General features: G+C 75.0%; 54 protein-coding genes (2 of these 54 cut by a window edge). 36 read left to right on the top strand and 18 right to left on the bottom strand.

From position 1 onward, the window contains the following. The 3 genes in view from lysA to argH are tightly spaced (each overlapping or abutting the next) and all read right to left on the bottom strand, a layout consistent with a single transcriptional unit that may run on beyond the window. Nucleotides 1-317 carry the 5' end (the start) of a diaminopimelate decarboxylase gene (lysA, locus tag AMOR_RS14750; protein ID WP_248352312.1) on the bottom strand. Its footprint begins 973 nt before the window's first position, so the window shows 317 of its 1,290 coding nt (coding positions 1-317); the start codon lies at nt 315-317; its stop codon lies beyond the left edge, outside the window. Continuing rightward, on the bottom strand, nt 314-520 hold the full coding sequence (gene lptM, locus AMOR_RS14745) for an LPS translocon maturation chaperone LptM (RefSeq protein ID WP_248352311.1): 207 nt from the start codon (nt 518-520) through the stop codon (nt 314-316). The genes lysA and lptM overlap by 4 nt, the downstream gene beginning before the upstream one ends. Then, nucleotides 517-1,920, bottom strand: a complete 1,404-nt coding sequence (gene argH, locus AMOR_RS14740; RefSeq protein ID WP_248352310.1) for an argininosuccinate lyase — start codon at nt 1,918-1,920, stop codon at nt 517-519. The genes lptM and argH overlap by 4 nt, the downstream gene beginning before the upstream one ends. 118 nt (nt 1,921-2,038) lie before the next feature. On the opposite strand from argH, the gene AMOR_RS14735 reads away from it, so the two are divergent. Then, complete coding sequence (locus AMOR_RS14735; RefSeq protein WP_248352309.1) at nt 2,039-2,446, top strand: OsmC family protein; 408 nt, start codon at nt 2,039-2,041, stop codon at nt 2,444-2,446. Between the two features lie 73 nt (nt 2,447-2,519). Here AMOR_RS14735 and AMOR_RS14730 read toward each other — a convergent pair whose 3' ends face one another. The 3 genes from AMOR_RS14730 to AMOR_RS14720 all read right to left on the bottom strand — a co-directional run bounded on the left by AMOR_RS14730 (nt 2,520) and on the right by AMOR_RS14720 (nt 6,579). Continuing rightward, the gene (locus AMOR_RS14730; protein ID WP_248352308.1) at nt 2,520-4,448 is read right to left on the bottom strand and encodes a TIGR04551 family protein; all 1,929 of its coding nucleotides are present in this window, start codon (nt 4,446-4,448) and stop codon (nt 2,520-2,522) included. A 106-nt stretch (nt 4,449-4,554) separates the two neighbouring features. Next, nucleotides 4,555-4,959, bottom strand: a complete 405-nt coding sequence (gene mce, locus AMOR_RS14725) for a methylmalonyl-CoA epimerase (protein ID WP_248352307.1) — start codon at nt 4,957-4,959, stop codon at nt 4,555-4,557. Nucleotides 4,960-5,043: 84 nt separating this feature from the next. Beyond that, nucleotides 5,044-6,579 carry a transglutaminase-like domain-containing protein gene (locus tag AMOR_RS14720; RefSeq protein ID WP_248352306.1) on the bottom strand — a complete coding sequence of 512 codons (1,536 nt, stop codon included), beginning with the start codon at nt 6,577-6,579 and terminating at the stop codon, nt 5,044-5,046. Between the two features lie 82 nt (nt 6,580-6,661). Between AMOR_RS14720 and AMOR_RS14715 the strand changes: the two genes are divergently transcribed. Continuing rightward, on the top strand, nt 6,662-7,273 hold the full coding sequence (locus tag AMOR_RS14715) for a nucleoside recognition domain-containing protein (RefSeq protein WP_248352305.1): 612 nt from the start codon (nt 6,662-6,664) through the stop codon (nt 7,271-7,273). Further along, nucleotides 7,273-7,806, top strand: coding sequence for a spore maturation protein (locus AMOR_RS14710; protein WP_248352304.1), 534 nt, complete (start codon nt 7,273-7,275; stop codon nt 7,804-7,806). The genes AMOR_RS14715 and AMOR_RS14710 overlap by 1 nt, the downstream gene beginning before the upstream one ends. Here AMOR_RS14710 and AMOR_RS14705 read toward each other — a convergent pair. Both AMOR_RS14705 and AMOR_RS14700 read right to left on the bottom strand, forming a co-directional pair. After that, nucleotides 7,803-8,567, bottom strand: coding sequence for an acyl-[acyl-carrier-protein] thioesterase (locus AMOR_RS14705; protein WP_248352303.1), 765 nt, complete (start codon nt 8,565-8,567; stop codon nt 7,803-7,805). The two genes, AMOR_RS14710 and AMOR_RS14705, sit on opposite strands and share 4 nt — an antisense overlap. Nucleotides 8,568-8,615: 48 nt before the next feature. Beyond that, complete coding sequence (locus AMOR_RS14700) at nt 8,616-9,821, bottom strand: hypothetical protein (protein WP_248352302.1); 1,206 nt, start codon at nt 9,819-9,821, stop codon at nt 8,616-8,618. Between the two features lie 138 nt (nt 9,822-9,959). Here AMOR_RS14700 and AMOR_RS14695 point away from each other — a divergent pair, with 138 nt between their 5' ends. From AMOR_RS14695 to AMOR_RS14680, 4 genes are all read left to right on the top strand, one after another. After that, entirely contained in the window at nt 9,960-10,700 is a 741-nt protein-coding gene (locus AMOR_RS14695) for a site-specific DNA-methyltransferase (RefSeq protein ID WP_248352301.1), read from the top strand. After that, nucleotides 10,697-11,308 carry a DUF938 domain-containing protein gene (locus AMOR_RS14690; RefSeq protein WP_248352300.1) on the top strand — a complete coding sequence of 204 codons (612 nt, stop codon included), beginning with the start codon at nt 10,697-10,699 and terminating at the stop codon, nt 11,306-11,308. The genes AMOR_RS14695 and AMOR_RS14690 overlap by 4 nt, the downstream gene beginning before the upstream one ends. A gap of 92 nt (nt 11,309-11,400) precedes the next feature. Next, entirely contained in the window at nt 11,401-12,192 is a 792-nt protein-coding gene (locus tag AMOR_RS14685; protein ID WP_248352299.1) for a hypothetical protein, read from the top strand. Continuing rightward, nucleotides 12,189-12,431: a hypothetical protein gene (locus AMOR_RS14680; protein ID WP_248352298.1), complete on the top strand. Its 243-nt coding sequence runs from the start codon at nt 12,189-12,191 to the stop codon at nt 12,429-12,431. The genes AMOR_RS14685 and AMOR_RS14680 overlap by 4 nt, the downstream gene beginning before the upstream one ends. A 17-nt stretch (nt 12,432-12,448) precedes the next feature. Here AMOR_RS14680 and AMOR_RS14675 read toward each other — a convergent pair whose 3' ends face one another. Both AMOR_RS14675 and AMOR_RS14670 read right to left on the bottom strand, forming a co-directional pair. Continuing rightward, nucleotides 12,449-16,069 (bottom strand): InlB B-repeat-containing protein, encoded by a 3,621-nt coding sequence (locus tag AMOR_RS14675; RefSeq protein ID WP_248352297.1) that lies wholly within the window; start codon nt 16,067-16,069, stop codon nt 12,449-12,451. A 150-nt stretch (nt 16,070-16,219) separates the two neighbouring features. After that, nucleotides 16,220-17,110: a DnaJ domain-containing protein gene (locus AMOR_RS14670; RefSeq protein ID WP_248352296.1), complete on the bottom strand. Its 891-nt coding sequence runs from the start codon at nt 17,108-17,110 to the stop codon at nt 16,220-16,222. A gap of 143 nt (nt 17,111-17,253) precedes the next feature. On the opposite strand from AMOR_RS14670, the gene AMOR_RS14665 reads away from it, so the two are divergent. Then, nucleotides 17,254-18,126: a glycosyltransferase family protein gene (locus tag AMOR_RS14665; protein ID WP_248352295.1), complete on the top strand. Its 873-nt coding sequence runs from the start codon at nt 17,254-17,256 to the stop codon at nt 18,124-18,126. On the opposite strand, the gene AMOR_RS14660 is transcribed toward AMOR_RS14665, so the two are convergent. Continuing rightward, on the bottom strand, nt 18,111-19,670 hold the full coding sequence (locus AMOR_RS14660) for a tetratricopeptide repeat protein (RefSeq protein ID WP_248352294.1): 1,560 nt from the start codon (nt 19,668-19,670) through the stop codon (nt 18,111-18,113). The genes AMOR_RS14665 and AMOR_RS14660 overlap by 16 nt on opposite strands. A 109-nt stretch (nt 19,671-19,779) precedes the next feature. Here AMOR_RS14660 and AMOR_RS14655 point away from each other — a divergent pair, with 109 nt between their 5' ends. The 10 genes from AMOR_RS14655 to AMOR_RS14610 all read left to right on the top strand — a co-directional run bounded on the left by AMOR_RS14655 (nt 19,780) and on the right by AMOR_RS14610 (nt 30,262). Then, a complete protein-coding gene (locus tag AMOR_RS14655) occupies nt 19,780-20,583 on the top strand; it encodes an ATP-binding protein (RefSeq protein ID WP_248352293.1) in 804 nt (267 codons plus the stop codon). A 61-nt stretch (nt 20,584-20,644) separates the two neighbouring features. Then, entirely contained in the window at nt 20,645-21,085 is a 441-nt protein-coding gene (locus AMOR_RS14650; protein WP_248352292.1) for a hypothetical protein, read from the top strand. Beyond that, a complete protein-coding gene (locus AMOR_RS14645) occupies nt 21,082-21,513 on the top strand; it encodes a hypothetical protein (protein ID WP_248352291.1) in 432 nt (143 codons plus the stop codon). Before AMOR_RS14650 ends, AMOR_RS14645 begins: the two co-directional genes overlap by 4 nt. Next, nucleotides 21,510-22,496, top strand: coding sequence for an NAD(P)H-quinone oxidoreductase (locus AMOR_RS14640; protein WP_248352290.1), 987 nt, complete (start codon nt 21,510-21,512; stop codon nt 22,494-22,496). The genes AMOR_RS14645 and AMOR_RS14640 overlap by 4 nt, the downstream gene beginning before the upstream one ends. Nucleotides 22,497-22,579: 83 nt before the next feature. After that, on the top strand, nt 22,580-23,638 hold the full coding sequence (locus tag AMOR_RS14635) for a pectinacetylesterase family protein (RefSeq protein ID WP_248352289.1): 1,059 nt from the start codon (nt 22,580-22,582) through the stop codon (nt 23,636-23,638). Nucleotides 23,639-23,688: 50 nt separating this feature from the next. Further along, nucleotides 23,689-24,840, top strand: coding sequence for a glycosyltransferase family 4 protein (locus AMOR_RS14630; protein WP_248352288.1), 1,152 nt, complete (start codon nt 23,689-23,691; stop codon nt 24,838-24,840). A 68-nt stretch (nt 24,841-24,908) separates the two neighbouring features. Next, on the top strand, nt 24,909-26,381 hold the full coding sequence (locus tag AMOR_RS14625; protein ID WP_248352287.1) for a lipopolysaccharide biosynthesis protein: 1,473 nt from the start codon (nt 24,909-24,911) through the stop codon (nt 26,379-26,381). A 59-nt stretch (nt 26,382-26,440) separates the two neighbouring features. Continuing rightward, nucleotides 26,441-28,135, top strand: a complete 1,695-nt coding sequence (locus tag AMOR_RS14620; RefSeq protein ID WP_248352286.1) for a hypothetical protein — start codon at nt 26,441-26,443, stop codon at nt 28,133-28,135. 40 nt (nt 28,136-28,175) lie between these two features. Continuing rightward, nucleotides 28,176-29,963: an OPT/YSL family transporter gene (locus tag AMOR_RS14615; protein WP_248352285.1), complete on the top strand. Its 1,788-nt coding sequence runs from the start codon at nt 28,176-28,178 to the stop codon at nt 29,961-29,963. After that, nucleotides 29,960-30,262, top strand: coding sequence for a hypothetical protein (locus tag AMOR_RS14610; RefSeq protein WP_248352284.1), 303 nt, complete (start codon nt 29,960-29,962; stop codon nt 30,260-30,262). The genes AMOR_RS14615 and AMOR_RS14610 overlap by 4 nt, the downstream gene beginning before the upstream one ends. 34 nt (nt 30,263-30,296) lie before the next feature. Here the strand turns inward: AMOR_RS14610 and AMOR_RS14605 are convergent, their stop codons facing one another. Further along, a complete protein-coding gene (locus AMOR_RS14605; protein WP_248352283.1) occupies nt 30,297-30,491 on the bottom strand; it encodes a hypothetical protein in 195 nt (64 codons plus the stop codon). 191 nt (nt 30,492-30,682) lie between these two features. Between AMOR_RS14605 and queF the strand changes: the two genes are divergently transcribed. The 3 genes from queF to AMOR_RS14590 all read left to right on the top strand — a co-directional run bounded on the left by queF (nt 30,683) and on the right by AMOR_RS14590 (nt 34,436). Next, the gene (gene queF, locus AMOR_RS14600; RefSeq protein WP_248352282.1) at nt 30,683-31,051 is read left to right on the top strand and encodes a preQ(1) synthase; all 369 of its coding nucleotides are present in this window, start codon (nt 30,683-30,685) and stop codon (nt 31,049-31,051) included. 157 nt (nt 31,052-31,208) lie between these two features. Next, on the top strand, nt 31,209-32,366 hold the full coding sequence (locus AMOR_RS14595) for a glycosyltransferase family 4 protein (protein WP_248352281.1): 1,158 nt from the start codon (nt 31,209-31,211) through the stop codon (nt 32,364-32,366). 147 nt (nt 32,367-32,513) lie between these two features. Next, the gene (locus AMOR_RS14590; protein ID WP_248352280.1) at nt 32,514-34,436 is read left to right on the top strand and encodes a serine/threonine-protein kinase; all 1,923 of its coding nucleotides are present in this window, start codon (nt 32,514-32,516) and stop codon (nt 34,434-34,436) included. Between the two features lie 4 nt (nt 34,437-34,440). On the opposite strand, the gene AMOR_RS14585 is transcribed toward AMOR_RS14590, so the two are convergent. Continuing rightward, a complete protein-coding gene (locus tag AMOR_RS14585; RefSeq protein ID WP_248352279.1) occupies nt 34,441-35,331 on the bottom strand; it encodes a class I SAM-dependent methyltransferase in 891 nt (296 codons plus the stop codon). Between the two features lie 138 nt (nt 35,332-35,469). Here AMOR_RS14585 and AMOR_RS14580 point away from each other — a divergent pair, with 138 nt between their 5' ends. Continuing rightward, complete coding sequence (locus AMOR_RS14580) at nt 35,470-37,020, top strand: leucyl aminopeptidase (protein ID WP_248352278.1); 1,551 nt, start codon at nt 35,470-35,472, stop codon at nt 37,018-37,020. A 10-nt stretch (nt 37,021-37,030) separates the two neighbouring features. Here the strand turns inward: AMOR_RS14580 and AMOR_RS14575 are convergent, their stop codons facing one another. Then, nucleotides 37,031-37,330 (bottom strand): putative signal transducing protein, encoded by a 300-nt coding sequence (locus AMOR_RS14575; RefSeq protein ID WP_248352277.1) that lies wholly within the window; start codon nt 37,328-37,330, stop codon nt 37,031-37,033. Between the two features lie 157 nt (nt 37,331-37,487). On the opposite strand from AMOR_RS14575, the gene AMOR_RS14570 reads away from it, so the two are divergent. From AMOR_RS14570 to AMOR_RS14545, 7 genes are all read left to right on the top strand, one after another. Beyond that, complete coding sequence (locus AMOR_RS14570; RefSeq protein ID WP_248352276.1) at nt 37,488-38,009, top strand: inorganic diphosphatase; 522 nt, start codon at nt 37,488-37,490, stop codon at nt 38,007-38,009. Between the two features lie 160 nt (nt 38,010-38,169). After that, nucleotides 38,170-38,571 carry a bacteriohemerythrin gene (locus AMOR_RS14565; RefSeq protein ID WP_248352275.1) on the top strand — a complete coding sequence of 134 codons (402 nt, stop codon included), beginning with the start codon at nt 38,170-38,172 and terminating at the stop codon, nt 38,569-38,571. A gap of 67 nt (nt 38,572-38,638) precedes the next feature. After that, entirely contained in the window at nt 38,639-39,742 is a 1,104-nt protein-coding gene (locus AMOR_RS14560) for an arginase family protein (protein WP_248362461.1), read from the top strand. An 84-nt stretch (nt 39,743-39,826) separates the two neighbouring features. Beyond that, nucleotides 39,827-39,997 carry a hypothetical protein gene (locus AMOR_RS14555; RefSeq protein ID WP_248362459.1) on the top strand — a complete coding sequence of 57 codons (171 nt, stop codon included), beginning with the start codon at nt 39,827-39,829 and terminating at the stop codon, nt 39,995-39,997. Then, nucleotides 39,982-40,638 (top strand): helix-turn-helix domain-containing protein, encoded by a 657-nt coding sequence (locus tag AMOR_RS14550; protein WP_248362457.1) that lies wholly within the window; start codon nt 39,982-39,984, stop codon nt 40,636-40,638. The genes AMOR_RS14555 and AMOR_RS14550 overlap by 16 nt, the downstream gene beginning before the upstream one ends. Nucleotides 40,639-40,657: 19 nt before the next feature. Continuing rightward, nucleotides 40,658-40,789, top strand: a complete 132-nt coding sequence (locus AMOR_RS29655; RefSeq protein ID WP_256468132.1) for a hypothetical protein — start codon at nt 40,658-40,660, stop codon at nt 40,787-40,789. A gap of 21 nt (nt 40,790-40,810) precedes the next feature. Then, entirely contained in the window at nt 40,811-41,287 is a 477-nt protein-coding gene (locus AMOR_RS14545) for a hypothetical protein (protein WP_248362455.1), read from the top strand. Here AMOR_RS14545 and AMOR_RS14540 read toward each other — a convergent pair. Both AMOR_RS14540 and AMOR_RS14535 read right to left on the bottom strand, forming a co-directional pair. Then, complete coding sequence (locus tag AMOR_RS14540; protein WP_248362453.1) at nt 41,274-41,714, bottom strand: DMT family transporter; 441 nt, start codon at nt 41,712-41,714, stop codon at nt 41,274-41,276. The genes AMOR_RS14545 and AMOR_RS14540 overlap by 14 nt on opposite strands. Before the next feature lie 138 nt (nt 41,715-41,852). Next, the gene (locus tag AMOR_RS14535) at nt 41,853-42,155 is read right to left on the bottom strand and encodes a hypothetical protein (RefSeq protein ID WP_248362451.1); all 303 of its coding nucleotides are present in this window, start codon (nt 42,153-42,155) and stop codon (nt 41,853-41,855) included. Nucleotides 42,156-42,348: 193 nt separating this feature from the next. Between AMOR_RS14535 and AMOR_RS14530 the strand changes: the two genes are divergently transcribed. From AMOR_RS14530 to AMOR_RS14505, 6 genes are all read left to right on the top strand, one after another. Then, nucleotides 42,349-43,392, top strand: coding sequence for a pyridoxal phosphate-dependent aminotransferase (locus AMOR_RS14530; RefSeq protein ID WP_248362450.1), 1,044 nt, complete (start codon nt 42,349-42,351; stop codon nt 43,390-43,392). A gap of 111 nt (nt 43,393-43,503) precedes the next feature. Continuing rightward, nucleotides 43,504-44,010 carry a tripartite tricarboxylate transporter TctB family protein gene (locus AMOR_RS14525; RefSeq protein ID WP_248362449.1) on the top strand — a complete coding sequence of 169 codons (507 nt, stop codon included), beginning with the start codon at nt 43,504-43,506 and terminating at the stop codon, nt 44,008-44,010. Between the two features lie 6 nt (nt 44,011-44,016). Continuing rightward, on the top strand, nt 44,017-45,519 hold the full coding sequence (locus AMOR_RS14520) for a tripartite tricarboxylate transporter permease (protein WP_248362447.1): 1,503 nt from the start codon (nt 44,017-44,019) through the stop codon (nt 45,517-45,519). After that, nucleotides 45,516-46,514: a tripartite tricarboxylate transporter substrate binding protein BugD gene (locus tag AMOR_RS14515; RefSeq protein ID WP_248362445.1), complete on the top strand. Its 999-nt coding sequence runs from the start codon at nt 45,516-45,518 to the stop codon at nt 46,512-46,514. The genes AMOR_RS14520 and AMOR_RS14515 overlap by 4 nt, the downstream gene beginning before the upstream one ends. A gap of 12 nt (nt 46,515-46,526) precedes the next feature. Continuing rightward, the gene (locus tag AMOR_RS14510; RefSeq protein WP_248362443.1) at nt 46,527-49,259 is read left to right on the top strand and encodes a M16 family metallopeptidase; all 2,733 of its coding nucleotides are present in this window, start codon (nt 46,527-46,529) and stop codon (nt 49,257-49,259) included. Nucleotides 49,260-49,382: 123 nt separating this feature from the next. Continuing rightward, a complete protein-coding gene (locus tag AMOR_RS14505) occupies nt 49,383-51,773 on the top strand; it encodes a hypothetical protein (protein ID WP_248362441.1) in 2,391 nt (796 codons plus the stop codon). 11 nt (nt 51,774-51,784) lie between these two features. Here the strand turns inward: AMOR_RS14505 and AMOR_RS14500 are convergent, their stop codons facing one another. Both AMOR_RS14500 and miaE read right to left on the bottom strand, forming a co-directional pair. Next, nucleotides 51,785-53,479 (bottom strand): HNH endonuclease signature motif containing protein, encoded by a 1,695-nt coding sequence (locus AMOR_RS14500; protein ID WP_248362439.1) that lies wholly within the window; start codon nt 53,477-53,479, stop codon nt 51,785-51,787. A gap of 847 nt (nt 53,480-54,326) precedes the next feature. Beyond that, nucleotides 54,327-54,923, bottom strand: coding sequence for a tRNA-(ms[2]io[6]A)-hydroxylase (miaE, locus tag AMOR_RS14495; RefSeq protein WP_248362437.1), 597 nt, complete (start codon nt 54,921-54,923; stop codon nt 54,327-54,329). A 123-nt stretch (nt 54,924-55,046) separates the two neighbouring features. Here miaE and AMOR_RS14490 point away from each other — a divergent pair, with 123 nt between their 5' ends. Next, on the top strand, nt 55,047-55,267 hold the beginning of the coding sequence (locus tag AMOR_RS14490) for a hypothetical protein (RefSeq protein ID WP_248362435.1). It continues 307 nt past the right edge of the window; 221 of the gene's 528 nt are visible here — the first part of the coding sequence; its start codon is at nt 55,047-55,049; the stop codon falls past the right edge of the window.

The following is a 55,267-nucleotide window of genomic DNA, read 5'->3' as shown; positions in this document are numbered from 1 at the left end:
TTGCCGACGCCGCTGAAGACCACCTTCCCGGGGTCGCCGCCGGCCTTGAGGACCCGGTAGAGCTCGCCGCCGGACACGATGTCGAACCCCGACCCGAGCCGCGCGAACAGCGAGAGGACGGCGAGGTTCGAGTTCGCCTTCACCGCGTAGCAGACGACGTGGTCGATCCCGGCGAGCGAGCGGTGCAGGACCTTCCAGTGCCGCGTGAGCGTCGCCGTCGAGTAGACGTACAGCGGCGTGCCGTGGGCCTCGGCGAGCGCCTCGAGCGAGATGCGCTCCGCGTGGAGCACGCCCTTCTTCCGCTGGAAGTGGTTCATGGGTTCCTCGGCCCGGCGCCGCCCTGGGGCGGCGCCTCGGGGGCAGGAGCGCAGCCGGACTCGCAGGCCGGCGCGCGGGCCGCGGGCGCGTCCGCGGCGGGATCCTTCGCTCCGGGCGGGCGGGGCGGGCCCTTCACGCCGCAGGCGGCGAGGAGCGCCGCGAGCGCCGCGGCGCGCCGGGCGCGGGACGCGGGCGCGCTCACGACCGCCTCTTGCCGAGCGCCTTCTCCCAGCGCGCGAGCTCGCGACGGACCTGGCGCGGCCCGGGCGCGCCGGGCAGGTCGCGGCGGGCGAGGCTCTTCCGGGCGTCGAAGACGCGGAGCACGTCCTTCTCGAACCTCGGGTGGAAGCCCTTCCACTCCGGGGCAGTGAGCTTCGCCATGGGGCGGCCCTGCGCGGTCGCGAACGCGGCCGCCTTCCCGACCGCCTCGTGCGCCTCGCGGAACGGGACGCCGCGCTCGACGAGGTACTCGGCCGCGTCGGTCGCGAGCGCCTCGCCGGAGCCGAGCGCCTCCTCCATCCGGTCGGCGTGGAACGTCGCGGTCTCGACCGCCCCGGCCACCGCGTCGGCGGTGAGGACGAGCGCGTCGGGGCCGCCGAGCAGCGGCCGCTTGTCCTCCTGGAGATCGCGGTTGTACGAGAGCGGCAGGTTCTTCACGATCGAGAGGAGCGCCACGAGGTCGCCGAGCGCGCGCCCGGCGCGGCCGCGCGCGAGCTCGCCCACGTCCGGGTTCTTCTTCTGCGGCATGAGCGACGACCCGGTGGCGAAGGCGTCGTCGAGCGTCATGAACCCGAACTCCTTCGTGGTCCAGAGGACGAGCTCCTCGCCGATGCGGGACAGGTGCACCGCCGCGAGCGCGCACGCGAACGAGAGCTCGATGGCGCTGTCCCGGTCGGACACCGCGTCGAGGGAGTTCCGCGTCACGCCGGCCAGGCCGAGGCGCGCCGCGACCGCCTCGCGGTCGAGCTTCAGGGTCGTCCCTGCGAGCGCGCCCGAGCCGAGCGGCGAGATCGCCGCGCGGCGGCGGACCTCGGCGAACCGCTCGCGGTCGCGACCGAACATCTCGACGTAGGCGAGAAGGTGGTGCGCGAGCGAGACCGGCTGCGCGCGCTGCAGGTGCGTGTAGCCGGGGAGGATCGTCGCCTCGTGGGCGCGCGCCTGGGAGAGGAACGCGCGCTGGAGCCGCTCGAGCGCGGCGTCGCACCGGTCGCAGGCGGCGACGATGAAGAGCCGCTCGTCGAGCGCCACCTGGTCGTTCCGGCTCCGGCCCGCGTGCAGGTACCCGGCGTCCTTGCCGACGAGCTCGCCGAGGCGACGCTCGACGTGCGTGTGCACGTCCTCGAGCGCGGGGTCGAACCGGACCTTCCCGGCCGCGAACTCCGCGCGCACCTGGTCGAGGGCGGCGACGATCCGCCTGGCGACGGCCTTCGGGACGATGCCCTGCGCCGCCAGCATCGTGACGTGCGCCTGGCTGCCGCGGATGTCCTCCGCGTACAGGGCGCCGTCGTCCTGGATGGAGACGGACAGCGCGACGAGCCGGGGATCGGCCTCCCCGGCGAGCGCCGCCCGGGAGACGGGTTTCGCCTTTTCTTTCGCTCTCATGCGGGGCCGAGGACGCTACCACACCCCGCCCGGCGCCGGAATCGCCGCGTCTCGAGCTGGCTCCCACGGTCGGACGGCACGAGGATGCGCCCCTGCACCGACGAGAGAGGCGAGCACGATGGCTATGGAGATGACGGTCACGTTCCCCGGCGGCAAGAAGGTCGATACCCGGATCGGCAACCACGTCATCCGGACGGACCAGCCGGTCTCGAACGGCGGCGAGGACTCGGCCCCCTCCCCGTTCAACCTCTTCCTCGCGGCGATCGGCACCTGCGCCGGCATCTACGTCGCCGGCTTCTGCCAGAAGCGCGAGCTCCCGACCGATGGGATCTCGATCCGGCAGCGGAACCACGTCGACCCCGAGACCGGCGTCCTCGCCCGGGTCGAGCTCGACATCCTCGTCCCGCCCTCGTTCCCGGAGAAGTACCGCGAGGCGCTCGTCCGCGTCGCCGACCAGTGCGCCGTGAAGAAGGCGATCCAGGCGCAGCCGGTGTTCGAGGTGAAGACCGTGGTCGCGGGCGCGTGAGCCCGGCGCGCCGCGTACGCAAGACGGCCCGGAGGAGCTCGAGCTCCCCCGGGCCGCCGCCGTCTCAGGTCTTCTAGAACTTCGCCGCGAGCCCGAAGTTCAGGGCCCAGCCGCGCGACAGCGAGGCGCCGGTGCCACCGTTGTCCATCCCGGCGAGCGGCTGGAACACGCCGACCTCGCCCCAGGCGGCGAAGCCGTCGCCGGTGTTCAGCGTGAGGCGCCCATCGGCCTCGAAGCCGAGCGGCTTCTTCCCGCGGCTCGTGTACGTGTAGCGGCCATCGGTCTCGCCGGGCGCGGGCGCCACGAGGCTCGTCGCGATCGCGCTCGGCGTCGACTGCGAGTAGATCGCCTGCGAGTAGATGAGCGCGCCGTCGAAGACGAGGCCGGGGAGGATGTCCCACTTGATGTCCGGCCGGAGGTACCACGCGTCCGTCACCTGGCCGAGGATCCCCTTCCAGAGCACGAGGTCGACGCGGTACGCCGGGTTGAAGCGGTAGTTCCGGATGGCGCCGTCGCCCGGCTGCCCGTACTGCGGTCCCTCGATGGAGCCGTACGGCGGCAGCTGGAACGGATCGTCGGCGGTCCCGGTGCCGGTCATCCGGTCGGGGATGTTGCCGAACCCGGGGGCGGAGTCGCCGCTGGCGATGCCGAGCTGGCCGCCGAGGGTGACCTTGTTCGGCAGCGCCTGGAAGTGCGTCGAGAGGACGCCGCCCCACTGGCGGAGGATGACCTTGCCGAGGCTCTGGCGCGTCAGGATGGTCGAGTCCGTCGTGGACGGCACGAACAGGAACGTCTCGCCGATGTTGCCGTAGATGCCGACCGCCTCCGCCTCCACCTTCCAGCGGCCGGTGACGACGCGCGTCCACAGGTCGAGCACGTGCGCGTACGACGAGCGCTTCACCGCGTCGTTGGCGGTGTCGGTGTAGGAGCCGGCGTACCCGACCTTCTCCCAGGCGGGGTACGTCCACCGCTGCGTCCGGTAGTTGTAGTACGCGCCGTAGTTCACGGACTTCTCGCCGGCGTCGACCTTGCGGCGGATCTCGTCGTCGGTGTCGAGCCGGGCGATCTTGATCGCGTAGGTCCGGGCGTCGTCGCCCGGCTCCGCGTCGAACGGCTGGCCGACGCCGAGGCCGAAGTGGGGATCCTTGTTCAGCACGCCCTCGGCGTCGAAGTCGAGGATCGGGACGAGCGTGAGCTTGCCGATGGGCGTCTCGAGCGGAGGGAGCGCGAACTGGAGCCGGTCGACCGTGTCGCCGTAGTCGTCGTCGAGGCCGGCGCCGGCGTTCGCGAGGATGCCCATGCCCCACGAGTTCGGCATCCGGCCGAAGGAGAGCAGGCCCACCGGCGTCTGGATCTCGGCCCAGGCGCGCTTCGGCGAGATGGCGGGGCGATCGGCGGTCGGATCGTTCTGGAGCAAGCGCCGCGTGGAGCCGTAGAACGGCACCGGGTACGGGCTGTGCGCGGAGTCGAACAGCTCGCTCGTCGACGAGCCGAGGACGTAGTTGTCGAGCACGTCGATCTGCGCGCGCACGCGGACGTGCTCGGAGACGTTCATCGTCGGCTCGATGCGGAGCCGCATGTTGGACGACGCGAGCGTCCCGCCGTCGCCGCGCTGCAGCGGGACCGGGAAGTAGTGGAAGCCCGCGGCGTCGCTGCCGGCGCGCAGGTCCCAGTTGTCCATGAGCTGCCCGCGCACGCGGAAGTAGCCGTTGAGCTCGAGGAACTGGAGCTTGGGACCTTCCGCGACGGTGCCCATGAACTCGGCCGACGACTGCGCGACCTGCATCTCCGCCTTGATCTCGTCGCGGAGGTCGTCCTTCGCCTTCTCCACCGCGCGCTGGATGGCGGCCTTGGTCTTCGGATCGACGTCCGCGGGCTGCGCGGAGTCGTCCTTGGGCGGCTGCTGCGCGGGGGCGGCGCCCGCCGGCGCGGCGGCCTGGGCGAGCGCGGCGGCGGGAGTGCTGAGGAGCGCCGCGAGGAAGGCGGCGTGGAGGCGGGACATGGTGGCGACCCCTTCGGACGGGAGCGGAGTCTCCGGATAAAACACGCGCCCGTCGGGCGGTCAACCGTCTACCTGGCGCGCCGCTTGCGAGAGGCGCGACCGTCCGTCAGTGGCCGCCGCCCTGCTTCAGCTCCACGAGCACGCCGCGGCTGCCCTTCGGATGGACGAAGGCGACCCTGGAGCCGCCCGCGCCGGGGCGCGGCTTCTCGTCCAGGAGCGGCGCGCCCTGCGCCTTCAGGCCGGCCATCGCCTTCTCGATGTCGGGCACCTCGAGGCAGATGTGGTGCAGCCCCTCGCCGCGCTTCTCGATGGTCTTCGCCATCGGGCTGTCCGGCGTCGCCGGAGAGACCAGCTCGATCCGGCCGGCGCCGTGGCCGAAGATCGCGACGCGCACCTTCTCGGTCGGGACCTCCTCGATCTCGGGCGCGGGCAGGCCGTAGACGTCGCGGTACAGCTTCACGGCGGCGTCGAGGTCCGAGACGAGGATGGCGACGTGGTCGAGGCCGGTCATGCGGCGCTCCTTCGAGCGTGGGGGAGGTGGGAGCTTCGAGTAAAGCAAAGCCGGGGCGGGGCCCGCAACCGGCCAGCGGCGCCGCTACTTGCCTTCCTTCACCTCGACGCCCGTGACCTTGAGCGAGCCGAGGAGCCCCACGACGTCGACCTGCGTCCCGGTGCCGAGCGCGACGTGGGTCGCGTCCGCGACGGGCTGGTCGAAGATCGGGTCCACGTCGATCCATTCGGCGGCGCTGCGGACCTGGGCCCAGGCGTGCCAGTAGAGCGCGTCCTGCCCGTCGGAGTAGCGCGCGTAGACGAGGCCGTACACCTGGCGCGCCGGGATCCCGAGCGCGCGGGCGAGCGCGACCATCAGCACGGCGTGCTCGGTGCAGTCGCCCTTCCCCGCGACCAGCACGTCGCTCGCGCGGTCGTGGCTCGCGCCGTACGCCTTCTCGAGGGTGCCGTACACCTTCGTCGCGAGCAGCTTCGCCGCGGCGTACGCGCCCGGCGCGCTCCCCGCCGTCTCGCGCGCGAGTCGCTGGATGGTGGGCGCGTCGGAGTCCACCTCCGCCGTGGCGGCGAGGTCGTCCGGGCGCGCGCCGTCCTTCGCCTTCGCGAGCGGCGTGTCCTTCGCGGGATCCGCGGCCGCGGGGATCCTCGCCGTCACGGTGAGGAGCGCGGCCTTGCCGTCGCGCGCCACCTTCTGGCGCGGGCTCGCCGCGTCGAAGGCGGGCGGCAGCCCCTCGATCCGGTAGGTGATCGCGGCCGGGACGGTCCGGGGGAGCGCCCGCGGCAGCGCCACGCGCCCGAGGGCGAACAGATCGACGGTGTCGAGCGTCCGGGCGCGGTCCTCCGTCTCGGGGCGGCTGACGATGGCGTCGCCGTAGCGGATCTCGACCACCCGCCCGTCGTCCGCGACCTGGTACACGACGGGCATGCGGTCGCCGATCTCGATCTCCTCGACGACGGACACCTCCTCCTGGACGCCGGCCCCCGCCACGCGCTCGCGCCGCACGAAGGCGTCCTGCTGGTCGCGGACCCGGAGCTTCATGAACTCGATCTGCCGGCCGCGCACCGTCGTCCGGCGCGCCGCCGCGAGCCGCACGCCGTCGGCGAGGTCGGCGGTCTCGGTCACGCCGTCGAGGGTCCGCTCCTCGTGGGCGCCGCCCGGCGACTCGATGGTCGCGGTGCAGCGCTCGCGGGTGTTGCACGTCCCCGTCACCGTCCGGTCGCCGCCGTCCCCGCCGAAGACGGCGCGGAACGAGAGGAGCCTGCCGCCGGGCCGCGCCTCGTAGACGCGCTCCTCGGTCTGGGAGCGCTCGACGGTCTTGCCGCCCACGTTCACGCGCATGAGCATCTCGCTCCGGCCGACGAGGACGTTCCGGCCGTCGCGCAGCTCCGTGGCGAGCTGCACCTTCGTCCAGCCGGCCTTGCGGCCGCCGAGGTAGATGCCGAACCACTCCGGCCCGGTCGGACGGGCGAGCGTCAGCACGTCCGGCTGGTTCTGGGCGCCGGCGGACAGCATCGCCTGGGGCGGTCGCGGCGGCGGGCGGACGGCGTCGGGGCGCTCCTCGGGGCAGCCGACGAGGGCGACGAGGGCGAGGGGCGGCAGGAGGGCGACGAGGCGGGCTGGCATGTCGAGAGGTCCTTCCGTGTTAACGCCCGCTCATACCAAAAACTCGCCTTCGAGGTGCGGCGGTCCAGAATCGTAGGCCGTCATGGGCGTCCTCTGGACCGGCCTCCTCGCGCTCGCGATCGGCTTCGCCGCGGTGAACGGCAGGCTCCCCGCCCTCACCCCGGCCGCGTTCGACGCGGCCAAGGCGGCGGTGACCCTCTCCCTCGGCCTCGCCGGGGTGATGACGCTCTGGCTCGGGCTCATGCGCGTGGCGGAGGAGGCGGGGCTCGTCCGGGCGCTCGCCCGCGCCGCCCGGCCGGTCATGCGCCGCCTCTTCCCGGACGTCCCGCCCGAGCACCCGGCCATGGCCGCGATGCTCATGAACATCGCGGCGAACGTGCTCGGGCTCGGGAACGCCGCGACGCCGTTCGGGGTGAAGGCGATGCAGGAGCTCGAGACGCTGAACCCGCGCCCCGGGACCGCCACCGACGCGCAGGCCCTCTTCTGCGCGCTCAACACCGCCTCGATCCAGCTCGTGCCCGCGACGGTCCTCGCGCTCCGCACGGCGGCGGGATCGCGGGCGCCGGGCGAGATCATCGGGCCGACGATCGTCGCGTCCGTGTGCGGCGCCGTCGCGGCGGTCGTCGCCGCGAAGCTCCTCGCGCGCCTCCACCCGCTGCCGCCCGCGCCCTCCGCGCCGGGGGAGGCGCGCTGATGCTGCGGGCCGTCCTCGACGCGATCTCGGTCGTCGCCGTGCCGGCGCTCCTCGCCGGCGTGCCGCTCCTCGCGCTCCTCCGGCGCGTGAAGGTGTACCCGGCGTTCCTCGACGGCGCGAAGCAGGGATTCGAGACCGCGGTCCGGATCCTCCCGCCCCTCGTCGCGATCTTCGTCGCGCTCGCGATGCTCCGGGCCTCGGGGGCGCTCGACGCGGCGGCGAGCGGACTCGCGCCCGTGCTCGATCCCCTCGGCATCCCCGCGAGCGTGCTCCCCATGGTCCTCGTCCGGCCGCTCTCCGGCGGCGGCGCGCTCGGCGTCGTCGGCGACGTGCTCCGCACCGAGGGGCCGGACGGCTACGCGGGGCGGCTCGTCTCGGTGATGGCCGGCTCCACCGAGACCACCTTCTACGTGCTCGCGGTCTACATGGGCGCGGTGGGGATCACCCGCTACCGCCAGGCGCTCCCGGCCGCGCTCCTCGCCGATCTCGCCGGCTTCACCGCGGCGGTGATCGTCGTCCGGATGATGTTCTAGCGGGCCGCGGCGCCCGCCCCGCCCGACCGCGGGGTCCAGGCCGTCGTGACGCGGGCGAGCTCCTTCTGGTCCTCCTCGCGGACGATGGCGTGGTGGAACGCGCCGGGCCCGGCGCTCACCAGGCGCGAGAGGATCGCGCTGCCGTAGTGGCACTCGGCGAGGTACTGCACGTCGAGCGTCGCGAGGCGCGACGACTGCCACACGTCCCGCGGGATCGCCTCGAGCGCCCACGCGACGTAGCTGCCGTTGTTCACGTGCAGGTTCACGTCGATGTCGGCGTAACGGATGTGGAAGCGCTTCTGGAAGTCCCAGGTCGCGAGCTCGGGCAGCCTCCCGTGCGGCACGTCGAGCGCCGGCGGCGTCCGCTCGCGCGGGAAGCGCGGGTCGAGCACCGCGTCCGGCCGGACGGGCTTGCGGGTCGCGAGGTCGAGCACGAACCACTGCGTGTTCCCGCGCGCGACCTCCTCGCCGTCGCGCCGCACCACGAAGTCGCGGAGCGCGGCGAGCCGGTCCATGCCCGCGGGCCAGGTCTCCACGTCGAGCACGTCGCCGAGGACGATGGGCGCGCGCTGCTCGATGCGCTGCCGCACGAGCACCCACGTGAGCCCCTTCGCCATCAGCGTGTCGAGGCCGACGCCGAGCTCGGCCGCGTGCAGGCCCGCGGCCTCGACGAGGAACCCGGACAGCGCCGGGACGGCGAGGCCGGCGAACGCGTCCACCTCGTAGGAGTGGACGGCGAAGGTCTCGTGGAACGGGGTCATGGCGGGCGTGTCTACACCGGTTCGGCGCCCGCGGGAACGGCGGCTCCGCTACAGCGCCTCCCCGAACCGGAGCGACGCGAGGATCTGCTCGAGGCGCGCCGCGTCCTCGGCGGACGGCTCCGCCTTCGAGAGGTGCAGGTTCACGCAGACGCCGTCCCGTGCCAGGAACGCGTGCGCGTGGCGCTGGCGGATGGGCTGGCCGCGCAGCACGGAGAGCGCGTACGTGACCCGCGCGGTGCCGCGGGCCTCGCTCGTCTTCACGTCCGAGATGTCCGGCGTGGCCTGCCGGATCCGGGCGAGCGCGTCGTCGCGGCAGCGGCGCGCGTCGAACCCGGGTGCGTCTTTCACGATCACCGAGGCGACGATGCCCGTCTCGAGGTGCTGCCCGAGCACCGCGACGCCCTTGCCGTCGTCCGTGATGCGCGGCTTGAACATCTTGAAGCCGGGCAGGTCGACGAGGACGCACACCCGCCGCGCGGGATCCTCGACGACGAGCGGTGTCGTGTCGGCGCCCGGATCCGCCTCGAACCCGCTCGCGTCCGGCGCGCCGTTGCCTGCGGCGCCGGGCGGCGTGCCGCCTTCCCCGGGCGCGCCGGGCGGCGATCCGCCGGAGCCGCTCCCGCCGGTGCCGCTCCCGCCGTCCGCCCCGTGCCCGCCGGGAGCCGCGCCGCCGGTGAACCGTGCCGTGCGCACGACGTCGAGGAGCTGCGCACGGTGCGGTCCGGCGCCGTTGTCGAGCAGCGTGAACGCCAGGAGCAGCGGCCCCACCGCCGCCGCGCCCTGCAGGAGGTGGCGGTACTCGCCCGCCTTCGTCGCCTTCCCCTCCAGCGCCCGGTCGGTGACGGAGAACCAGTACCCGTGGACGCCGCCCTCGCCCACGAGCTCCATGAGCGGGATCTCCGGCTCGACCGCGGTCTCCGCCGCCTTGCGCCGGGACAGCTCGACGAGGAACTGGGCGGTGTCGGCCCCCTCGCGCCCCGGGCTCGCCTCCGGATTGACGATGGGTGACAGGAGCACGAGGAACGCCCTCCCCGGGGGCGCGAGCTCGATCGTTCGCGGTGACGTGGCGTCGCCGTCGCCCTCCCGCGCCTCCCAGCCCGCGGGGATCTCGAGCGCGAGAGCGCCCTCGCCCGGCACGTCGAAGGTCCGCAGCGTCGCGCCATGGTCCGGAGCAGCGGCGGTCCCGGTCCGCGCGCCGGCGCAGGCGAGCGAGACGGCCGCGGCGACGGCGAGCGCGGCGGCTCGAGCACACATGAACGCTGACCTCCGATCGGGGGTCTATCCGCTCTTTGCCGGGGAAGCGACGCCCGGTTCGGAGCGTGACGGAGGCGGTCGCCGCGCCGCGCCGCCTTGACCGCCGAGCGGGTGCGCCCCAGAGTCGCGTCGCGGAGCGTGACCGCCCCGCGCGAGGTGAGCGTGGTCGACGAGGACGCGGGCAGCGCTCCGGCGGCGCGACGGGTCGTGCACCAGGGGGACGGCGTGGCGTGGCTCGCGGCGGCGGCGCCGCTGCCGGAGGATCACGCGATCGTCACCTCGCTCCCGGATCACTCGGAGCTGCCGGAGCTCGGGCTCGACGGGTGGCGGGCCTTCTTCGAGGACGTCGCGGCGTCGATCTGCGGGGCGGTCGCGGACGACGCGGTCGCGGTCTTCTACCAGACCGACGTGAAGCACGACGGCCGCTGGATCGACAAGGCGCACCTCGTGGAGCGCGGGGCGGACCGGGCGGGGAGCCACCTCCTGTGGCACCGGATCGTCTGCCGCGTGCCCGCCGGCATCGTGACCTACGGCCGCCCCGCGTACGCGCACCTCCTCTGCTTCTCGCGGTCGCTCCGGCTTCCGCCCGCCGCGTCCGCGGCCGACGTCCTGCCCGCGCTCGGCGAGATGACCTGGCCGCGCGCGATGGGCCGCGCCGCCTGCGAGGCGGTGACCACGTTCCTCGTCGCGCACACGCGCTGCCGGACGGTGGTCGACCCGTTCTGCGGGCTCGGGACGATGCTCGCGGCCTCCAACGCCGCGGGGCTCGACGCGATCGGCGTCGAGCGCTCTCCGAAGCGGGCGGACCGGGCGCGGCGCCTCGTGCTCGAGCCCGGGCGCCGGGCGCGGCTGCGGGAGCGCGCGCCGGAGGTCCCGTGAAGCGGACCGCGCGGGCGGCGCTCCGGAACCGCGACGCCGTCGCCGCCGCGCTCGCCGACTTCCTGCCCGCGGACGGGACGGTGCTCGAGCTCGGGAGCGGCACCGGCGAGCACGTGCTCCTCCTCGCGGCACGGTTCCCGGCGCTCCGATGGCAGCCGTCGGATCCGGACCCGGAGGCGCGGGCGAGCATCGCGGCCTGGGCGGCCGAGGCGCACCGCCCGAACCTCCTCCCGCCGCTCGAGTACGACGTCCGCGCCCGCACCTGGCGGCTGTTCCGCGCCGACGCGGTGCTCTGCGTGAACGTGCTTCACGTCGCACCGCCGGACGCCGCGGAAGCGCTCCTCGCCGGGAGCGCCGACGTGCTCCCCGCCGGCGGATCGCTGTTCGTGTACGCGCCGCTGCTCGCGCGCGGGGTGCCGCTCGCGGGCCGGCTCGCGCGGCTCGACGCGAAGCTCCGCGCGCACGACCCCGCCCTCGGCGTCCGCGCCCTCGACACCCTCGTCGGCGACGCGCTGCGCCATGGCCTCGCCCTCGCGGCGGACCGGCCGATGCCGGAGGAAGGCGACCGGCTCCTCGTCTTCCGGCGGGCTCCCTCGCTCTCGGTGTAGGCCCATCTCTCCCCGGACACCTTGCCGCGCGCGTCGCGTCGCGGCGACCTGCGACCATCAGCGGAACTCCCGCGCCGCGGAGGCCCGCACGGATGATCCCCCTGACGATGCTCGCCGCCCTCCTCGCGACCGCCGCGCCCGCGGCGGACGCGGCGGTCGCCGCCACCGCGCTGCCGGCCCTCGACGGCGGCGGCCCGGAGGAGCTCCAGCCCCGCGACGCCCGGGCGAGCGTGCTCGTGTTCTTCCGCCCGGACCATGAGCGCTCCCAGGCGATGCTCGCCGACGTCGCGCGCTGCCAGCAGCGCCTCGCCGGGAAGCCGGTGCGCTGGGTCGGCGTCGTCCCCGACGGCGCCGCCCCCGCGAGCGCCCGCGCCGACGTCGACCGCGCCGGGGCCCGCCTCGTGCTCGCGGTGGACCGGGGCGACGCGGTGTACGGTGCGCTCGGTCTCCGGATGCACCCCGTGGTCGTCGTGCTGGGGCGAGGGCGCACCGTCGCGGGAGTGGAGCCGTTCCACGCCGTGGACGCCTGCGACCTCGTGACCGTCCGGATCCGCCGCGCGCTCGGCGAGGCGACCGACGCGGACGTGGCCCACGCCGCGGCGCCGGAGCGCTCGGCGCTGCCGGGCGATGGAGACCAGACGCTGGTCGCGCGCCGCAACCTGCACCTCGGCGAGAAGCTCCTCGCGGCGCGGAGCTACGCGAAGGCGCACGACCAGGCGCGCCGGGCGCTCGCGGTCGCGCCGATCGCGGACGCGTGGGCGCTCGAGGGCGAGATCTTCGCGGCGGAGGGGAAGTGCCCGGACGCGCGGCGCGCGTTCGAGGCCGCGCTCGCGCTCGACCCCCGGCACGCGCGAGCGGCCGCCGGGCGCGGGAGGTGCCCGTGAGCGCCCCCGGCGTCGAGCGGCGCGAGGACGCGGCGCCGCCCGAGCCCGAGTGGGCGCTCGCGCCTGCGCCGCCTCCGGCGCGGCCGCGCCACATGTCGCTCGGGACGGCGCTCCGGTGCCTCGCCGGCGTCGTGCTCGCGGTTCTCGTCGCGCTGCCCGTGGCAGTCGCGGTGGCGCTCGCGTTCGCGGCGGCCGCGCTCTGGACCGGGGTGCGGGCCCTCGTGCGGCGCTGGCGCTGAGTCCCCGCGGTTCGCGGTCACCTCGGCGTGAGGATGACCGTATGTGAACGCCCGTCGTCGTCCCGTCCCCACACCAGGATCTGGCCGGCATCGTTCACGTCGACCGCGTTCTCGAGCTGGAATGCCTGCGGCGAGACGAGGTCCTCGAGCGACTGGAGCTGCCCGTCGCGGTAGACGACCGCGCGCCCCGAGCCGTCCAGGCGGGCGCCGCTCCCGACCACCGTCCCGGTCGCGTTCACGTCGTGGAACGCCACGCCGAAGTCCTTCTCGAGGCCCGGGACGATCGTGACCGTCGGCGGATCCGTGCGGAGGTCCAGCAGGAAGCCGTGGATCGTCTTGCCCTGCTGGTCAGCGGAGCCGACGACGAACCCTGCGTCGTTCACACCGAGCGCCATCGCGACGGCGCCGACCGGGAGCTCGACGGGGTTCGAGCCGTCGAACCGGACCGCCTTGGTCCCGCTCGTGCCCACCACCACCCCGTCGCGGTTCACCGCGTTCGCGACCGCGAACTCGGTCCCCGGCAGCGGCACGAGCGTGCGGGTCTCCTTCCCGTCGTTCACGAACCCGCGGGCGCTGCCGTCGTCGGGGAACATCCATCCGACGACCCAGCCGAGGGCGTTGATCGCGGTGCCCTTCCCCGCCGCGGGCTTGTCGATCTCCTCGAGCTTCCCGTCGGACCACCGGTACACGCGTCCGCTCACGTCGTCGTTCACGACCACCGTCCCGGTGTCGTTCACCGCGACCGCCGAGAAGTTCCGATCGATCGGGGAGAGGAACGTCACGGTCTTCGTGGCCGCGACGTACAGGAACGCGCGCGTGAAGCCGCCGGAGTCCTCCTGCAGCGTGCCAGCGACGTCGCCGCTCCGGTTGATGCCGCCTCCCATGACCGTCCCGCCCGGGATGATGAGCTCGAACGCCGTGTACGGCTTCGCGAACGCCACCGTCACCGTGACGTCCTCGTCGACCTTCACGACGCACGCGCCCGTGCCGGAGCACGCGCCGCTCCAGCCGCTAAACGTGGAGCCGGCGTCGGGCGTGGCGGCGAGCGTCACCGTCGCGCCGTCGTCGAAGCTCGCGGTGCAGGTCTTCCCGCAGTCGATCCCGGAAGGCGCGCTCGTCACCGTGCCGCCGCCGTCGCCCGTCTTCAGTACCGCGACGGCGTGCTTCCCGGGAGGCGGGGGCGGCACCTTCGCGAAGGTCGCCATGACCATGAGGTCCTTGTCGACCGTCACCACGCACGCGCCGGTCCCGGTGCACGCGCCGCCCCAGCCCTGGAACGTCGAGCCTTCGTCCGGCTTCGCGGCGAGCGTCACCGACGTGCCGGTGTCGAACTCCGCGCTGCACGTCTTCCCGCAGTCGATCCCGGAGGGCGCGCTCGTCACCGTGCCGCTGCCGTCGCCGCTCTTCTGGACCTCGAGCTCGTGCTTCGCCGGAGGAGGGGGTGGCACCTTCGCGAAGGTCGCCATGACCATGAGGTCCTTGTCGACCGTCACCACGCATGCGCTGGTCCCGGTGCACGCGCCGCCCCAGCCCTGGAACGTCGAGCCTTCGCCCTGCATCGCGGTGAGCGTCACCGACGTCTTCTCGTCGAACTCCGCGCTGCAGCTGGCATCGCACTTGATCCCCCCCGGCGCGCTCGTCACCTTGCCGGTGCCGCCCCCCACGCCTTGGATCTCGACCGTCAGCTTGTGCTTCGCGGGAGGCGGTGGCGTCGTCTTCATGAACGTCGCAGTGACGGTCAGGTCCTTGTCGACCTTGACGACGCAGGTGCTCGTGCCAGTGCACGCGCCGCCCCAGCCCTGGAACGTCGATACTGCGTCCGGCATCGCGGTGAGCGTCACCGACGTGTTCTCGTCGAACGGCGCGCTGCAGCTGGAACTGCAGTCGATCCCGGCAGGCGCGCTGGTCACCTTGCCGGCGCCGCCCTCGGCGCCTCGTATCTCAACCGTCACCGTGCGCTTCGCGGGAGGCGGGGGCGGCACCTTCGCGAAGGTCGCCATGACCATGAGGTCCTTGTCGACCGTCACCACGCATGCGCTGGTCCCGGTGCACGCGCCGCCCCAGCCCTGGAACGTCGAGCCTTCGTCCGGCTTCGCGGTGAGCGTCACCGACGTCTTCTCGTCGAACGGCGCGCTGCAGAGCTCGCCGCACTCGATCCCGGCGGGCGCGCTCGTCACCTTGCCGCTGCCATCACCCGCCTTCTGCACCGCGACGGTGTGCTTCCCTGGGGGCGTCGGCGCCGTCTTCGTGAACGTCGCCGTCACCGTGACGTCCTTCTCGACCTTCACGACGCATGCGCCGGTCCCGCCGCATGCGCCACTCCAGCCCTGGAACGTCGAGCCCGCGTCAGCGGTCGCCGAGAGCGTCATGAACGCGTTCGCCTCGAACGCGGCGCTGCACGTCGTCCCGCAGTCGATCCCGACCGGCGCGCTCATCACTCTCCCGCTGCCATTCCCCGCCTTCTGGACCGCGACGGTGTGCTTCGCGGGAGGTGGAGGCGGCGTCTTCGTGAACGTCGCGGTGACCGTCACGTCCTTGTCGAGCTTGACGACGCACGAGCCCGTGCCCGAGCACGCGCCGCCCCAGCCGCCGAACGTCGAGCCCGCGTCCGGGGTCGCGGTGAGGGTCACCGACGTCCCGTCCTCGAAGCTGGCGCCGCACGCCGCGCCGCAGTCGATGCCGGCCGGTTTGCTCGTCACCTTGCCGCCACCGTCGCCCGCCTTCTGCACCGCGATCGCGTGCTTCCCGGGGGGTGGCGGCGGGATCTTCCCGAACGTGGCCGTGACCGTCAGATCCCGGTCCGCCTTCAGCACGCACGCCACGGTGCCCGAGCACGCGCCGCTCCAGCCGCCGAAGGTGGAGCCGGCGTCGGGCGTGGCGGTGAGCGTCACCGTCGCACCGTCGTCGAAGCTCGCGCTGCAGGCTCCTCCGCAGTCGATCCCGGCGGGCGCGCTCGTCACCTTGCCGGTGCCGTCGCCCGCCCTCTGGACCGCGACGACGTGCTGGGCCGGCGGCGGTGGCGTCGTCCGCGCGAACGTCGCCGTGACGACGGCGTCGCCCGTGACCGTCACCACGCAGCTGCCGCTCCCGCTGCACGCCCCGCCCCAGCTCTCGAACCGGGAGTCCGCGCCGGCCGTCGCCGTGAGCGTCACGACGGTGCCGTCGTCGTAGTCCGCGCGACACGCCGACCCGCAGTCGATGCCGCCGGGCTGGCTCGTCACGCGGCCGTCGCCCTCACCCGCGTGCTGCACCGACAGCGCGTGCCTGCCCGGAGGGGGCGGCTGCGCCGCGACGAAGCGAGCGCTCACGGCGAGGGTCCCGGTGAGCGCGAGGGAGCAATCGCCCGTGCCGCCGCACGCGCCGCTCCAGCCCTCGAACACCTGCCCCACGTCCGGGTGCGCGACGAGCGTCACGCTCGTGCCCGGGGCGGCGGTCACCGCGCAGCTGCCCCGGCAGTGCGCCGCCGCGCCGCCGCTGACCTCGATCTCCCCCGCACCGTCCGTGGAGAGCTGCAGCGTGGCGACCTCGTTCCCGCCGCCGTTGCCTCCTCCGCCGCCCCCGCCGCCTCCGCCGCCCGACCCGCCACACGCAACCCCGACCGCCAGCACAGCGAGAAGGCTCGCTCGCGCGACGCGCATGACTGCCTCCGGCAGGAACCGTGAGGCTCAGATGTGCACGAAAGTTGCGGTGCCAAGCGGATCGGGCGGGACGGCGGGCCGCCGTCCGGAAGCGACGGGTTGACGCAGGGAGAATGCGGGGGCCGACGGAGGGCTGCGTCGGGCGACCTGCTACTCCCGCCAGCGCGCGTTGTGCCGCGCGATGCGTACGCGGATCGCGTCGATCTCCTCGGCGTCGAGGAGGCCCCGCTCCACGAACCAGGCCCCGATGCGCTGCTGCTGCCGGAGCTGCCGCCCCAGGAGCGCGAGGAGCTGGAACGAGGTCAGGTACCCGAGCCGCACCGCGAACTCGCCGAACGGGATCCGCTGGGCGGCGGCGGCGCGCCGGCGCTCGAGGATCGCGGCGACGTCCTCGGGCGCGAGGAAGCCCCAGTCCACGGCGATGCGCCCGATCGCGGGGCGCTGGCAGCGCTGCCAGGAGAGCGCCTCGACGAGCGCCGTCCAGGGCACGCGGCCGGAGTAGTAGAGGTACTCGGCGAACCGGAGCCGGCGCCGGGGGAGCTCGGGCGCGGGGACGCGGGGCGACGGTGCTGCGGCGGCGCGTGGCGCGGCCCGCACCTGCTCCGCTCGTGGTGAGCCCGTCCAGCCGCGAGCGGCTGCAGCGGGCCGCCCTTCCCCCGGACCCGTCGGAGGGTGGGGGCGGACGGGCCCCGCGGGTCCCGCGCGAGCGGCGCGGGGCGCAGGGGCGGGCCTCCGCGGCGGGGCGGCCGGCGGGGGCGGGGCGGCGCGCTCGCGCGGCGCGACCGGCGCGGGCAGCGGCCCGGCGCGCAGCGCGGAGAGCACGCGGTACGCCTCGGCGACCCTCCGGAACTCGCGCGAGAGATCGGACTCGGTCCGGCCGACGGCGCGGGCGCGGTCCGGGTGCGTCTCGAGCGCCCTCCGCCGGTAGGTCGTCTTGAGCTCGGCGCGCCAGCCCTGGCCGTCGGGCGCGAACCGCGGGCCGAACAGCACCCGGCCCGCGGCGATCACGTCCTCGAGGGTCAGCTCCTCGGTCTTCGCCACGGATCCTCTTCGCCGGGGGGCCGATAGCGCCCGGTACCGCCCAGCTTCGCGCGGGCTGCGCGGCCCCGCCACTTTTCGGGCGCGGTCCCGGCGGACCCGCCCCGCGTGGCCGGCGCGGCGCGACTCTGCTACTCCTCTCCGGCATGAAGGTCGGCGGCTTCACCTTCGTGCGCAACGCGATCCGCTTCGACTACCCGATCGTCGAGGCGATCCAGTCGATCCTCCCGCTGTGCGACGAGCTGGTGGTCGCCGTCGGCAAGTCCGAGGACGACACGCTCGGGCTCATCCGGGGGATCGCGTCGCCGAAGCTCCGCGTCGTCGAGACGGTGTGGGACGACTCGCTCCGCGAGGGCGGCCGGGTCCTCGCGGTCGAGACGGACAAGGCGTTCGCCGCGCTCTCGCCCGACGTCGACTGGGCGCTGTACATCCAGGGCGACGAGGTCCTGCACGAGGCCGGCCTCCCCGCGGTCGAGGCCGCGATGCGGCGCCACCTCGACGACCGGCGCGTGGACGGGCTGCTGTTCGACTGGCTCCACTTCTACGGATCGTACGACTACGTCGCGGAGGCGACCCGGTGGTACCGCCGCGAGGTGCGGGTGATCCGCCGCGACCCGGCGATCTTCTCGTACCGCGACGCGCAGGGCTTCCGGCGGCGGCCGAACGAGAAGCTCCGCGTGAAGCCGTCCGGCGGGACGATCCATCACTACGGCTACGTGCGCCCCCCGAAGGCGATGCAGGACAAGGTCCGCTCCTTCAACCGGCTCTGGCACGACGATTCATGGCTCGAGCGGAACGTCTCCTCCGCCGACGCGTTCGACTACGGGCAGGTCGATGCGGTGAGGCGGTTCGAAGGCACGCACCCGGAGGTCATGCGCCGCCGCATCGCCGCGATGAACTGGACGTTCGACCGCGATCTCTCGAGGAACCGCTGGTCGGGGAAGGATCGCCTGAAGCTCGCCGTCGAGCGGCTCACGGGGTGGCGCCCCGGCGAGTACAAGAACTACCGGCTCGTCTGACCGAGCCGAACCGTGAGCGTCGTCCAGATCGGCGCGGGCCGCCCGGACGCGTCCGCGCCCGGCGCCCACTCGCACCGGCCCACCGCGGCGACGACCGCCGCCAGCACCGGCTCCGGGAGCGGCGCGAGCGGGTGCACGAGGCGAGGCGCTCCGGCCCCGTCCACCGCGACCCGCACCGTGGCGCTCACGTTCGCCGTCCGGTACTCTGGTGGGACCTCGAGCGCGCGCTCGACGCACTCCGGGTCGCGGAGCGCGGGACGGAGCCAGCCGGGCCCGGCGAGCGCCGGCGCCGGCCCCGGGGGCGCGGGCTCGAACGCGTAGCGGACGAGGTACGGCCCGGAGAGCCCGTCCGCGGCCACCGGGAACTCCCACGCCGCGATCTGCTCGAGCAGGCACGCCTCGAGCTCCGCGTCCGCGGGGAGCGCGGCCGCCTTCGCGTCGGCGACGTGCCCGTCCCCGTCCACGAGGAACACCGCATCGACCTCGACCGGCCCCGGTACGGCGCGCGGCGACGCGTAGCACTGCCCGAGGAGGGCGCGGCGCGTCTCGACGAGGAGCTCGACCGCGGGATCGGCGGGGCCGTCGGGCCGCGCAGCGCCGTTCACGCCGAGGCGCACGCGGAGCGCGGGCGGCACCGCCGCCTGCAGCGACGCGGGCGGCCGGCGCGCCTCCTCGAGCGTCCGCTTCGGGCCCCCCGCGACGGCCGCGAGGTCGCCCGGGTGGAAGCCGCCCGCGCCCGTGATGCCGAGCGCGAAGCTGCCCCGGTCCTCGACGAGCCGGGAGCCCGGCGTGCGGGGTTCCGGCGGCGGCGGCTTCTCGTTCGACGCGAGGCACGCCGGGACCACGCCGGCGCCGCAGGCGCGGGCTTCGAGGGCGGCGGCCGACAGGTCCGGCGCGACCTCGGGCCGCTCGGCGACGAGCAGCGCGAGGCGGTGACAGCCGAGGGCGAGGCCCGACGCGCACGCGCTGCGGTACGCGCGCCCGGCGCCGGGGAGGTCGCGGGTCGCGAGGCGGCCCGCCTCCATCGCCGTCGCGAGGTTCAGGCACCCCTCCGGCACGCCCGCCTCGCAGGCGGTCCGGAACAGCCGGACGGCGCGGAGCCCCGGCGGCTCGTCGGCGCGGCCGGGGACGCCGGGGTCCACGCCGGCGCCCTCGACGAGCAGCGCCCCCTGGTTGGAGCAGGCGAGGGCGGCGCCCGCCTCGCAGGCGCGGCGGGAGAGCGCCGCGGCCCGGGCGTCGCTCTGCGGCAGCGCGCGGCCGAGCGCATAGAGGACTCCGAGGTCGCCGCACGCCGCCGGATCGCCCATCTCGCAGGCCCGGGTGGCGAGGGCGGCGCCGAGCCGGTCGTCGCGCGGGGCCCCGTCGCCGAGGAGCCGGACCCGCGCGAGCGCGCGGCAGTCCGCGGCGAACCCGCGGGCGCAGCGGGCGTCGAGCGCTGCCGCGTCAGCAGCGGGCGCCGCGCCGTGGGGCCCGGGGCCGGCGGCGGTGGCGCCGGCGCAGCCGGCGGAGAGGGCGAGCAGGAGGGCGAGGGGGCGAGCGCGCATGGGACGTACCGACCGACGGTCTAGCATGGATCCACCGCCCCCTACCCCCTCCCGGGAAACGTCCGCTGACTTCTCCCCGGTGCCGCGAACGTGCGATAACCGCGCGCCCATGATCCGGAAGATCGTCCAGATCGACGAGTCGAAGTGCGACGGCTGCGGCCAGTGCATCCCGTCCTGCGCCGAGGGGGCGATCGCCCTCGTGAACGGGAAGGCCCGCCTCTCCTCCGACGTCCTCTGCGACGGCCTCGGCGCGTGCCTCGGCGAGTGCCCGCAGGGCGCCATCGCCGTGATCGAGCGGGACGCCCCCGCCTTCGACGAGGCGGCGGTCGCGGCCCACCTCGCGAAGGACCGCCCCGGCGCCGCGCCTCACGCGCCGGTCGCAGCGCCCGCGGCGCCGGCTCGCCCCCGCCTCTCGGTGCTCGGCGGCGGCGGCGCGCCCGCGGGCGGCGGCTGCCCCGGCTCGCGGTCCCAGGTCCTCCCGCGCCGCGGCCTGTCGGTCGTCGGCGGCCCCGGCCCGGGCCCCGGCCTCCCGCCGGCCGGCGCGGAGAGCCGGCTCGGCCAGTGGCCGGTCCAGCTGCACCTCGTGCCGGTCACCGCGCCGTACTTCGAGGGCGCCGACCTGCTCGTCGCTGCGGACTGCGTGCCGTTCGCGTACGCGCGCTTCCACGAGGACTTCCTCGCCGGCCGCGCGATCGTCATCGGCTGCCCGAAGCTCGATGACAACGCCTTCTACGCCCAGAAGCTCGGCGCGATCCTCTCCCGCTCCGACGTGCGGAGCGTCACGGTCGTGCGGATGGAGGTGCCGTGCTGCGGCGGCATCTCCATGGCGGCTCGGCAGGGGATCGCCGCCTCCGGCAAGGCGATCCCGCTCGACGACGTGGTGATCGGCGTCGACGGCGCGCGGCGAGGGTAGGCGTCGCGCGACGTGGACGGCGCGCCCTGGGCGGGCCATGATCCGCCCAGGGGGCCGCACCATGGGCGCACCGCGCGACGATCTCAGGCTGCTCTCGATCTTCCACTACATCCTCTCCGGGCTCACGGCGCTCTTCTCGCTGTTCCCGCTCCTCCACGTGGGGATCGGGATCGCGATGCTCGCGGGCGCGCTCGATGGCCCGGGGGGCGGCCGGGGGAACGCGCCCCCGCCGATCATCGGGTGGATGTTCATCGTCATCGGAGCCGCGGTGATCGTCGGCGGTCTCGGGTTCGCGGTGATGCTCTTCCTCGCGGCCCGCTTCCTCCGCGCCCAGCGGCACTGGATCTTCGTCCTGGTCGTCGCCGCGCTCTCCTGTGCCTTCATGCCGTTCGGCACGGTCCTCGGCGTCTTCACGATCGTCACGCTCACGCGACCGGAGGTGAAGGCGCTGTTCCAGGGCGCCGCGCCGGCGCCGGTCTCGCCCCCGAACGCCTGGTCGTGACCGCCCGGATCCTCCTCTTCGCCCTCGAGGACCTGCGGGCCCGCTTCGGCGCGGCCGTCACGCCGGGTGCGGACCCGCGCCACGACACCGGCCCTTTCCGCGCCTTCCGCGCCGCGCTCCTCGATCGTGCCGCGCACGCGGCGAGCGCGCCGGCCGAGGTCTCCATGTGGTGGGAGGGGACGTACAACGGCTACTTCCTCGCGGTCGCCGCCGAGCCCGCCGCCGCGCTCGCCGCCCTCGACCCGGCGCCGGTCTGTCCGGCGGACGCCGAGAGGGTCGCGCCCCCGCGCGCGGACCGGTATCCTCTCGCCCTCGTCGAGCCGGGGCGCGCCGTGGTGGCGCGCGACGCGGACGGCGCGACCTACGAGGCGCCCTTCGGCGCGAGCACCGGCCACTTCGGGGCGCCGGGCATGCGGAGGATCCCATGAAGGCGGTCGTGTTCGGCGGCAAGGGCGGTCCCGAGATCATCGCGATCCGCGAGCTGCCGGATCCCGTCCCGGCGCGCGGCGAGGTGCTGGTCCGCGTCCGCGCGGCGGCGCTGAACCGGGCCGATCTGCTGCAGCGCCGCGGGCTCTACCCGCCGCCCCCCGGCACGCGCGAGGACGTCCCCGGCCTCGAGCTCGCGGGCGAGGTGCAGGGCGTCGGCGAGGGCGTCACGGCGTGGAAGCCCGGCGACCGGGTGATGTGCATCACCGCCGGCGAGGCGCAGGCGGAGCTCTGCCTCGTCCACGAGCGGATGCTCATGCGCATCCCCGACGGCCTCTCGTTCCAGGACGCGGGCGCGATCCCGGAGGCCGGCATCACCTCGCACGACGCCCTCTTCACCCTCGGTGCCCTCCGCCCGGGCTGGCCGGTGCTCGTGCACGCGGTCGGCTCCGGCGTGTCCACCGCGGCGGTTCAGATCGCGAAGGCCGCCGGCGCGACCGTCATCGGGACCTCCCGGACCGCCGAGAAGCTCGAGCGCGCGAAGGCGCTCGGGCTCGACCACGGGATCCTCGTGGGCAAGGAGGAGCCGCGGTTCGCCGACGAGGTGAAGCGGCTCACCGGCAAGCGCGGCTGCCCGGTCATCCTGGACTTCGTGGGCGGGCCGTACGCGGCGGAGAACCTCGCCGCGCTCGCGCCGGGCGGGCGCATCGTCGTCATCGGGACGATGGGCGGCGCGAAGCCGACCGTCGACCTCTCGCTCCTGATGAGGGCCCGGGGCAGCATCGTCGGGACCGTGCTCCGCCCGCGGCCCCTCGAGGAGAAGATCGCCGCGACGCAGTCGTTCGCCCGCGACGTCCTCCCCCTCGTCGCGGCGGGGAAGGTGAAGCCGGTCGTGGACGCAGTGCTGCCCGCGGACCGCGCCCGCGAGGCGCACGAGCGGATGGAGAAGAACGAGAGCTTCGGGAAGCTGGTCCTGACGTTCTAGCGGGCGCCCCCCGTCACCGTCTCCGCCATGACGGGACGGCCTGCCTGCTGCGGCGACGGCAGGGCGTCCCCAACGTCTCCGCCATGGCCCGCCGCGTCGTCGTCGCCGCCGCCGTCCTCGCCCTCGCCGCGCTGCTCGCCTGCGGAGGCGGGGGCGGGGGCGGGCACGCGGGTGGCCCCGGCCCGGACCTCCCCCGAAACGTCTGGACCTGGGTGGACGTCCCCGGCGCCGTCTGCAGCGACGGGTCCGGCACCGGGATCGCGGTGAACCGCGGGACGGACGACGCCGAGGTCGTCGTCTTCCTCGACGGGGGCGGCGCCTGCTGGGACCTGCTCACGTGCTTCACCTTCAAGACCGCGAACCCCGGCCCGTTCGCGCGACCCCAGTTCGAGGCGCGCATCGCGAAGGCGCCCGGAACCATCCTGGATCGCGCGCTCCCCGGGAACCCGTACCGCGACGCCACGTTCGTGTTCGTCCCTTACTGCACCGGCGACGTGCACTGGGGAGACGCCGTCCAGCGCTACCCCGGCTCCCCCGCCGCGTACCACCACGCCGGGCGAACGAACCTCGCCGCGGACCTCGACCTGCTCGAGGCGAGCCTCCCCGCGCCGGCGAAGGTGGTCGTCTCGGGCGCGAGCGGCGGCGGGTTCGGGTCGCTCCTCGCCTTCGACGACGCCAAGCAGCGGTGGCCGTCGGCGCGGGGATACCTGGTGGACGACTCCGGCCCGCCGTTCGTGAAGGACGACATCTCGCCCGCGATCCGCGCCGCCTGGTTCGCGGCCTGGCGGCTCGATCGGACGCTGCTGCCGCTCTGCCCGGAGTGCGCGACGGACCTCTCCCAGCTGTTCCCGACCCTGTCGCGGAAGTACCCGGGCGAGCGGCTCGCGCTCCTCTCGTCGACGCAGGACAGCGTGATCCGCGCCTTCACGCTGCTCGGCCCGTCGGAGTTCGAGAGCGCGATCCTGCGGCTCGCGACGGACGTCGTGAATCCCCTCCCGACGGCGCGGACCTTCCTCGTGCCCGGAGACACCCACACGATGGTCGGCCATCCGGTGGACTTCACGGCGGGTGGCGTACCGCTCGTCGAGTGGCTCCGGCGCCAGGTCGAGGACGACCCGGCCTGGGCGGCCGAGGGGCCGTAGCCCGCGCGGGCGAGTCGCCGCCCCACCGGACGAACCCTACCTTCGCGCCGATGCGCCTCCTGTACCTGCACTACGGCCCGCAGTCCGGCGTCACCGCGTCCACCTCCGCCGCGCTGTCCGCCGCGGGCGTCGATGTCGTGCACGCGAACCCCGCCGCGGGCTTCCTCTACCAGCTCCGGCCCGGCCACCGGCTCCCGCTGCCGAACGCGCGGCCGGCGGTGCTCCGCGGGGTCGCCGAGGCGGTCCGCGCCCACGGCCGGAGCTGGAAGGCCTACTACCTCCACACCCTCTTCGCGTTCGACCACCTCTCCGAGCGCGCCGGCGAGGCGATCCGCCGGGCGCGCCCGGACGCGGTCCTCCAGGCGGGCGTCCTCTTCGCGCCGGGGCGCTGGCCCGAGGTGCCGTACCACCTGTACCTGGACCACACCTGGGCGATCGCGGAGCGGTACCTGCCCGCGCCCGGGCTCCCGCCGCCGGTGCCGTACGATCCCGCGTGGCGCGCGCGCGAGCAGGCCGTCTACCGTGGGGCTGCCGCGATCTTCACCATGAGCGAGGTCGTCCGGTCCTCGCTCCGCGACGACTACGGCGTCGACCCGGAGCGGGTCCACGTCGTGGGCGCGGGGCCGAACGTCGAGCCGGAGCCCTCGGAGCTCGGGCTCGCGCGGGACCCGGCGATCCTCTTCGTCGGCAAGAACTTCGTCCCGAAGGGCGGCCCGGCCCTCCTCGAGGCGTTCGAGCGCATCCGGCGCGATCACCCCTCCGCCCGCCTCCACCTCGTGTCCTCGTCCGCGCCCGCCGCGCTCCCGGAGGGCGCCACCTTCCACGGCCTCCTCGGCCGCGAGGGGCTCGCTCGCCTGTACGCGACCGCGTCGGTGTTCGCGCTCCCGACGCTCCGCGAGGCGTTCGGCCTGGTGCTCCTCGAGGCGATGGCGTTCGCGCTCCCCGTCGTGGCGAGCCGGATCGAGTCGATCCCGGAGATCGTCCAGGACGGCGAGACCGGGCACCTCGTGGCGCCCGCGGACCCCGCCGCCCTGGCGCGCGGGATCTCGGAGCTGCTCGCCGACCCGGGCCGGGCGCGCCGGATGGGCGCCGCCGGACGCGCCCGCGTCGTCGCGCGCTTCGGCTGGGACCGCGCCGCCGCGCGGATGCTCGAGGTGATGCGCCCCCGCCGGAGCGCGGGGACCGCCGCCCGGGCCGGCTAGGCGGACCCGTTGAGATTCTTCCCCCGCCGCGGGCCGTCCGCGGACGCATCGTTTCCGCGGAGGGACCGTTGGCCGACTCGATCCTCGCCCGCGCACGACCGCTCATGCTGGCCCGCCTCGCCGGAGCCGCGCTCACCTTCGCCGTCCCGATGGTGCTCGCGCGCACGCTCGTCCCCGCCTCGTACGGAACGTTCAAGCAGGGGTGGCTGCTGTCGCAGACCCTCGCGCTCGTCCTGCCGATGGGCCTCACGCAGAGCCTCTACTACTTCGTCCCGCGCGAGCCGGAGCGCCGGGATCGCTACGTGTCCGAGACGCTCTGGATCACCCTCGCGCTCGGCGCCGTCGCCGCCGCGCTCGTCCTCGCGGCGCGCCCGCTCGTGCAGCGCGGGTTCGACAACGCCGAGCTCACGCGGAACCTGCCGTGGGTGGCCGCGTTCACGGGGCTCTACCTCGCGGGCGCCGCCCTCGACGTCGCGTGGAACGCGCAGGGGCGGGTCGGCTCGGCGGCGCTCGCCCGCGTCGGCACGGAGGTGGCGCGCGCCCTCGGCATGGTCATCGGCGCGCGCCTCACCGGAAGCGTCGTCGGCGTCTTCGCCGGCATCACCGCCGCGACGTTCCTCCGCGCCGCCGTCACGGTGTGGGTCCTCGGCCGCCGCCACGGCTTCGCCTTCGACCTCGCGGTGCTCCGGCGCCAGGCGGCGTACGCGCTGCCGTTCGGGGCGGCGTTCCTGCTCATCGTCCCTCAGCAGCAGTACCACCAGTACGCCGTCGCGGCGGCGGTGAGCGCGGCGGCGTTCGCCGTGTACTCCGTCGGGACCTTCCAGCTCCCCATCATCGACATCCTCTACACGCCGGTGTCGGAGCTCCTGCAGATCAGCCTCGCGGAGCAGGAGGGCGCGGGGCGCCCGCCGCGCGCGGGGCTCGCCCTGTTCCACGAGGCGGTGCTCCAGCTCTCCTTCGCCTTCGTGCCGCTCATGGGGCTCCTCCTCGTCGCCGCGCCGGCGCTGATCGGCTTCCTGTTCTCGCCGCGCTACGCCGGCGCCGTCCCGATCTTCCGGCTGGCCGTCCTCCAGGTCGCGCTCGCCGCGCTCCCGCTCGACGGCGTCATGCGGGCGCGCGCGCAGAACCGGTTCATGCTGGTGCTCTCCGGGTTCAAGCTGGCCGCGACCGTCGCGCTCGTGACCGCCGGGCTCGCGCTGAGAGGCCCGGCGGGCGCGCTCGGCGGCTGGATCCTCGCGGAGGCGATCTCGCGGGTCGTGATGCTCGCCCGTGCGGCGCGCCTCTTCGAGGCGCGGCTCCGGGCGGTGCTCCCGTTCCGTGCCCTCGCGCGGCAGGCGATCGCGACCGCCGTCGCCATGCCCGTCGCGTGGCTCGCCTGCCAGGCCTCCGGCCCGGCGTTCCTCCGCCTGGCGGCCTGCGGGATCGCGTTCGCCGCGGGGTACCTCGGCCTCTCGTGGGCGCGGGGCTGGCTGCCGGCGGGATGGGTCGGCCTCTTCCGGGCGCGCCGCGCTCGCCCCGCGCCCGCGGCCACGGAGACGTGACGGGGCGCTCCCCGTCGCCGGAGTCGCCCGATCGCGGCGGCGGTGCCATTTCGCTGGTGATGCGGCGCCCGGACCGGCTGCTCGCCGCCCTCGCGGGCGCCCTCGCCGCGGTGACGCTCGCGCGGCTCCCGGCGGCGTGGGAGAGCGGCAACGCGCTGAACCACGTCTCCGGCGCGTGGATGGCCCTCGCGGACGACCTCGCCCGGGGCACGCTGTACCGGCCGCTGCACGATCCCGCGCTCGGCTTCGGCGGCACCCGGTTCTTCCCGCTCGCGTTCGCGCTGCACGCCGGGCTCGTCCGGCTCGGGGCGCCGCTCCTCCCCGCCGGGCTCGCGCTCTCGCTCGGCGCGGGCGCGCTCCTCGCCGTCGCCGCGTGGGCGCTCCTCCGGCGGCTCGGGCTCGCGCGGGTCCCCGCCGCGGCGTTCGCCGTCCTCGCCGCCGCGGGGTTCGCCGGCCAGCACGCGCTCGCGGCGGTGCGCGGCGATCTCCTCGCGGTCGCGCTGGAGGCCGCCGGGCTCGCGCTCGTCGCCGGCGCGCCGGGCCCGCGGCGGCTCGCGGGCGCGGCCGGAGCGCTCGTGCTCGCGTTCGCGGCGAAGCCGACCGCGCTCACGGCGGCGGCAGCCGCCGCGACCTACCTCGCGGTGCTCGGGCGCCGGCGGGCGGCGCTCGCCCTCGCGGCCGCCGTCGCCGCGGGGTCGGCGGCGGTGGTCCTCGCCACCGACGCGCTCTCCTCGGGCCGGTTCCTCGCGATCCTCGTCGCGTGCGCCGCGGGCGGGGCGGGCGCGGGCGACCTCGCGCGGAGCCCGCTCCGGCTCGCCCACCTCTTCGCCGTCGAGGACCGCGGCGGGGCCGTCCTCGTCGCGGCGGCGCTCGTCGCGCTCGTGCTCTCCGCCCGGCGCATGCTCCGCCCGGCGGGCGGGCCCCGGCTCGACCCGGGCGATCCCCGGCTCCTGCCCGCGCTCTGGGTCGGCGCCGCGCTCGCCGGCGCGCTCGCGATCTTCGCGTCGCCGGGCACCGGCGTGAACCACCTCCTGGAGCTCGAGGCCGCGAGCGCCGTCCTCCTCGGCGCGTGCGCGACGACGCCCGGCCTCGCCGGCGCCGCCGCCCGGGCCGGCGCGCCCGTCGCCGCGCTCGCGGGGGTCCTCGTCGCGCTCTCGACCTGGACGACGGACCGGGCGGTCTCCCGCCTCGCGGAGATCCGCGGCGTGCTCGCGTCCGCGCCCGCGCCGCTCGTCTCGGAGGATCCCCTCGTCCCGCTCCTCGCCGGCGCCACGCCGCTCGTCCAGGACCCGTGGATGCTCCGGCTCGTCTCCGAGCGCGACGAGGGGATGGCGCGCCCGCTCCTCGAGGCGCTGCGCGCCCGCCGGCCCGCGGCGGTGATCCTCTTCCGCGATCTCGCGGACCCCGGCGCGGACGCCTGGTACGCCCGCGGCGACCTCGGGCCGGCGGTGGTCGCCGAGGTCCGGCGCGGGTACCGCCTCGCGCGGCGGGTCGGGCGGTACTTCGTGTACGTCCCGGCGGACCCGGCGCGCGCCCCCGCCGCGCCGCGGCTCGCGGAGGCCTCGGGCGCGGCCGCCCCGGAGGCGCGCGCGGCGGTCGCGCGCTCCGCGGCGAAGGCGATGGCGGTGCCGAACGCACACCCGGTCCCCGATCGCCGGCCGGCGACCCCGCCCGCCCCCGCCGCTCCACCCGCCCGCTCGCCCGCCACCCCCCGCGCCACCACGACGCGCGTGGTGGTCCGGCCCGCCCTTTGAGTGGGCCGCCGCGGGGCGCCCGGGTTACAGTCCGCCCCGCATGCGCGACCTCTCCCAGCCCGTCCACGAGACCCCGGCCCCCGCCCCCGCGCCGGCCCCGCACCGAGAGCTGACGCTGCGCGCGGTCCTCGTCGCGATGTGCGTCGCGGCGCTGATGGGCGCGGCGGAGCCGACGGTCGTGCTCCGGATCGGCTACGGGCCGAACATGTCCGTGGTCTCCGCGTTCCTCGGCTTCATCGCGATCTCGCTCGTCGGCCTCGTGACGCGGGTCCGCGCGACGCGCTGGGAGAACAACCTCGTCCAGACCGCCGGCACCGCGGCCGGGTCGGGCGTCGGCTTCATGGCCGTCGTCCTCGCGGCCATCGACATGCTGAACGCCCGCGGCCTCCTGAATCTCCACCTCAGCCCGCTGCAGATCTTCGCCTGGCTCGCGCCGTCGGGCCTCCTCGGCGTGCTCCTCGCGGTGCCGCTGCGGAAGCACTACATCGACCAGGAGAACCTCCCGTTCGCGGACGGGACCGCGGCGGGCGAGACCCTCCTCGTCCTCGATCAGGGCCCGAAGCAGGCGGGGCCCCGCGTCGCCGCCCTCGGCGTCGGGGGCGCCGTGTCGGCGCTGTTCGTGCTCCTCCGGCAGCACTTCTCGTGGATGCCGCGGTGGACGTGGCTCAAGGACGAGATCGCCTTCACCTTCATCACGCCGCACGCGGAGGCTCTCCGGGTCGGCTCCGAGCTCGGCGTCCTCTCGCTCGGCGCCGGGCTCCTCGTCGGCCTGCGCATCACCCTCTCGATGGCCATCGGCCTCGTGCTCGCGTGGATCGTCGCGCCGGGGCCGCTCTTCCGCGCGGGGCTCGTCCCCGAGCTCACGTTCAACGCCGTGCTGCAGCGGTGGATCATGTGGCCCGCCACCGGGCTCATGGTCGCCGGCGGCCTCGCCGCGCTCGCCCTCAAGTGGAAGGTCATCGCGAAGACGTTCCAGGGCCTCTCCGGGAAGGAGGCGAAGGACGGTGGCGACTTCCCGATGCGCTGGGTGGTTTGGGGCGTCGTCGCCTGCGGGACCGTCCTCGCCGTCGTGCAGCACGTGTCGCTCGGGTTCCCGATCTGGCTCACGCTCGTCTCCATCGGCCTGTCGATCATCCTGATGCTCGTGGGCATCCGGGTCCTCGGCGAGACGAACTGGGCGCCGATCAGCGCCATGGCGAACGTGATGCAGGCGGTGTTCGCGGTGATCGCGCCCGGCCACGTCCCGATCAACATGATCGGCTCGGGGATGAGCGGCTCCGTCGCGGCGAACGGCGAGCACCTCATGCAGGACTACCGGGCCGGCAAGATCGTGGGCTCGACGAACCGGAACCTCACCTACCTGCAGCTCATCGGCGTCCCCATCGGCGCAGCCGCCGTCGCCTTCGCCTACCCGGCGCTCAAGGCCAAGTACGGCGTCGGCGGCGAGGGCGGGCTCTCGTCGCCCATCAGCGTGAAGTGGGCGGGGTTCGCGGAGCTCCTCGCGAAGGGCTTCGGCGCGCTGCCGCCGAGCGCGCTCTGGGCGCTCGTGATCGCGCTCGTCGTCGGCGTGATCCTGACGTTGCTCGAGGCGAGCCCGCGCTACGGGAGGTTCGTCCCGTCGCCGACCGCGATCGGCCTCGGCATGCTCATCCCCGGGTTCGCCATCGTCCCCATGGTGATCGGCGGCATCGTCCAGGACCTCTGGAAGCGCCTCTCGCCCCGCACCGAGGACGTCTACAACACGCCGCTCGCGTCCGGGTTCATCACCGGCGAGGCGCTGGTGCTCCTCATCCTCGCCCTCGCCTCGGCGCGGCAGCTCTTCCAGTGAACGGCGGCGGAGATCCCATCACGCGGGAGCGAGCGCGCGCCGTCGCGGCGCGCAAGGTGTTGCCGTGGGTGGTCGCGAGCGCGCTCGGCGCCGCCGCGCTCGTCAAGGTGGCGGGGGCGACCTGGGGCGGTGCCGCGGGCGTGCTCGGCGCGGGCGTCCTGCTCGCGGTGTTCGTGTCGACGCTCGCGGTGGCGCGGTGCCCGGAGTGCGGAAGGCGACTCCCCCGCCCGGGCGCGGAGCCTGCCGCGGCCGGCGGGGGAGCGAGGCTGAAGGGGTGCGCCCGCTGCGGCGCGGCGTGAAGGGGGGACGCGCGCGCCGCAGGAGCGCTGGCGATCAGCGAACGAACTCGACGTGCGGGCTCAGGTGGCGCGCGAGCGGCGAGCGGGTGAGCAGCGTGAGGGCGCGCTCGAGCTTCTTGTCGCCCATCCCCGGAACCGCCTCGTAGGCGGCGGAGATCAGATCGCCGAGCGTCGTCACGATGCGCTTCGAGGCCTTCTTCATCGAACGGCGGTGGGCCCTCGTCGTCATGCTCCCTCCGAAGTGCGGTCTTGCCGACCAGCAGTAGCAATACTCTTGCCTTCCAGCCATGGCCGGCGTTACAGGGGCTTGGCGCGCGCGCCGCGACCGGAACCTGTAAAGCTTTCAGTCGCAGGCCGGAAAACCCGACAGCCCTGGTCAGGGAGCGATCGCCTCCCACGACTCGAAAGATCTACCGATTCATGCCGACGAAGCCCTCTCGTGAGTTGCAGACGTTCCCGAACCCGAAACCTGACCGCCCCTTCGTCATCGCGATGGAGTGCCCGGAATTCACCTGCGTCTGCCCGATGACCGGTCAGCCGGACTTCGCGACGATCCGCCTCCGCTACGTGCCGGCCGAGCGCTGCGTGGAGCTGAAGAGCTTGAAGCTCTACCTGTGGAGCTTCCGCGACGAGGGCACGTTCCACGAGGCGGTGACGAACCGGATCTGCGACGACCTCGTGGCCGCGCTGTCGCCGCGCTGGATCGAGGTGGTGGGTGACTTCGCGGTCCGCGGCGGCATCCACACCGTCGTCACCGCCCGTCACGGCCAGCGCCCGCCGGACGTCTGACGGACCGACCGTCCGTGGCGCGGACCCGCTCGCCACGCCGCCCGATCCCACGCCCGACGCCTGAGGGACCAAGCCACCCGCCCGGTCCCTCGGACGCCCCAGACCGGCTTCCCCTTCACCCGCCCGGACCTCACCTTGAGCCCGAGGGGGAACGGGGATGCGGGGGCGACCACTCTCGATCGCGTACGTCCACTACGGCGCCCAGAGCGGCGTGACGGCGGCCGTGTCCGACGCGCTCGCTCGCCGCGGGCACGACGTCCAGCTCGTGACGCCGACCGGCGGGCTCGAGCCCAGGGACCCGGCGACGCGCCGCCTGAGGCCGATGCCGGCGGTCGCGCTCCACCTCGCGCTCGCCGCGGCGCGCTTCGGCCGCCTCGCGCTGAGGCACCGCTGGAACACGACGTATGCCTGGGATCACCACGCCAGGCGCGCGGGCGAGCTGCTCGCGACGCTCCGGCCCACCCCGGATCTCGTCCTGCAGAACGGGGCGCTCTTCGCGCCCGGGCTGCCGCCGCGCCTCCCCTACGCGCTGCTCCTCGATCACACCCGCGCCCTCGCCATGCGCAGCCCGCCGTGGCCCCGGGCCGGCCTCGAGCCGCCGCCGGACTACGGCGCCCGCTGGCGGGCGCGCGAGGCCGCGGTGTACCGGGGCGCGCGGCTCCTCGCGACGTTCTCCGAGAACGTCGCCCGCTCGCTCGTCGCCGACTACGGGGTGGACCCCGCGCGCATCGCGGTGGTCGGCGCGGGGGCGAACGTCTTCCCGGCCGCCGCGCCGCGCCTCGACGACGGACGGACCGTCCTGTTCGTCGGGAAGGACTTCGAGCGGAAGGGCGGGCGGATCCTCCTCGACGCGTTCGTGCGGCTCCGCAGCTCCGTGCCGAAGGCGCGGCTGCTCGTCGCCGGACCCGCCGTGCTGCCGCCGCTTCCGGAGGGCGCGTTCCACATCGGCCCGGTGGCGTTCGACGAGCTCCCCGACCTCCTGGCGCAGGCGACGGTGTTCGCGCTCCCCACGCTCCGCGAGCCGTTCGGCATCGCGTACCTCGACGCGATGGCGTGCGCGGTGCCGTGCGTCGGAACGCGGATCGAGGCGGTCCCGGAGATCGTCCAGGACGGCGAGACCGGGCTCCTCGTCCCGCCGGGCGACGCGGTGGCGCTCGCCTGCGCGCTCGAGCGGCTGCTCGACGATCCGCTCCGGGCGAGGGCGATGGGCGCCCGCGGCCGGGCGCGGGTCGCCGGCCGCTTCCTCTGGAGCCACGCCGCGGACCGGCTCGAGCGCGCCCTCCAGCGCGCCGTCGGTCGGGGCGCGGCCGCGTAGCCGACCGGACGCGCGGTCCGCATGCGCACCGTGCATGCGCGCACCGTGCGTGCGCGCCGGACGGGGTAGGCGCGGGTGGGCAGGCGGCGCTGTCCCACGTGTCGGGCAGCCTGCCCGGAGCGAAGGCAGGTTAGAATCCGCCCCCGCGTGCCCGAGCCCGCCCCCTCGTACACCACCTTCGAGCCCCAGCTGCTCGTCGGGACGACCCTCGACGGACGGTACGAGCTCGTCTCGCACCTCGCGACGGGCGGCATGGGCGCGGTGTTCCGCGCGCGGCACGTCCACCTCCGCAAGGAGGTCGCGGTGAAGGTGCTCCGCAGCGATCTCTCGTCCACGCCCGAGATCGTCGAGCGCTTCCGCCGCGAGGCGGAGATCGCGAGCGCGCTCGAGCACGAGAACATCGTGCGCGTCACCGACTTCGGCCGGAGCGCGGAGGGTCACCTCTTCCTCGTCATGGAGCTGCTCGCGGGCGAGAGCCTGTTCGACCGCCTCCGTCGCGAGAGCTTCCTCGCGCCCGAGGACGCGGTGCCGATCCTGTGGCAGGTCTGCTCGGGGCTCGAGGCCGCCCACGCCATGGGCGTGGTGCACCGCGATCTCAAGCCCGAGAACGTGTTCCTCGCGCGCACCGCCTCCGGCCGCGAGGTCACGAAGATCCTGGACTTCGGGATCTGCAAGATCGCGGACCCGGCGAGCGGCAGCGCCACGCAGGCGGGGATGGTGGTGGGGACGCCGGAGTACCTCTCGCCGGAGCAGGCGATGGGCGGCGCCGTGGACGCGCGCTCGGACCTGTACACCGTCGGTCTCATCGCCTGGCGGATGCTCGCCGGCCGCCATCCCTTCAAGGCCGACGACGCGCGCGGGCTGCTCATGATGCAGGCGACGAAGCCGCTGCCGCCGCTCACCGAGCCGCGGCCCGACCTCGCCGCGTGGCCCGGGCTCGTCGCCATCGTGGGGCGCGCGTGCGCGAAGGACCCCGCGCACCGGCCCGCGAGCGCGGCCGCGCTCCGGGACGACCTGGCCGCCGCGCTCGGCCCCGCGTTCGAGCTGCCGGCCGGCGCCACGCCGGCGCCACCCCTCGCCCTCTCGCCGGTGCCGATCTCGGCGTCCGCGGCGTCCCACGCGAGCAGCGCGCTCGGCGGCCCCGCCGCGACGCAGGAGCTCGGCGCCGCGCCTGCGGGCGCGACGCCCTCGCGCTCCGGCCCTTCCTGGTCGCTCGCACGGGCCCTGGACGCCGCGCGGGTGCGGGGCGCCGCCGCCCGCGCAGCGGCCGCCGCCGCGGAGGGCGCCCGCCGTGCCGTGGCGCTCGCGCGGGCCCGGCCGCTCGTCGTCGCCGCCGCCGTCGCGGCGCTCGCGCTGGCCGCCGGGGCCGGCGCCTTGCACGCGTGGAGGACGGGCCGGATGGCCGGGGAGATCCGCGACCTGCTCGCCGCGAACCGCGCCGCGGAGGCTCGCGCCACCGCCGACGCCGCGCTGCGCCGCCGCCCCGGGGACGCCGAGCTGCTCCTGCTCCGCGCCCGCGCGCTCCAGCGCACCGGGCAGTGGGCCGCCGCCGTCGACGCGTACGAGGCGGCGCAGCGCGTGGCGCCGCTCGACGGCGCGGCGCTCGACGACCTCGCGTCCGACCTCGCCCGGGATCAGCGGCTCGCCGATCGCGCCGCGCGGCTGCTCCGCGACGCCGGCCCGGAGGCGGTGCCGCCGGTCGCCGCGGCGGCCGAGGCGACCCCGGGCGTCTCCCGGCTCCGCGCGCTCACGCTGCTCCGCGACCTCGGCGCGGAGGAGAAGGTCGACCGCACGCGCCTCTACGCCGCGCTCCTCGGCGACACCGACTGCGAGCTGCGGCGCGCCGCGGCCCACCGCCTCGGCGAGCTCGGCGATCCCGCGGCGCTGCCGCGCCTCCGCGAGGCGGCCGGAGGCACGACCGTGAAGAAGGGTTTTCTCGGGATGACGAGCCGCGAGCGCTCGTGCGGCGCCGCCGAGGCGGACGAGGCGGTCCGCCGGATCGAGGCGGCGCGGGTCCCGGCGCCGGCGGCGCACCCCGCCGCCCCGCGGCCCGGCCGCGCGAAGCCCTGAGCGTCTATCCGGCCCTCGGGCGCGGCGGCTCCGGCGGCTCCGGCGCGGCGCCCGCGTCGAGGTCCGGCGGCGCCTCCGCGAGGTGCCCGTGCAGCACCGCCGTCGCCGCGGCGCGCGCGACCGGCCCGGCGGAGAGGATCGCGAGATCGGCGGCGCAGAGCGCGTTCGCGAGGACGCGGCGGGCCAGCGGCGCCGCCTCGTAGCCGCGCGGCACGACGAACCGGTTCAGGCGGCCGAGCAGACCGAAGCCGCGCACCGTGAGGTCGGGCACGACGCGGCGGATCAGGTCGAGCTCCGCGTCGAGGAGCGGCCGCTCCCCCGGGGTCGCGTCGATCGCGATGGGCAGCGCCTCGCGGAGCCGGCGCAGCGCCGGGAAGCGGTTCACCGGCTCGGCGAAGACGAAGCGCGCCCCGGGCCGGGCGACGGCCGCGAGGCGGCCGAGGACCCTCGGCAGCTCCGGGAGGAGGTGGTGGAGGACGCCGTCGCCCCAGATCACGTCGAAGCTCCGGAGCGGGAGGTCGGCGGTCTCGATCGGCGCGCACACGAACCGGGGCTGGACCGGGACGCCGGTCGCCGCCGCCCGGCGCGCGGCGAGCTCCACGCTCCGTTGCGAGACGTCGATCCCGGTCACCCGGGCGCCGCGGAGCGCGAGCAGGATCGCGTTGTCGCCGAGCCCGCACCCGACGTCGAGGACCGCGAGCCCGTCCAGGGCGCCGAGGAGCCGGAACCGGTACTCCTTGTGGAACCAGAGCCGCGCCGAGGACCGGTACCGCGCGACCACCACCGGGTCGAGCGGGCGCGCCTCCTCCGGCGCGTGCGCGTCGAAGAACGCGGCCTCCTCGCGCCAGCGCGCCGCGCGGGCGGCGCCGTCGGTGAACGGCTCGGACGTGAGCATGGGGTTCCTCCGGGAGCGAGCGAGGCAGGGCTCGGGGTGAAGCCTCGTCGTGCGCGCGCGCGCCGGCAAGGACCCGCGCGCGGCAGCGGGTTTCGTGCTAGACGACGCTCTCCCACGGCTTTTTGGAGGTCGCTCACGATGGCGAAGGGCACGAACGGGATCGCGGTCCGGGCGTCGGGCGCCCCCGCGCTGGAGATCGACGCCGACCTGCTCGCGGTCCCCGTGTTCGAGGACGAGCTCCGCGGGGGCGGCACCGGACGGGTGAAGGCGCTGGACGCGGTCCTCGACGGGGCGGTCCGCGCGGCCACGCGGGCGGAGCGCTTCGAGGGGAAGGCGGGACAGGAGCTGCGCCTCGACACCCTCGGCAAGTCGGCCGCCGCGCGGGTGCTGCTCCTCGGCCTCGGCGCGCGGGCGAAGGCGTCCCAGGCATTCGCCGCGAGCGGATACGAGCCGCTCCGCGTCGCAGCCGGCCAGGCCGCGCGCGCGGCGGTGAAGGCCGGCGCGCGCACCCTGGCGGTCGCCGCGCCGGAGCTCGACGGGATCGACGCCGCGCTCGCGGCGCGCGCCATCGTCGAGGGCGCACTGCTCGGCGCCTACGCGTTCCGCCGCTACAAGACGGAGGAGAAGGAGCGCGCGCTCGCGACGGTCGTGGTGGGCGTGCCCGCCGCGGCCGAGGGCGCGCGCGCGGTGAAGGACGCGCTCGGGCTCGCGAAGGAGATCGCGGGCGCCGTCACCTGGGCGCGCGACCTCGTGAACCTCGGCCCGGCGGACTGCACGCCGACGATCCTCGCCGACGCCGCGACGGCGCTCGCGAAGGAGGCAGGGCTGCAGGTCGAGGTGCGCGGGCCGAAGGAGATCCAGGCGCTCGGGATGGGCATGTTCCTCGGCGTGACGCGCGGCTCGGTGGAGCCGCCGCGGCTCGTGCGCGTGAGCTGGGCGCCGCGCGGCGCGGCGGCGAAGAAGGCGCCGCTCGTCCTCGTCGGGAAGGCGATCACCTTCGACTCGGGCGGCCTCTCCCTCAAGCCCACCGAGAGCATGGTGACGATGAACACCGACATGGCCGGCAGCGCGGCGGTGCTCGGGACGATGCGGGTCATCGCCGCGCTCGAGCCGCCGTTCCCGGTGCACGCCGTGCTCGGCGCCTGCGAGAACATGCCGGGCGGCCGCGCGTACAAGCCTTCCGACGTGCTCGTGTCGTACGCGGGGAAGACCGTCGAGATCACCAACACCGACGCGGAGGGCAGGCTGGTCCTCGGCGACGTGCTCGCCTGGGCCGCCGAGACGCTCGCGCCCGCGGCGATGGTGGACGTCGCGACCCTGACCGGCGCGTGCATGGTCGCGCTCGGGATGACGACCGCCGGCCTCTTCGGCCCGGAGGGTCCGTTCGCGGACCAGGTGCTCGCGGCGGCGCGGTCCGCGGGCGAGGACGTCTGGCGGATGCCGATGACCGAGGCGCTGAAGGAGCAGCTCAAGAGCGATCGCGCCGACCTCAAGAACACGGGCGAGCGCTGGGGCGGGGCGATCGCCGCCGCCCACTTCCTGAATGCGTTCGTGAAGGACGTTCCCTGGGCGCACCTCGACATCGCGGGGCCGTCGCACGCGACGAAGGAGAAGGGCTACGTCGCGAAGGGCGGGACCGGGTTCGCGATCCGCACCCTCGTCGAGCTGGTCCGCCGGTTCGAGGCCTAGCGCCGGGCCACTACACGGCGCCGTCGTCCGGCGCCGGCGGGGCCGCCATCGCCTCCGTCTCGGCCTCGCCCTCGCCCGGGCCGGTCTGGTCGGGCGTGGCGAGGACCTCCTGGGCCCGCGCGAGCTCGTCCTGCGCCACGAGCAGGGCGAGCCCGCCGTTCGCGAACGCGACCGGCGGCAGCAGCGACGCGAGCGGGCGGTCCTGCACCACCGCCTCGATTCCCTCCGCCTCGAGCAGGCCCTTCGCGATCTCCGCCTCCGACAGCGTGTCGAACGTCGCGACCGGAACGAGATCCTGGTCCTCGAGCATGGCGGCCTCCTGCCCGATCCGTAACGGGCGGGTCCCATCTTCACACGCCCGTCCCACGCGCCGGGCGCCCGCCCCGTCGTTCCAGCGGGGCGACCCGGACGGGCCGGGGCCCGGGATCGCTTTGCCCGCGGCGGTGAGTCCGACAAGACACGACCAAATGGCCGCCGATCTCGCCCGCCTGCCCGCGCGCGACCCGCAGGGAAACGTGCGCGTGGTGATCGAGTCGCCGCGCGGCGCGGTCGTGAAGATCAAGTACGACACCGCGCTCGGCACGATGACGGTGTCGCGCCCGCTCCCGCTCGGCCTCTCGTACCCGTACGACTGGGGGTTCGTGCCGGGGACGCGCGCGCCCGACAACGATCCCGTCGATGCCCTCGTGTACTGGGACGTGCCCACCTTCCCCGGCGTGGTGGTGCCCTGCCGCGCCATCGGCGTGGTCCGGCTCGAGCAGGACTCGAAGACGAACGGGCGGGTGCGGAATGATCGCATCCTCGCGGTCCCGGTGAAGCACCCCCGCGGCGACGACGTGAAGAGGCCCGAGGATCTCCCGGCGCGCGTGCGCGAGGAGATCGCCCAGTTCTTCCTCTCGGCGATCTTCTTCGAGCCGAAGAACCCGCAGGTGCTCGGCTGGGGAGGGCCGGACGAGGCGGACCGGCTGGTGGACGCATCGCCGGGGTGACGCCGGAGCCGACGGACCTGATCCAGCGCAAGTTTCCGCCTGTCCTTTCCGCTACCTGGCGCGTCTTTCTCCCCGGAAGGGGCTTGCCCGTCCATGGCGGCCTGCGGACGTTGCGCGCTCGGGGGAGAGGAGCCCGGCCGCGGGCTCGCGAGGAGAATCGATGATCGCGTGGACGCCCGCGCTCGCCGTGGGGATCGAGGAGATCGACGCGCAGCACCAGGAGCTCTTCCGTCGCGCCGACCGGTTCGTGGCGAGCCTCGACGCCTCCTCGCGGCAGGACGTCGGCATCGTGCTCTCGTACCTCCGGCTCTACTGCGTCACGCACTTCGGCGCGGAGGAGGCGTGGATGCGCGAGGCCGGCTACCCGGACTACGAGGCGCACAAGGCCGAGCACGACGGGTTCGTCGAGGAGCTGCTCGAGATGTCCGCGGAGCACGAGCGGCGCAAGGGGCCGGGGCTCCAGCCGATGCGCGTCGGGGGCTTCATCCGGAGCTGGCTCGAGAACCACGTGTCCGGCACCGACAGGAAGCTCGCGAGGTTCCTGCTCGCGCAGAGCGCCTGAGGGGGGGCGGCGCCGGGAGCGGAGCGCGAGGCTGCGCCCGCCCCGGCGCCGGGCTAGTCTCCACGGAGTGAACCCCGTCGACACGCTCGCGCGCCTCCTCCGCCCGGCCGGCGGCGGCATCCACCTCGTCTCGACCGGCAAGGCCGAGCAGCTCGCGCTGCAGCGGCGGCTGTACGGCGCCTCGTCCGAGGCGGAGGTGCAGGCGCGCTGGCGCGCGGACCTCGCCGCTATCCGGAGCGCGCGGGGCGTCCTCCTCGGCATCCCCTCCGACGTGGGCGCCGGCTTCGAGCGCGGCGCGAACCTCGGGCCGTCGGCGATCCGCGCGCGGCTCCTCGCCGACGACCCGGGCCGGCGCGCCCGGGCGCGCGCGGCCGGGCTCGTGGACCTCGGCGACGTGCGGGTCGTGCCGCAGCTGCTGCACGACGAGATGCTGTCCGAGGCCCAGCTCGCCGCGACGCGGGCGGCGCTCCACCCCGACCTTCCGCCCGACGTCCGCGCCGCGCTCCCGGTCTCGCCGCTCTCGGTCGCCGAGCGGGCGCTCGCGCTCGTGCTCGCCGAGAACCCGCGCGTGAAGGTCTTCGCGCTGGGCGGCGATCACTCGACCGCGTGGCCCGTCGTGAAGGCCCTCGCCGGCGCGCGCCCGGGGCTCGGGATCGTGCAGATCGACGCGCACACCGACCTGCTCGCGGAGCGGCTCGGCGTCCGCTACTGCTTCGGCACGTGGTCGTATCATGCGAACGACCTCGTGGGCCGCGGCGGCCGCCTCGTGCAGGTGGGCACGCGCGCGTCGGGGCGGGACCGCGCGCACTGGGAGTCGACGCTCGGCGTCCGGCAGTTCTGGGCCGCCGACGTCGCGCGGGATCCGGCCGCCGCGCTGGACGCGATCGTCGGCCACGTGAAGGCGACCGGCGTCTCCGAGGTCTACTTCTCGAACGACATCGACGGCACCGACGCCGCGTTCGCCGACGCGACGGGCACGCCGGAGCCCGCCGGCCTCGAGCCCGCGTTCGTCTCGGCGCTGGTCGCGCGGCTCGGGGGCGAGGTCGGGCTCGCCGGCGGCGACGTCATGGAGGTCGCGCCGCACGTGGTGCGGAGCGCGGGCGGCGGGGAGCGGACGGTCGCGCTCGCCGCGCGGTACCTCGCCGAGACGATCGACGCCGCGCTCGGGTGAGGACCGTCCGGGCCGGAGCCGCGCCCCTTCGTCCGTCGCGACGGACGGGTTGACAGACTCTCCGCTTTAACGGATATTCCTCCCATGAGCGCGTCCGCCGCAGTCGTCGTCGACCTCGAGAGCTACCGCCGGGCCCGCCGGGCGAGCGCCGCCCCGGCGCCTCGTCCGATGCCGCGCCCCTCGATGGCGCTCGCGCCGGCGCCGCGCGTGGTGCCGGTGCTCGTCTGGTGGGTGCCGGTATGGCCCGTGGCCTGAAGCCGGACCGGCCCGAAGAGGGCGCCGCGCGGGCGCCGGCTGCCCGGCCGGGCGGATCCGCGGCCGGCGGCGAGGGGGACCTCACCGCGGTGGTCGGCGCGAACCTCCGCCGCCTCCGGATGCGCCGCGGCCTCTCCCTCGAGCGCCTCTCGCGCGCGTCCGGGGTCTCCCGGGCGATGCTCTCCCAGATCGAGCTCGGCCAGAGCGCGCCGTCCATCAACGTGGTCTGGAAGATCTCGAGCGCGCTCGACCTGCCGTTCTCCGCGCTCATCACCGGGCGCGCCGCCGGCGGCGAGGTGCAGGTGCTCCGGGCGAGCGACGCGAAGATCCTGACCAGCCAGGATCGGGCCTTCAGCTCGCGCGCGCTCTTCCCCTTCGACGCGCCGAGGCGGGTCGAGCTCTACGAGCTGCGGATCGCGCCGGGCACCGAGGAGCGGGCGGAGGCGCACCCGCCCGGCACGACCGAGAACCTGGTCGTGTCCCGGGGGACGGTGGAGATCGTCGTGGACGGCGAGCGCGCGCCGCTCGGCGCGGGCGACGCCATCCTCTTCCACGCCGACGTCCCGCATGCGTACCGGAACGTCTCGGACGCGGAGGCGGTGCTCTACCTCGTCATGACGTACGCGGAGACCATCGGGTAGCTCGCCGCCGAGCCCGTTCGTGGCTCGAGCGGCTCACGACGAGCGGCTCCACGCTCACGCGTTCGACATCGGCGACATCATCATCATCGGCATGCCGCCGCACGACATCATGGCGGGCATCCCCATCGCCATCATCGCCATCATCGCCTGACACCGCTCCTTCAGCATCTCCATGCTGGCGGCGTCCATCGGCATGATGGTGCAGGCCATCCCGTCCTTCGTCATCTCCATCGACATCCGGCACATCATCGGCATCGGCATCATCATCATGCCGCCGGGCATGCCCATCCCCGGCATCATGCCGGGCATCATTCCCTGCATCATCCCGGGCATCATCCCGCCCATGGGCATCGGCATCGGCATCATCGGCATGCCGCCCATGCCCATGCCCATCGGCATGGGCGCCATCATCGGCATGCCCATGGGCATGGACATCGGCATCGGCGCGGGGGACCCGGACATCATCGGCATGGACATGGGCATGGGCGTCATCGGCGTTCTCCTGCCCGCTCCGGAGGTCGCGGGCTCGATCCGGGCGGAGCATGGTGACGCGCGCCGGAGGCCGCGTGTCCCGAGCGGGGGCGCGGTCGCGCTTTCCTCCGCGACAGCGGACCGGCCTCCGCGCGTCCGCCGGATCAGCGGCGGATGAGCAGCACGGCGACGACGAGCAGCGCCGCGCCCGCGACGCGGGTTGCGCTGATCGGACGAACGGCGAGGCCGAACGCGCCCCACTGGTCGAGCAGCAGCGCGGCCGCCATCTGCCCGGCGACCGTGAGGACGAGCGTCGTCGCGACCCCGAGACGCGGCGTCAGGTACACCATCGACGTCACGTAGAACGCGCCGATGAGGCCGCCCGTCCAGGCCCACCCCGGCGCGCCGGCGAGCGACGCGCGCGCGGGCGGCGGCAGCCGGCCGACGAGGAGCCACGCCGCGAGCCCGGCGAGCCCCACCGAGAAGCTCACGAACGCCGCCCACTCGGGGCGGCCGGTGTACCGGCCGAGCGCGGCGTTCACGCCGGCCTGGACCGGGACGGTGGCGCCGGCCACGAGCGCGACGAGGACGAGGACGATCTCCAAGGCGTTCACCTCCGCATCCGGGAGCGACGGTTCTACCCGAACCCCGACGCCGCTCCGATCCCCGAAAGCACCGAGCCCCGGGATCCTCTCGGACCCGGGGCTCTTCGGGTGTCGGACGCTTCGCTCCGCGTTCGGGCGCTACACCTTCTCCGGCGCCTTCTTCGCGACAGGGGTCACGCCGAGGAGCGCGCCCACCGCCGCGCCGGCCGCCGCGCCGCCGACCGCGAAGAGCGAGCCGACCGCGGTGACGCCGAGGACCATCCCGAAGACGATGAGGACGCGCACCGCGATGGAGGCCGTGACCGGCGTCCCGAAGATGCCGCCCGCGAGGAGCACGCCCGCGTAGCCGCCGTAGAGGAGCGCCGGGAGGAGCGCGAGGGCGAGGAAGAGGGTGAGACCGACGCCGGCACCGATGAGAGCGGGGATCTTCTTGTTCGTCATGACCTGTCTCCTTCTTCGTTTCGAGTTCGGGGCCGTCCGTCCGGCCACCCGCCTCTCCGCTTCTGCATCGGGTTTGCCAGCGGGCGCCCGACCGGAAGTCGCGGGTTTACGCCCGCCGTCCGTCGGGAATTCCGGACGGCGAGGCGGGCGCCGCCGACGCGGCAGGTGCGGCGAGCTGTGCTAGGTTCCGCGCGTGAACGCCTTCAAGCCGCACCTCGCGAACGTCGCCGATTACCCGTACGCCAAGGTCGACGCGCGCGTGAAGCTCGACCAGAACGAGAGCCCCGAGGACCTGCCCGCCGATCTGAAGGCGCGCGCCCTCGAGCGGCTCGCGAAGGTCTCCTGGAACCGGTACCCGGAGCTGCACGCCGAGGACGTGCGCGCGGCGGTGGCGCGCCACGAGGAGTGGCCCGAGGCGGGCATCGTGCTCGCGCCGGGCTCGAACCTGCTGGTCCTCGCGCTCGCGAGCGCGGCGCGGACCGTCGTCGACACGGTGCCGGCGTTCCCCTACTACAAGGGCGGCGCGCAGGCGGCGGGCACGCCGTGGCGCGGGATCCCGCTCGGCGCGGGCTTCGCGCTGCCGAAGGCGGAGCTGCTCGCGGCGATGGACGGCGAGGGCGGCGTGCTGTTCCTCCCGAACCCGCACGCACCGACGGGCAAGCTGTTCGAGCAGGGCGACGTCGCCGAGCTCGCCGAGAAGGCGCGGGCGCGCGGGTGGCTCCTCGTGGTCGACGAGGCGTACCACGCCTTCGCCGGCACCGACGCGCGCCCGCTGGCGCGCGCCAACGAGAACGTCGCCGTGCTGCGGACCTTCTCGAAGTCCTGGGCGCTCGGCGGGATCCGCGCCGGGTACCTGCTCGCGTCGCCGAAGGTCGCGGCGGTGGTCCGTGCGTGCGTCCCGCCGTTCTGCATCCCCGCGCACACCTCGACGATCCTCCTCACCGTCCTCGAGTCCCCCGGCTACGTGAAGCCGCTCGTGGAGCGGATCCGCGCCGAGCGCGCCCGGCTCCTCGAGGGCCTCTCCCGGCACCCGCGGTGGAAGCCGTACCCGAGCGCCGCGAACTACCTCCTCGTCCGGACGCCCGACGCGAAGGCGGCGTTCGATCACCTCCTCTCGCACGGGCTGCTCGTGCGGCGGCAGGACCACTACGCCGGGCTCGAGGGGTGCATCCGGATCTCCGTCGGCACGCGGGAGGAGAACGATCTCCTGCTCGCGGCGGCGGCTTCCGCCCCGTAGCTGCGCCGCACGCTCCCCCGGGTCTCACCTGACCCGAACGCCCCATTCGGGGCCGGGCGGCGAGTCGCACGCTGGGTCATCATCGCCTCTCACGTCCATTCGGGAGGCCCCATGTCTGGCGAGCCGCAGCACGCGGTGCAACCCGCAGCCCCGGCGCGCCGGATCGGCGCGCCGCAGAATCTCGCCGCCGGGTTCACCCTGCTCGTGGTCGCCGCGATCGCGCTCTGGGCGGGCGCGGGCCTCGACGCGGGACGGCTCCGCGCGATGGGCCCCGGGATGTTGCCGCGCGCGCTGGCGCTCCTCGTCGGCGGCGCCGGCGCGCTCCTGGTGGGCTCGGCGTTCGTGAAGGAGGGCGAGCCGATCGGGCGCTGGCGGCTGCGCGGTCCGCTCCTCGTGACGATCGCGATCCTCGCGTTCGCCGCCACGATCCGCACCGCCGGCCTCGCCGTCGCCGGACCGCTCGTCGTCGTCATCGGCGGCGCGGCGGCGCCCGACGCGCGGCCGCGGGAGCTGGCCGTCTTCGCAGTGCTCCTCACCGCGCTCTGCGTCGGGCTCTTCCGCTACGCGCTCGGCCTGCCCATCCCCGTGCTCCGCCTGCCGGGGATCGTGACGCTCTAGGCGCGCATGTCCGACCTCCTCTCGCACCTCGCGCTCGGCTTCTCGGTCGCGCTCTCGGCGCAGAACGTCCTCCTCGCGTTCGTGGGGTGCGTGGTCGGGACGCTCATCGGCGTCCTGCCCGGCGTCGGCCCAATCGCGACGATCACGATGCTCCTGCCGGTCACCTTCGGGATCGAGCCCACCGGCGCGCTCATCATGCTCGCCGGCATCTACTACGGCGCGCAGTACGGCGGCTCGACCACCGCGATCCTGGTGAACATCCCGGGCGAGGTGACGTCCGTCGTGACCACGCTCGACGGCCACGAGATGGCGAAGCAGGGGCGCGCGGGAGCGGCGCTCGGGGTCGCGGCCATCGGCTCCTTCTTCGCGGGGACGGTGGCGACGCTCGTCATCGCCGCGCTCGCCGCGCCGCTGACCCGGGTCGCGCTGCTGTTCGGGCCGGCCGAGTACTTCGCGCTCATGGCGGCCGGGCTCGCGTTCGCCGTGGTGCTCGCGCGCGGCTCGGTGCCGAAGGCCATCGCGATGACGCTCTTCGGGCTCCTCCTCTCCACGGTCGGCACCGACCTCGAGACCGGGGCGGACCGGATGACGTTCGGGTGGAGCGCCCTGTCCGACGGGATCGACTTCGCCGTGCTGGCGATGGGCGTGTTCGGGTTCGCGGAGGTGCTCCGCAACCTCGACGTCGTCGAGCACCGGGACGTGGTGAGGAAGCCCATCGGCCGGGTCCTCCCGACCGGCGGCGAGCTCCGCCAGTCCGCCGGCCCGATCGCGCGCGGGACGCTCCTCGGCGCGGCGCTCGGGATCCTGCCCGGGAACGGCGCAGTCCTCGGCCCCTTCGCGTCCTACACGCTCGAGAAGCGGCTCGCCCGGGACCCGCGCCGCTTCGGCCGCGGGGCGATCGAGGGCGTCGCCGGCCCCGAGTCCGCGAACAACGCGGGCGCGCAGACCTCCTTCATCCCGCTCCTCGCCCTCGGCATCCCGCCGAACGCGGTCATGGCCCTGATGGTCGGCGCGATGACGATCCACGGCATCGTCCCCGGCCCGCTCGTGATGGTGAAGAACGCCAACCTGTTCTGGGGCGTCATCGCGAGCATGTGGATCGGCAACCTGATGCTGCTCGTCATCAACCTGCCGCTCATCGGGATCTGGATCCGGTTCCTGAACGTGCCGTACCGGCTGCTCTTCCCGGCGATCCTGCTGTTCTCGTGCATCGGGATCTACTCCGTATCGAGCTCGCCCTCGGACGTGGTGCTCACCGCGGGCTTCGCCCTCGGCGGCTGGGCGCTCGGGCGACTCGGCCTCGAGACGGCGCCGCTCCTGCTCGGGTTCGTCCTCGGGCGCCTCATGGAGGAGAACCTGCGGCGCGCCCTCGCCATCGGGCGGGGCGATCTCGCGACGTTCGTGCGGCGCCCGATCAGCGCCGCGTTCCTCGCCCTCGCGGTCGTCGTGGTCGCGATGGCGATCTTGCCCGCGGTTCGCAAGCGCCGCGAGGAGGTGTTCACCGAATGAACCAGAACGCTCGAAGCGCCCGCTCGCTGCTCCTCGCCGTGGCGGCGCTCGCCGCCGCGCTCCCCGCCGCCGGCCGCGCCGCGTATCCCGACCGGCCGATCACGATGATCGTCCCGTTCGCCGCGGGAGGGCCGACCGACGTGGTGGCCCGGATCGTGGCCGACCACATGTCCCGCACCCTCGGGCAGCAGATCGTCGTGGAGAACGTCGCCGGCGCCGGCGGCACCACCGGCTCGCTGCGCGCGGCGCAGGCCGCGCCCGACGGGTACACGATCGAGATGGGCCACATGGGCACCCACGGCGCCGCGCCGGCCGCGTACCCGGAGCTCAAGTACGACCCGCGGAAGGACTTCGCGCCGATCGGCCTCGCGTCGGGCACGCCCATCGTGATCGTCGCGCGGAAGGACTTCCCCGCGAAGGACCTCAAGGAGTTCGTCGCGTACCTGAAGGCGAACTCGGAGAAGCTCAACGAGGCGCACGCGGGCACCGGATCGGTCTCCTTCACCACCTGCGCGCTCCTCAACTCGCTCGTCGGCGCGAAGCCCACGCGCGTGGCGTACCGCGGCACCGGGCCGGCGCTGAACGACCTCGTCGCCGGGCAGGTCGATTACATGTGCGATCAGATCGTGAACCTCGTCCCGCAGATCCAGGCCGGGACGATCAAGGCGTACGCCGTCGCGCTCCCGGCGCGGTCGCCCGCGCTGCCGGACGTGCCGACCACGAAGGAGGCCGGCCTGCCGGAGTTCCAGGTGAGCGCCTGGAACGCGATCTTCGCGCCGAAGGGCACCCCGCCCGAGATCGTGAAGAGGCTCAACGTGGCGCTCGTGAAGGCGATCGCCGACGAGAACACCCGCAAGCGCATCCTCGACCTGGGCGGCGACCTCTCGAACGAGGCGGCCCGGTCGCCGGAGGGGCTGCAGAAGCTCGTCGAGAACGAGGTCGCCCGCTGGAACCGGGTGCTGCGGTCCACCGGCGCCGGGAAGCAGGGGGGTTAAGAAAGGACCTCCATGCTCGCTCCCGCGCTCGCGCTCGTCCTCGCCGCCTCGCCCCCCCCGCCGGCCGCCTCGCCGCGGCCGGCGGCGCCGGCCCGCCTCGACGTCCGGACGTTCACGCTGCCGAACGGCCTCACCGTCGTGCTCGCGCCCGACCACCGGCTCCCGCAGGTCGTGGTCGACACCTGGTTCCAGGTCGGGTCGAAGGACGAGGCGCCGGGGCGGACCGGGTTCGCGCACCTCTTCGAGCACCTCATGTTCATGGGGACGAAGCGGGTGCCCGGGAACGCGTTCGACGTGACCATGGAGTCGGGCGGCGGCGCGAACAACGCGAGCACCTCCGAGGACCGGACCAACTACTACAGCTGGGGCCCGTCCGCGCTCCTGCCCACGCTGCTCTGGCTCGACGCCGACCGCTTCCAGGCGCTCGGCGACGCCATGACGAAGGAGAAGCTCGACGTCCAGCGAGGCGTGGTCCGGAACGAGCGGCGCCAGAGCTACGAGAACACGCCGTACGGCCGCGCGGAGCTGGTGATCCCGGAGGCGCTCTTCCCGGAGAGCCACCCGTACCACCACCCGGTGATCGGCAGCCACCAGGACCTCGAGGCGGCGACGCTCGAGGACGTGAAGGGCTTCTTCGCGACCCACTACGTCCCCGGAAACGCCACCCTCGTCGTGGCGGGCGACTTCGATCCGGCCGCCGTCCGGCCGATGGTGGAGAAGCTCTTCGGCGCGCTCGCGACGCGGCCCGTACCGGCGCCACCGGTCGCCGCGCCGGTGCACCTCGACCGCGAGGTCCGCCGCATCGTGATGGACGAGGTGGAGCTGCCGCGGCTCGTCCTCGCCTGGCACGCGCCGGCCGCGTACGCGCCGGGGACCGCCGAGCTGGACCTCCTCGCGGCGGTGCTGGGCGACGGCCCGTCGTCCCGACTCGAGCGCCGGCTCGTGCTGGACCTGCGGATCGCCGAGTCGGTGAACGTATCGCTCGACGCGCGCGCCCTCGGCTCGGTGTTCCGGGTCGAGGTCACCGGCACCCCCGGCGCCGACCTGGAGCGGGTGAAGCGCGAGACGCTGGCGGTCCTCGCCGACCTCGCGGCGAAAGGTCCGACCGACGCCGAGCTCCGCCGCGTGAAGGCGGAGGCGGAGGTGCACGCGCTCGAGACCCGCGAGCACCTCCAGCGCCGCGCCGACAAGCTGAACGAGTACCGGTTCTTCCTCGGCGAGGCCGACGCGTTCGACCGCGACCTCGCCCGCTACATCCGCGCGACCGGCGCAGCGGTCCGGGACGCGGCCCGCGGGCTCGGCGAGGGCCGGCTCGACCTGCGCATCCTGCCGTCGCGCGGCGTCGCGGGCGAGATCACGGACACCCGCCCGCAGGACCTTCCCGCCCGTGCCTGGGTGCCGCCCGCGCCGGAGATCTTCCGCCTCTCGAGCGGCGTCGAGGTCCGGGTCGTCCGCGAGCCGGGCACCGGGCTGTTCGCTGCGCACCTGATCGTGCCAGGCGGCGCCCGCGCGGTGCCCGCCGAGAAGGCAGGGCTGGCGCCGGTCCTCGCGAAGCTCCTCCTGTCCGGCGCCGCCGGCAGGTCCGCGCCGGAGTTCGCCGACGCGGTCCGGACGCTCGGCGCCGACATCGACGCGCGCGCGACGCGGAGCTTCCTGGACGTCGAGGTGAAGGGCCTCTCCGCGAAGCTCGGGCCGACGCTCGACCTCTTCGCCGACGCGCTGCTCCGCCCGAACCTCGCGCCCGCGGACTTCGACCGCGAGGCGGCGCTCGCGCTGGCGCGGGTCGAGGCCCGGCCCGACGAGCCGCGCCTCGTCGCGCCCCTCGTCGCGGCGGCGGCGCTCTACGGCCAGGACGATCCGCGCGGCCGACCGGTGGACGGGTACGCGCGGACGGTGAAGACGCTGACGCTCGCCGACGTGAAGGCGCTCGCCCCGCGGCTCCTCGATCCGCGCGGGGCCGTGCTGGTGGTCGCGGGCGACGTGGACGTCGCGGCGCTGCGCGCGCGCCTCGAGGCGCTCCTCGCCGGGTGGCGTCCGCGCGGCGATGCGCTCCCGCCCCCTCCGCCGCCGGTCACGTCCGCCCCCGGCGGCCGGATCCTCCTCGTGGACCGGCCCGGGGCGCCGCAGACCATGATCCTCGCCGCGCGCCCGGCGGCGTCGTCGGACGAGGCGGCGCGCGCGGTGCGCGAGGTGGTGAACGTGGCGCTCGGCGGGAGCTTCACCTCGCGCCTCAACCAGAACCTGCGGGAGAAGCACGGCTACACCTACGGGGCCCGGAGCGCGTACGCGACGGAGGGCCGCCAGTCGACCTTCTACGCCATGGCCGCGGTGCAGACCGAGGTCACGGGCGCGGCGCTCGTCGAGCTCCGGCGCGAGCTCGACGCGCTCGCGGCGGGCGGGATCGACGCGGCGGAGGCCCGGAAGGCGCAGGAGACCGCGCGTCACCAGCTCGTCCTCGACGTGCAGACGACCGCCGGGCTCGCGGACCGGCTCGCGGAGGCCGTGCTCGAGGGTCGCCCGGCGGACGCGCTGCGCGAGGAGGCGACCGCGCTCGGCGCCGTCGACGCCGCGCGCGCAAGCGCCGACGCGAGGTCCGGGCCGTACCGGTTCGACGGCCTCGCCGTCGTCCTCGTCGGCGACCGGAAGGCGATCCTCCCGCAGCTCGCGAAGGCGGGGCTCCCGCCCCCCATCGCCGTCGACGCGGACGGCGCCCCGATCCCGGCCGACCGGGCGGCCGCGCGCTGAGCGGGCGGAGGGAGCCCGGGCGCGCGCCGCCGCGCCCGCCTCCCGATCCGGCATTCACCCGACGTGTAGCTTACCCTTCGGGAAGCCTTGGGCCCGAGCGTCCCCACCCCGAAGCTTTAGGGCATGTTCCTCTCCGCCTGGGCGGCGGCCGCGCTGGCCGCCGTCTCCGCCGCGACGCCCTTCGCCCCGATGCAGTGGGGCAACCAGCTCACGCTCCCGGCGCAGCGCCACGTCGTGCGCATCGCGCCGCCCGGCGGCTCGCCCTACCTCCTCGTGGCGATCCAGCGCGACGCGCTCGAGGGCATCGGGCTCCTGTTCTATCGCTCGGACGACGGCGGCACGACCTGGCGCCCCGACGCGCCGATCCAGCCCGACCGGACCGAGCGCGACACGGCGGACCTCGTCCCTGTCGGCAACGATCTGGCGCTCGTCTGGTCGTTCGAGGACGCGACGCTCACCGGGTCGCCCCTGCACGACGTGTACTTCCAGCGGTGGCGGATGGACGGGGCCGGGACGCTCCAGCCGTCACCCGCGGTGCTGGTGTTCGACTCGACGTCCTCGTCGACGGCGTACTCGCGCGCCGTGCTCGCGCGCGACTCGGCGGGGCGGCTCTGGGTGATGGCGTTCCGGATGGAGCCCGACGGCCGGTCGACGGTCGTCGTCTCGGTGTCGACGGACGGCGGAGTCACGTTCACGCAGCAGCCCGACCTCGACACGCTCCCCGTGCGCGGCGGCGGGCGGATCCTCGCGCTCGGCTCGCGGCTCCTCGCGCTCTACGACTGCCACGACATCGGCACGGCGGCGCGGTTCCGGATCCGCGACGACTCGGCCCCGCTCGCGTCGTGGTCGCCGGTCGCGGACGCGTTCCCGGAGGGCATCTACCACGGCGCGGCGCTCTCGGCGGTCGCGGACGGCGCCGGGGGCGCCGACGTCGTCTTCAAGGCCGAGGACGAGATGCTCCGGTACCGTCACTTCGACGGTTCCTCGTTCGGCCCCGCGACGAACCTCACCCCGGCGGGCGGCGACTGGGCGCTCCAGCCCGCCGTGACGCGCATCGGCGGCGCGTCGATCGTCGGCTACAACCGGCCGGACGTCCCGAGCACCGCCTACACCTTCGTCGCGCGCGTGATCGCCGGCGGCGCCGTCGGGGCCGAGATCACCGTCGACGGCAGCGGCGCGTTCCTGAGCTACCCGGCCGCCCCGGAGACGCTCCCGTCGAGCATCACCGGCGTGCCGTTCCTGTACGCCTCGCAGCCTGCCGACGGCGTGTGGGGGAACATGGTCTCGTCGGTCCTCGGCTGGCCCATCGGGACCACGCCACCTCCACCACCCCCTCCTCCGCCGCCACCCCCGCCGCCGCCGTCCGGGACGGTCCTGTTCTCCGACGCGTTCGACCGGACCGCGACCGACCTCGGCGCGTCGTGGACGATCCGCGGCGGCTACTCGGCCGACGGGAACGCGGTGTCCACCCTCGCGACCGTGGACCGGGCGACCGCGACGGGCGCGCCAGCGTGCGCGGACTGCCGCGTGGATGCGAAGGTACAGCCGGGCGCCGCCGCGGAGGCCGGCGTCTTCCTCCGCGGCTCGCCGACGAACAGCGACCGCTACGATCTCATCGTCCTCGGCGACGGCACGCTCCAGCTGCGGCGGCTGAACGCCGGCAACCCGACGGTGCTCGCGCAGGCGCCGAGCGGGATCACGAGCCGGAGCGCGTTCACCACGTTCTCGCTCTCTGCGGTGGGCTCGGACCCGGTGGTGCTCTCGGGCGCGCTGAACGGGGTCGCGGTCCTCGGCGTGAGCGACGCGAGCGCGGCGCGGGTGACGGTCTCGGGCTTCGCGGGGCTCTGGACGTACACGGCCGGGGTCCGGTTCGACGACTTCGTGGTGACCGCGCTCGGCGCGGCCCCGCCCCCTCCGCCGCCCCCTCCGCCGCCCCCTCCGCCGCCGCCGCCGCCACCTCCCCCGCCCACGGGCGGCACGATCCTCTACTCGGACGCGTTCGACCGCACGCAGGACGGCCTCGGCCCGGACTGGGCGATCCGCGGCGCGTACCAGGCGGACGGGAACGCGGTGTCCGTGGCGCCGGACACCCCGGATCGCGCGACGGCGGTGGGCGCACCCGCCTGCGCCGACTGCTCCGCGGAGGCGAAGGTGATGCCGGGCGCCGCGCTCGAGGCCGGCGTGTTCGTGCGCGGCTCGGCGGCGACGTCCACGCGCTACGACCTCATCGTGCTCGCCGACGGGACGCTCCAGCTCCGCAGGCTCGTGAACGCGGTCCCGACGGTGCTCGGGCAGGCGCCGAGCGGGATCTCCGATCGGAGCACGTTCACGACGCTGACGCTCGCCGCGAAGGGCGCCGGCCCGGTGACGCTGACCGGCTCCGTGAGCGGAGTGCCGCTCGTCTCGGCGACGGACGCGTCCGCCGCGGCGATCGGCGCCGCAGGGCAGGCCGGGCTCTGGACGTACACGGCGGGCGTGCGGTTCGACGATTTCGTGATCCGCAGCGCGCAGTGACGAGCCGCGCGTCAGCGGGCCGCCGGCTCGTACACGACGAGCGGCGGCCCGCCGGGGCGGACGCCGAGCTCCCACCGGAGCGCGTCCGGTGCCCGCCCCCACACGCGGACCCAGCCGCGGTGGACGGCGTGGAGGTGATGGGCCGCGCACAGGCTCACGAGGTTGTCCCCGGCGTCGTCGCCGCCGCGCGAGCGGAACAGCACGTGGTGGAGGTGGGCCGCGGCGTGGCTGCACCCCGGCACCCGGCAGCAGCCCCGGTCGCGCGCGAGCACGGCGCGGTGGCGTGAGCGGCGCGCCCTGACGGCTCCTTCCCAGGTCGTGATGAAGTGATCTGCCACCTGGACGAGGCATTCCCCCGGCGTGAGCCACGTCCCGGCGGCGGCGCGCGCAGCGCGGAACGCCGCGTCGAGCAGGCTCGCCACCCGCGAGGGCACGCAGACGCTCAGCTCGGAGCGTGCACACATCTGCGCGTCGCCGGCCGAGTCGATCTCGCGGCGGAGCGCGGCGCAGGTCGACGACTCGGCCCGGGCGATCCACAGGTCGACGCTCGCGTCGTCCGCGACGGATGCGACGAGCCGCGCCTTCTCGTAGGACACCCGGCCGTCCCGCAGCGCGACCCGGAGCGCCGGGAGCGCATGAAGCCGCCGCTCCAGCGTGGCGCGCTGCTCGACGGTGCGCGCCGCCATGCCCAGCCGCTCCTCGCAGTAATGAGCGAACGATACGAACCCAGCGTCTCGCCACAGGCCGAGCGAGCGGAGCAGCATCGCGAGATGCCCGAGCAGCTCGTCCCACCGCGCTTGCATCGCGACGAGAGACCGGAGCTCCGCGTCGAGCCGGTGGAGGTCGCCGTCGTCGCAGTCGAGCTCCGGCGCGAGGACGGGATCGATCGCCTCGAGCGCGGCCCAGCACGCGGTCTCCTCCTCGAGCGCGGCGCGCGCCGCGTCGAGCCACTCTGCGGCGGATGCGTCGAGCCCGCCGCCTCCGTCGCCTTCGCCCGTTCCCACATCTGCGCAACGGTCCGGATGCGCGCCAAGGAACTCCTGGGCCATCGCTTCGAGCCGCTGCCAGCGCGGCGACGCCGCCCCGAGGAGCTTCCCGGCGAGCTCGAGGGCCGCATCCACCCGCGCCCGCTCCTCCGGTCCGAGCGCGAGGTCGACGCGCTCCCAGGGCTCGTCGCGGTCCGTGCCCTCCGAACCGCCGCCGCGCGCTGCCCGCTCCTCGCGGACCGCGACCTCGAGCGCCCGAACCGTGGAGGTCCGCGCCCGCTCGACCCATGCCGCCTCCGCCTCCCCGGACGCGACCGGCAGCACCACCGTCGCCTTCCGCGCGCTCACGTCCCCGCGCCGAACCGCCTCGCGGAGCGCGGGCCGCTCCCGCAGCGCCCGCGCGAGCCGCGCCGTCCGCTTCGCGGTCCCCGGCTCCATCCCGAGCCGCTCGCAGGCGTAGTCGCCGATTCCCGAGAAGCCGAGCCGGAGCGCGCGATCGCCGACGGACAGGGTCCCGAGCCCATCGCCGATGGCGACGTCGAGCGCACCACGCCCCCGCGCGACGCGGACGAGGAGCGAGTCCACGAGGCGAGCTGATTCTTCGCGGAGGAGGCCCCGTCGCTCGTGCGAGGGCGGCGGCTCGAGGAGCCAGGCCTGGGCGGCGAGCGCCGCGGGCGGGGCGGAAGGCGCGGCGACCAGGGTCGTGGAGAGGTCGGCCATCGGGTAAATGGATAGCACGCGCCTCTGACATCGAGCGCAATCTGATAGCGGCGTCATTTGGTTCTGATTGTGCGGTCGTTCGTCGCGTCTCGGCACGGGCGCCGCGCTCGCTCACGCCTGACGATCCACATCTGCGCGCGTCAGGCAGCGGCGACTGTGGACCGGCCGGGACCGTGAAAGCGACCGCCCCCCTCACCCCGGCCCTCTCCCCCCGCTTCGCGGAGGGAGAGGGAGAATCTGGATGGGCGGGCGCTCACATCTGCGCGACCGCGACTGAAACTGTGACCGCGATTGGAACTGCGACCGCGACTGGAACTGCGATTGCGCTAGCGGCTGCATACGCGAACGCGACGGGGAGGCGAACGCGAACGAACGCGCAGCGCCGGACGCGACCGCCCTTCTCCCGGCCCTCGCGGAGATAGAGAGGACCGCTGGATGTCACGGGCACTCACATCTGCCACGCGGGAGGCCTTCATCACGGCGGGCGCGAGCCCCCGCCCCCCACCAGGACGGAATCGTTCGCTTCCACGGCAATTCTCCGTGCAACACCGCTCAATCCCGCACCGACGCCCGCCAACCCTCCCCTTCATTGCCCATGTGACCGGTTTGCGTATCCACACCGGTGTCCAGTACTGACGACGCCCGCGCGTTTCTGAACCGCCCGAGAGGCTCTGACGAATGCGCCGAGCAGGCGCGGCGCTGCGGGCTGCAGGCACAGACCACGCCCCACGCCCACGCCCCACGCCCACTCCACGCCCCCGCCCAGGCCAGAAGCGTTCGCGTTCACAGGCCCGCCGTCCCTGGGCCGCGCGCCCGACCAAGCTCGTGATCGCCAGCGGGCGGCCGCTCAGTGCACCCGCGCCACGATCGGCAACCCCGCCACGATCCTCGCCTCCTCCTCCGCCAGCACCCCAAGCCGCGCGTCCACCTCGGCAGCCTCCCCACGCCGCGCCCCGCCCACCACCCCCCGCGCCAGCTCCACGAAGAGCCTCTCGTGGCCCGCCTCGCTCTGCGCCAGCCTCGCGTACAGCTCGCGCAGCCTCGGCTCCGGCAGCGCCCCCGCGAGCAGCCACAGCCGCTCGCAGCTCCGCGCCTCGATGAGCGCCGCCACGAGCAGGCGATCCACGAGCCGGGCCGTCGCGTCGCCACTCCGTACCCGCGCGACGAGGGCCTGCGCGTAGGGATCGCCGCCATCGGGCGGCAGCGGCACGCCGCGGCGCCCGAGCTCCGCGAGCACCGCGAGGAAGTGCTGCATCTCCTCCTGCGCGAGCTTCGCGAGGGCCCGCACCAGCTCCGGGCGATCGGGATGATCGGCGACGAGCTTCAGCGCGCTCGCGGCGGCCTTCTTCTCGCAGTGCGCGTGGTCCTGGAGCGTCGCGTCGAGGCTCGCGAGCGCGGTCCCCACCCAGCGCGGGTCGGTCGGGGCACGGAGCAGGGACGTCACCCCGTCTGCGTAATCCGCCGCCCGCCCGGCCGCCCGTCGCCCCGTCCCGGCGGCGCGCGTCGCGGCGCCGAGACCTAGCTTTTGCGAGGGCCGGCCCGCGGGGCCGGTGGGGAGGGAACCAGAATGGTCCGTGTCCTGCTCGCGCTCGTCTGTCTTGCCGCTGCGGTCCCGGCGCACGCGGCGCCGCTCTCGCTCGGCATCGAGGCCACCATCGGCAGCCAGCACCTCGGCGTGAACCGGGCTCCCGGCACGACTCGGGATCTGTCGCCCATGGGGGACGCCGGCGCGACGGTGCTCCTCCGCGCGGGGCCGCTCATGCTCGGCGCTGCGATGGAGGGGAACTT

Source organism: Anaeromyxobacter oryzae, from assembly GCF_023169945.1.
In the GTDB taxonomy this organism is placed as follows: Bacteria; Myxococcota; Myxococcia; order Myxococcales; family Anaeromyxobacteraceae; genus Anaeromyxobacter; species Anaeromyxobacter oryzae.
This window is presented reverse-complemented; position numbering and strand designations above follow the sequence as displayed.

Coding starts and splice junctions, on each gene's coding strand:
- AMOR_RS14630 (WP_248352288.1), top strand. CDS start 23,689: ATGCGCCTCCTGTACCTGCACTACGGCCCGCAGTCCGGCGTCACCGCG.
- AMOR_RS14520 (WP_248362447.1), top strand. CDS start 44,017: ATGTCCGACCTCCTCTCGCACCTCGCGCTCGGCTTCTCGGTCGCGCTC.
- AMOR_RS14640 (WP_248352290.1), top strand. CDS start 21,510: ATGAAGGCGGTCGTGTTCGGCGGCAAGGGCGGTCCCGAGATCATCGCG.
- AMOR_RS14635 (WP_248352289.1), top strand. CDS start 22,580: ATGGCCCGCCGCGTCGTCGTCGCCGCCGCCGTCCTCGCCCTCGCCGCG.
- AMOR_RS14505 (WP_248362441.1), top strand. CDS start 49,383: ATGTTCCTCTCCGCCTGGGCGGCGGCCGCGCTGGCCGCCGTCTCCGCC.
- AMOR_RS14585 (WP_248352279.1), bottom strand. CDS start 35,331: ATGCTCACGTCCGAGCCGTTCACCGACGGCGCCGCCCGCGCGGCGCGC.
- AMOR_RS14580 (WP_248352278.1), top strand. CDS start 35,470: ATGGCGAAGGGCACGAACGGGATCGCGGTCCGGGCGTCGGGCGCCCCC.
- AMOR_RS14735 (WP_248352309.1), top strand. CDS start 2,039: ATGGCTATGGAGATGACGGTCACGTTCCCCGGCGGCAAGAAGGTCGAT.
- AMOR_RS14685 (WP_248352299.1), top strand. CDS start 11,401: ATGATCCCCCTGACGATGCTCGCCGCCCTCCTCGCGACCGCCGCGCCC.
- argH (WP_248352310.1), bottom strand. CDS start 1,920: ATGAGAGCGAAAGAAAAGGCGAAACCCGTCTCCCGGGCGGCGCTCGCC.
- AMOR_RS14620 (WP_248352286.1), top strand. CDS start 26,441: ATGCGGCGCCCGGACCGGCTGCTCGCCGCCCTCGCGGGCGCCCTCGCC.
- AMOR_RS14655 (WP_248352293.1), top strand. CDS start 19,780: ATGATCCGGAAGATCGTCCAGATCGACGAGTCGAAGTGCGACGGCTGC.
- AMOR_RS14570 (WP_248352276.1), top strand. CDS start 37,488: ATGGCCGCCGATCTCGCCCGCCTGCCCGCGCGCGACCCGCAGGGAAAC.
- AMOR_RS14535 (WP_248362451.1), bottom strand. CDS start 42,155: ATGACGAACAAGAAGATCCCCGCTCTCATCGGTGCCGGCGTCGGTCTC.
- AMOR_RS14515 (WP_248362445.1), top strand. CDS start 45,516: ATGAACCAGAACGCTCGAAGCGCCCGCTCGCTGCTCCTCGCCGTGGCG.
- AMOR_RS14510 (WP_248362443.1), top strand. CDS start 46,527: ATGCTCGCTCCCGCGCTCGCGCTCGTCCTCGCCGCCTCGCCCCCCCCG.
- AMOR_RS14615 (WP_248352285.1), top strand. CDS start 28,176: ATGCGCGACCTCTCCCAGCCCGTCCACGAGACCCCGGCCCCCGCCCCC.
- AMOR_RS14605 (WP_248352283.1), bottom strand. CDS start 30,491: ATGACGACGAGGGCCCACCGCCGTTCGATGAAGAAGGCCTCGAAGCGC.
- AMOR_RS14700 (WP_248352302.1), bottom strand. CDS start 9,821: ATGTGTGCTCGAGCCGCCGCGCTCGCCGTCGCCGCGGCCGTCTCGCTC.
- AMOR_RS14715 (WP_248352305.1), top strand. CDS start 6,662: ATGGGCGTCCTCTGGACCGGCCTCCTCGCGCTCGCGATCGGCTTCGCC.
- AMOR_RS14665 (WP_248352295.1), top strand. CDS start 17,254: ATGAAGGTCGGCGGCTTCACCTTCGTGCGCAACGCGATCCGCTTCGAC.
- AMOR_RS14525 (WP_248362449.1), top strand. CDS start 43,504: ATGTCTGGCGAGCCGCAGCACGCGGTGCAACCCGCAGCCCCGGCGCGC.
- AMOR_RS14595 (WP_248352281.1), top strand. CDS start 31,209: ATGCGGGGGCGACCACTCTCGATCGCGTACGTCCACTACGGCGCCCAG.
- AMOR_RS14555 (WP_248362459.1), top strand. CDS start 39,827: ATGAGCGCGTCCGCCGCAGTCGTCGTCGACCTCGAGAGCTACCGCCGG.
- mce (WP_248352307.1), bottom strand. CDS start 4,959: ATGACCGGCCTCGACCACGTCGCCATCCTCGTCTCGGACCTCGACGCC.
- AMOR_RS14500 (WP_248362439.1), bottom strand. CDS start 53,479: ATGGCCGACCTCTCCACGACCCTGGTCGCCGCGCCTTCCGCCCCGCCC.
- AMOR_RS14565 (WP_248352275.1), top strand. CDS start 38,170: ATGATCGCGTGGACGCCCGCGCTCGCCGTGGGGATCGAGGAGATCGAC.
- AMOR_RS14550 (WP_248362457.1), top strand. CDS start 39,982: ATGGCCCGTGGCCTGAAGCCGGACCGGCCCGAAGAGGGCGCCGCGCGG.
- AMOR_RS14650 (WP_248352292.1), top strand. CDS start 20,645: ATGGGCGCACCGCGCGACGATCTCAGGCTGCTCTCGATCTTCCACTAC.
- queF (WP_248352282.1), top strand. CDS start 30,683: ATGCCGACGAAGCCCTCTCGTGAGTTGCAGACGTTCCCGAACCCGAAA.
- AMOR_RS14660 (WP_248352294.1), bottom strand. CDS start 19,670: ATGCGCGCTCGCCCCCTCGCCCTCCTGCTCGCCCTCTCCGCCGGCTGC.
- AMOR_RS14730 (WP_248352308.1), bottom strand. CDS start 4,448: ATGTCCCGCCTCCACGCCGCCTTCCTCGCGGCGCTCCTCAGCACTCCC.
- AMOR_RS14710 (WP_248352304.1), top strand. CDS start 7,273: ATGCTGCGGGCCGTCCTCGACGCGATCTCGGTCGTCGCCGTGCCGGCG.
- AMOR_RS14575 (WP_248352277.1), bottom strand. CDS start 37,330: ATGCTCGAGGACCAGGATCTCGTTCCGGTCGCGACGTTCGACACGCTG.
- AMOR_RS14720 (WP_248352306.1), bottom strand. CDS start 6,579: ATGCCAGCCCGCCTCGTCGCCCTCCTGCCGCCCCTCGCCCTCGTCGCC.
- AMOR_RS14705 (WP_248352303.1), bottom strand. CDS start 8,567: ATGACCCCGTTCCACGAGACCTTCGCCGTCCACTCCTACGAGGTGGAC.
- AMOR_RS14675 (WP_248352297.1), bottom strand. CDS start 16,069: ATGCGCGTCGCGCGAGCGAGCCTTCTCGCTGTGCTGGCGGTCGGGGTT.
- AMOR_RS14545 (WP_248362455.1), top strand. CDS start 40,811: ATGCTGGCGGCGTCCATCGGCATGATGGTGCAGGCCATCCCGTCCTTC.